The organism is Aestuariivita sp. (genome assembly GCF_021404545.1).
Lineage (GTDB): Bacteria > Pseudomonadota > Alphaproteobacteria > Rhodobacterales > Rhodobacteraceae > Aestuariivita.
On record NZ_JAAWWD010000002.1, the window covers coordinates 112556 to 168507 of the forward strand.

The following is a 55952-nucleotide window of genomic DNA, read 5'->3' on the forward strand; positions in this document are numbered from 1 at the left end:
TGCGCCAGAGCGGCTCCAGCACCAGCGCGCTTTGGGGAAAGATCGCGCCACCCATCAGCGGCCAGTCGGTGTAACTGCGTCCGGCATCGATGCCTGCAACCAGCGCGCCGATCAGGATCTGCAAAAACGCGAAATGCATCAGCCCGGTCGCCATGGAAAACGACTTGGCCTCCTTGGCGCGGCGGGCCTGCATCAGGTCCCGCTCGGGCCTGCCCAGCAGAAAGATGTACCAGGCGATAAAACCCAGGATGACAAAGGCCAGGCCCAGATGCGTGGCCAGCCGGTACGAGGCCACATCGACCACACTTTCGCCGCTGGTCACGCCAGAGGCGACCATCCACCAGCCGATCGCCCCTTGCAGCCCGCCGAGCAGACCAAGAAACAACAGCCGCGCGGCCCAACCGGGGCTTTTGTGAACCATGAACCAAATCAGCGAAGCGATGAAGACGCTCAGCCCTGCAAGTTCGATCACCTGGGCAGGATCGTCGGCAAGCAGACCCCGCATACGGGCAACCTCTGCCGCGATGGTGACAGTGGACGCGGCGATGGCCACCATCAACGGACGCAACCCATCGCGCCCGGACGGGATCCTGCGCGCGATCAAAAATCCGAAAAATCCGATGGCCCAGACCAGACCGACCAGACGTCCCAGTTGCCGGTGGCCCCATTCCCACCAGTAGATGACCTTGAAATCCTCCAATGTCATCCACTGGTTCTGGATCCGCCATTCGTCGATCTGCTGGTAAAGCGCGAATTCACGTGCCCAGTCCTGCGCGCTGAGCGGCGGGATCGCCCCGGTCAGCGGGCGCCATTCGGTGATCGAGAGACCGCTATCGGTCAGGCGGGTCAGCCCGCCCACCGCAATCATCGCCACCACCAGCGTGAAAAGCGCCATCAGCCATGCTCGGATCGCGCCGCGCGCGCCCCCCCGGCCCCGGTCAATCAGTCCTGGCTTGACCCTGGATTTCCGCGTGGGTTCCGAGACTTCCTCGAATATGTTGCGCTTGCTGCTCATGACGGGCGAACCTTCGTGTGATCGTCTTGGCGCAGACCCTAGTGCTGCGGGTCGGCGGCGTCCAGCGCAGGCCTTACTCGCCACGCTCCTTCCAGCGGACCATCTGTCGCAGAACCCCGTGCAGCATCTGCACATCCGCCCGCGTGAGGGGCATCCGGCTCCAGAGGTTGCGCAGGTTGCGTTTCATCCCCTCGGCCTTGTGTTCTGGGAAAAAGAACCCGGCCCGGTCCAGGCGCGCCTCGTAATGGGCGGCAAGGCTCTCGGTATCCTGACCGGTCGCCCAGTCCGATCCGGCCAGTTCGGTCACCTCATGTTCGATCTGTGCGGTCTGGCGGCGCCATTCATAACCCGTCAGAAGCACACATTGCGCAAGGTTGAGCGACGGAAACTCCGGGTTGACCGGCACCGAGATGATCGCATTGGCCCGCGCGATATCGTCGTTTTCCAGCCCGGCCCGTTCCGGGCCAAACAGGACGGCAACCTTTTGGCCTTGCGCGAGTTTGCCGACGGTGACCTCCATCGCGCGTTCCGGGCTGAAAACCGGTTTGGTCAGATCCCGCTGACGCGCGGTTGTGGCAAAGACATAGGTGCACTGGGCAACCGCCTCGGCAGTGGTGTCGTAAATCTCCGCCTCATCCAGAAGACGTCCCGCGCCGCTGGCCATCACGACGGCCTTTTGGTTGGGCCAACCATCGCGCGGATCGACCAGCCGCATCCGGTCAAGGCCGAAATTCCACATCGCACGGGCCGCCGCCCCGATATTTTCGCCCATTTGAGGGCGGACCAGGACAAAGGATGGTTGCAGGCCAGGCGTGGGCATGACGATCTCCGCTCTCATTCGCGCGCCCGGTCTATGCGGGCGCAGGGGCCAAGGCAAGGCCTGCGCGCGGGGGCATTTTCATCGCGTGGACAATGGTCTAAAGCGGCACTGCAGCCACAGACAGGACCCGCCCGATGGAGAGCCCAGAACAGCCACAGATCTATCTGATCAGCCCGACGGACTTTGAGCTGAGCTGGTTTCCCGACGCGCTGGCGCGGGTGCTGGACGGATATCCGATTGCCTGCCTGCGCCTGGATCTGGCGACACGGGACGAAGACCGCATCGCGCGCGCCGCGGATGCCTGCCGCGAGGTGGCGCATGCCCGCGATGTGGCCCTGGTGATTGCCGATCATGTGATCCTGGCGGACCGGCTGGGGCTCGATGGGGTGCATCTCGGCGACGGGGCACGTCCGGTGCGCGAGGCCCGCAAGACGCTGGGGGCCGAGGCGATCGTTGGCAGCTATTGCGGCACCTCGCGCCATGACGGGATGACCGCCGGAGAGGCCGGGGCGGATTACGTCAGCTTTGGTCCTGTGGGCCTCAGCGCGCTGGGCGATGGACATGTGGCGGGACGACAGATCTTTGAGTGGTGGTCGGAGATGATCGAACTGCCGGTGGTGGCCGAAGGGGCGCTGGACACCGATCTGGTGGCGGAGCTGGCACCGTATACGGATTTCTTTGGCGTTGGCGAGGAGATCTGGCGCGCGGACGACCCGCTGGAGGCGCTCAAGACACTCTTGGCCCCTGCGCGCTGAGCACGGGCAAAGGGTCCCAGAATTTGATAAATTCTGGCCATTTTCTGTGTCAGAAAATGCGCGGGTTAGAAAAACACCCGTTCTAGAAACCAATAGGCGCCGACCGTGGCAATCCCAACAGAGGCAGGCATCGCGATCCGCACACGGTACCAGGGCTTTGTCCCGAACCAGGCGCCCACCGCCAGAAACGCAATCGCGATCACGGTCAACTGCCCCAGTTCGACCCCGACATTGAATCCGATCAGCGCGGGCACGAACTGCCCCGCCGGTAATCCGAACTCCTCAAGCACACTGGCGAAACCCAGCCCGTGCAACAGCCCAAAGCCGAAGATCACCACCGGGCGCCAGGGGCTGAGCCCTTTGGCAAAAAGGTTCTCGACCGCCACATAGACGATGGACGCCGCAATCAGCGGCTCCACGATGGATCCCGGGATGCTCACAATCCCCAACGCGCCCAGGGCCAGCGTTACGGTATGGGCCAAGGTAAAGGCGCTCACCTGCCAGATCAGTGGCGCCAGCCGCGTGCTGAGGAAAAAGAGCCCCAGAACAAACAAGATATGATCCAGGCCCTTGGGCAGGATATGATCGAACCCCACCGGGATATAGGCGGCAAGGGTCTGCCACCCGCCCCGGGCCGCCCCACCGGCCAGCGGGATCGGCTCGGTCACGGCCCCACCTTCGAGATAGCCTGTATAAGGCGCCTCGACACCTTGCTGGCGAAGCACGATGTCGCCCGCGCCGTCGGGCCAGCGCAACACCAGCGTGCGGGCCCCATCTGGCACGACACCGGTGAAAAAGAGATGCGAGGCCCGTGGCAGGTCGGGGTTGCCCACAACCGGGATCTCCACCCGGTCAAGACGCAGCGCGACCGGCCCGTTCGCCTCGACCGACAGCTGCGGCAACCAGGCCTCGACAAAGGCGCGCACCTCAGGGCCAAGCGCCTCCGGCTCCAGCACGCGCAAGCCGTCATAGGCATCCGAAAGCGCGCTGTCATTGGTGTTGGCCATCCCGTCCAGGTCGATCCCGGCGACGAACGCCTCTACATTCATCCGCAGATCGAGCGTCAGGATCCCGTCCCGTGTCACGAAATCACCGATGGTCGGTGTGACCTCATGGGCGGCTGCCGCCGCCGACCAGAGCATCAACCAGAGGCTTGACATCGCCGCCACAACACGCAGCCTGCCCCTTATGCGCCTCGTACCCATTGTTCGCCCCCTGCTTGCCGCCGCCCTGTGCTGTGCGGTGCTTCCCGTCTTTGCCCATGAATTCTGGATCGCGCCCGATCGCTATCGGATCGCCCCGGGCGATCCCCTCACGGCGCAGTTCAAGAATGGCGAAAACTTTGACGGGATCAACCTGGGATTTTTCGACCGCCGGTCGGTCCGGTTCGATCTGATCCAGGGCGGCAGCGTCCAGACCCTCCGGCCCCGGATCGGCAGTATCCCGGCGCTGGACCGATCCGCCCCTCACCATGACGGTCTGATGGTGCTGGCGCATGAAACGGCGCCCCAGACCATCACCTATTCAAGCTGGGAGACGTTTCAGCGCTTTGCCGATCACAAGGGGTTTGCGGATATCCGGGCGCGGCATCTGGCGCGGGGCCTGCCGCTCGATGGCTTTACCGAACGCTATACCCGACACGTCAAGGCCCTGATCGGCGTCGGCAGCGGCCTGGGCAGCGACAGCGCGCTGGGGCTTGAGACCGAGTTTGTCGTATTGCGAAATCCCTATACGGATGACCTCTCAGCCGGGCTGCCTGTGCAGCTTTTCTATCAGGGCGCACCGCGATCCGGTGCCCAGATCGAACTGTTCGCCCGGGCGCCGGACGGCACAGTCACCGTTACGACCCATCGCACGGACGACAAAGGTCAGGCCAGGCTCCCGGTGCGCGCGGGCCATGTCTATCTTCTGGACGCCGTGATGCTGCGAGACAGCGCAGATGCGGAAAACGCCGTCTGGGACACCCTGTGGGCCGCGCTGACATTCGCGGTGCCTTGACCTTGCGCCTTACCCCCGTTGCCGTCACAAAGGCGGCATGAACGCACCGCCCCAAATCCTGTGTATCGGATCTGTCCTTTGGGACGTGGTCGGTCGATCGGCCAGCCATATGCGGCAAGGCTCGGACGTGCCGGGCCGCATCACTCGGCTGCCCGGCGGGGTGGCGATGAACATCGCCATGACGCTTGCGCGATTTGGGATGCGCCCGACGCTGCTCACTGCCATTGGCCGGGATGCCGAAGGCGACGAACTGATCGCGGCCTGCGCGCGGATGGGCATGGATGTGGATCACCTCTATCGCTCCGACGATTTGCCGACGGACCGCTATATGGCGGTCGAAGGCGCCAATGGCCTGATCGCCGCCATCGCCGATGCGCATTCTCTGGAGGCGGCGGGCGCCAAGATCCTGCATCCTCTGCGGGGCGGGGCACTGGGGGGGACGGACGCCCCCTTTTCGGGGCCCGTCGCCGTTGACGGCAACCTCACCCAGTCCCTGCTGGAAGAAATCGCGCGTGACCCTGCATTTTCCAAGGCAGATCTGCGGGTCGCACCGGCGTCCCCCGGCAAGGCCGAACGGCTTCTGCCATTCGTCAACCACGGGCGCGGCACGATCTATGTCAATCTCGAAGAAGCCGGGATTTTGTGCCAGACCAGCTTCGCGCGCTCAGATGAGGCTGCCCAGGCGCTGCTCGCCCGCGGTGCTGCCCGCGTGCTGGTAACCAACGGCGGAGCGTTGGCCAGCGAGGTGTCGCAAGGCCAAAGCCCGATCTCTCAGATGCCGCCCGACGTTCTGGTGACCCGCGTCACCGGGGCGGGCGATACCTTCATGGCGGCCCATATCGCGGCCGAATGCACAGGTGCCGATCGCGAGACGGCGATGTCCCGTGCGCTCCATGCCGCTGCCGCTTATGTCTCCGGAGAAACGCCCCTGTGATCACCCCGGTCTATTCCCAGGAGGTCGCTGCCGCGCGCGCCTCCGGTGCCGCGCTGGTGGCACTTGAAAGCACGATCATCACCCACGGCATGCCCTATCCGCAAAATGTCGAGGTGGCCCGTTCGGTCGAGGCGGACATCCGCGCCGAAGGCGCCATACCGGCAACACTCGCGGTCCTGGAGGGCGCCCTGCATGTCGGCCTTTCGGATGGGCAGCTGGAGACCTTGGGTCAGACGCGTTCGGCTGCGAAACTCAGCCGGGCGGACGTGGCCGTGTGCCTCGCGACCGGCGGGACCGGATCAACCACCGTTGCCGCAACGATGATCGGCGCGCATCTGGCGGGGATCGAAGTCTTTGCCACCGGAGGTATCGGCGGGGTCCATCAAGGGGCGGAGCTGAGCTTTGACGTCTCGGCCGATTTGCAGGAACTGGCGCAAACCCCGGTGACGGTGGTGGCGGCCGGGGCCAAGGCCATTCTGGATCTGCCGAAAACCCTCGAAGTGCTGGAAACGCTCGGCGTGCCGGTGATCGCGGTCGGTCAGGATGGTTTTCCCGCCTTTTGGTCGCGCCAGTCCGGCCTCAGCGCACCGCTGCGTCTGGACACCCCTCAAGAGATTGCGACGGCACATACCATGCGGCGCAGGCTGGGCCTGCCCGGTGGACAGCTGATCGCCAACCCGATCCCGGTGGCCGATGAGATCGCAGCCGCCACGCTGGCGCCAATCATCGCCACCGCGCAGCACGATGCCACGCGCGATGGCATCACCGGCAAGGCAGTCACACCCTATCTGCTGCAACGGATATATGAGCTTACCGACGGCCAGTCGCTCAGGGCCAATATCGCACTGGCCCGCAACAATGCCCGTTTGGCGGCCCGGATTGCCCAAGCTTTGGGCAGGAACTGAAACGCCGACCGGGTCAGACTCCCGGCAGGCATTGTGGCGCCGGTAGAAAGTGCCTAATTTCTACTTGGAACGTCCCTTGGAAGACCGATGAACACCCCATTTGATGAAGACACTCCACCCCGGCGGCCCGGCCTTTTGGCAGGTCTCAGGGCTTCGTTCCTGACCGGATTGATTGTGATCGCGCCGATCGGCCTGACGGTCTGGCTGATCTGGACGGTGGTCGGCTGGATCGACGGGTTCGTCCTGCCCCTGGTGCCCTATAACTTCCGCCCCGAGCAATATGTCGGCATCAACCTGCGCGGGGTCGGGGTCATTATCTTTCTGATCTTTACCGTGATCGTGGGCTGGATCGCCAAAGGCCTGATCGGCCGGTCCCTGATCCGCTGGGCGGAAAGCATCGTCGAGCGCACACCCGTCGTCCGCTCCATTTACTCAGGCATAAAGCAGATCGCCGAAACGGTATTCGCGCAGTCCGAACGCTCCTTTGAGAATGCGTGCCTGATCCAGTACCCACGGCAGGGGATCTGGGCAATCGGATTCATCTCGACCGACACCCGGGGCGAGGTCGCGCAAAAGGCGGATGCACAAAATGGCATGGTTTCGGTCTTTGTCCCCACCACGCCGAACCCGACCTCGGGCTTTTTGCTGTTCTTTCCCAAAGAGGATGTGATCGAGCTTGATATGAGCATCGAGGAAGCCGCGAAACTGGTGATCTCGGCCGGTCTCGTCTATCCCAATGATAAAGACCCGAAACTTCCGCCGAAACCCTAAGTGTTGCCAGACTGAGCGCCTGCGGCGCGCCGGTTTCATACATGCGAGGCTCTGCCTCGCGCTCCGGGATATTTCCAGCCAGAAGAAACAACAAGACAGCCCCCGGCTTCTTCTGGCTTTAAATATCCCCGGGGGGCCAGGGGGCAGAGCCCCCGGATCCGCGATCAGCCAACCGCGCGGTCATTGGCGTTATTGCGCCGCTGCGTCAGCTCTTCGGCCACCAGAAACGCCAGTTCCAGCGACTGGCTGGCATTCAGGCGCGGATCGCAGGCGGTGTGATACCGGTCGCTGAGATCTTCATCGGTGACCGCGTGAATACCGCCCGTGCATTCGGTCACATCTTGGCCGGTCATCTCGAAATGGACCCCGCCCGGCACCGAGCCTTCGGCCGCATGAACGGCAAAGAACTCGCGCACCTCGCGCAGGACGGACTCGAACGGCCGGGTCTTGTAGCCCGATGAGGATTTGATCGTGTTGCCGTGCATCGGATCGCAGGTCCAGACCACATTGGCGCCCTCTTCGGCCACCGTGCGGATCAGGCGCGGCAGATGCTCTCCCACACTGCCCGCGCCAAACCGCGCGATCAGGGTCAGACGGCCTGCCTCGTTTTCCGGGTTGAGCCTGGCCAGCAGGATCTTGAGATCCTCCGTTGTCATCGACGGCCCACATTTCAGACCGATGGGGTTCAACACACCACGCGCGAACTCCACATGCGCGCCATCGGGCTGGCGTGTGCGATCGCCGATCCAGATCATGTGACCCGATCCCGCCAGCCAGTTGCCCGAAGTAGAATCGAGGCGGGTCAACGCCTCCTCATATTCCAGAAGCAAGCTCTCGTGGCTGGTATAGAACTCCACGGTTGAAAACTCATGGGTCGTCTCCGCGGTGATCCCGGCGGCGGACATGAAATCGATCGTGTCCTGAATGCGCCGCGCCAGCTCGTGATAGCGCTCGGTCTTGTCGCCATCGGCAAACCCCAGCGTCCAGGAATGCACGCGGTTCATATCCGCAAAGCCGCCTGTCGAAAACGCCCGCAGCAGGTTCAGCGTCGCCGCCGCCTGGGTATAGGCTTGCAGCATTCGCGCGGGGTCCGGGATGCGTGCCTCGGCGGTAAAGGCCAACTCGTTGATGATATCGCCGCGATAGCTGGGCAGTTCGACCCCCTCGATCACCTCGGTCGGCGCGCTGCGCGGCTTGGCGAACTGGCCCGCCATGCGCCCGACCTTGATCACCGGCACCTTGGCGCCATAGGTCAGCACCATCGCCATCTGCAACATCACCTTGAACGTGTCGCGGATACCATCCGCGCTGAACTGCTCAAAGCTTTCGGCACAATCGCCACCCTGCAGCAAAAAAGCCTCTCCGCGCGACGCGGCACCCAGCTGCGCCTTGAGCCGCCGCGCCTCGCCCGCAAAGACAAGCGGGGGGTACTTGGCAAGCTGGCTTTCAACCCCGGCCAAAGCGGCGGCGTCCACATAGTCCGGCATCTGTACCCGGGGCTTGGCGCGCCAGTCGGATTTCTGCCAGTCGCTCATCGTGATGATCTCCGTAGGACGTCTCGTCAGGAAGCTTGCTTATACGAAAGGCGCAGCGGCCTGACCAGACATCATTTGCGGCCTCTTGACGCGGAAAATGAACCGTGAGCAAGGTTGCACGGCTGCACCGACCCGGCACGCCACGACATGAAACTTGAGGACGGCCTCGCCATGCACGCCCAACGCCATACGGTCGACATCCTCGATCCCCCTGCAAAGCCCCGGCGGTTTGTCTTCGTCCTTCTCGAAAACTTTACGATGCTCTGTTTCGCATCCGCGCTCGAGAGCCTGCGCATCGCCAATCGGATGGCCGGGGTGTCGCTTTACAGTTGGCACCTGGCGGGTGAAGGGGGCGAGATGGTCTCGTCCTCCTCCGGGACCGAGTTCAAACTGGACAGCGGCCTGGTTGAGCTTGGGCGGGACGACACGGTGATGATCTGCGGCGGCATCCATGTGCAGCAGGCCACCACCCGACCGGTGCTGAACTGGATCCGCCGCGAGGCGCGCAAGGGGCTCAAGATGGTTGGCCTCTGCACCGCCGGCTATGCGCTGGCCAAGGCCGGGCTGCTGGATGGCAAGAAGGCCACAATTCACTGGGAAAACCAGGACAGTTTTGCCGAAGAGTTCCAGGAAGTTGAGCTGACCAAATCGGTTTTCGTGATCGACGGCAACCGCATGACCACCGCCGGGGGCACCTCGTCGATCGACCTGATGCTCAAGATCATCGCCGACGATTATGGCGAAGACCTGGCCAACGCGGTGGCCGATCAGCTGATCTATTCCTCGATCCGTACAGATCAGGACACCCAGCGCCTGAGCGTGCCCACCCGGATCGGGGTGCGCCATCCCAAACTCAGCCAGGTCATCCAGATGATGGAGGCCAATATCGAAGAGCCGATCAGCCCCTCGATGCTGGCCAAGCAGGTGGGCATGTCGACCCGCCAGCTCGAACGCCTGTTCCGGCGCTATCTCAACCGCAGCCCGAAACGGTATTACATGGAGCTGCGCCTGCAAAAAGCGCGCAACCTGCTGATGCAGACCGACATGAGTGTGATCAACGTGGCGCTGGCCTGCGGCTTTGCGTCGCCCAGCCATTTCTCCAAATGCTACCGCGCGCATTACGACACCACCCCTTACCGTGAACGCGGCAGCCACGCGGCGCGGCTGTCGATCTAAGCCTTGACCCACGGGCGGCGAGATGACGCCCTCGGGGATCTGCCCCCCCATGCTAGGCCTTGACAGCGCTGACCCGGAGCCCTGTCGATGCCACCCCCAGACCTGCTTATCGCCTTTTTGGGTGCAACCTTGATCTTTGCGCTGATCCCCGGCCGGGCATGATCTATATGGCCGTTCAGACCCTGGCCCATGGGGCGCGGGCGGGATGGCTGAGTTCGGCCGCGTTTCACCTCGCTTCGTATCTGCATATCTTGCTGGCGGCCTTTGGGGTCGCTGTCTTGATCAAGGCCGCGCCTGCCCTAGTATTGGGGATCAAACTGGTTGGCGCGGGATATCTGATCTGGATGGGGATCCGGCTGGTGATCAGGCGACCCGCTCCGCGCGCCATTCCAGGATCACCGCCGGTCCCCGACGCGTCCCAGGCGTTTCGCGACAGCCTGATCGTCGAGGGGCTGAATCCCAAATCGGCGCTTTTTTACCTAGCGTTCCTGCCGCAGTTTGCCACGCCGGATGGCGCCTTTCCGATCTGGCTCCAGCTTATCGTTCTGGGCACCATGGCAAATCTGCTGTTCAGCCTGACGGATGTGTTTTGCATTCTGGCGGCCCGCGCTGTGAAGGTCTGGGCCGCGCCCAGGGCACAGCTTACTCGCCTGGGCCGGTGGTTGGGCGGGCTTGTGTTGATCGCGATGGGCCTGCGGCTGGGCGGCGAGAGTATCTGACAATTGGAGGGTGTCATCGCTGTGCACGTGAGATTGACGGCCCCGTCATCTGGGCCCAGAAGGCTTGGATCACCTAAAAGATCGGATGGCATCCAATGCATAATGCCCCGGCTCGGAAGACCGGACAGAGACCGCACGAGGTGCGACGTGGCAGCCTTGACATCGGCACTGGAAGAATCCGCCCTGCTTTGAGAGTGTCGCATGGCGTGCAAGATCGACTAAGAAGGCTTCCCATGTTCCGTGACCTTACCGTGCCCGCCCTCTATATGGGTCTGCTGGCGGCTTTTGTCGGTTATGCCGCCTCCTTCGCGATCGTACTGGCAGGCATCACCGCGATGGGAGCCAGCCCCGCACAGGCGGCGACCGGGCTTTTCTTTGCCACCCTTGGCATGGGCCTTTGCAGCGTCTGGCTTCCGGCGGTCACCCGCATTCCGGCCGCGGTGGCCTGGTCGACGCCGGGAGCGGCTTTTCTGGCTTCGACCGCAGCCCTTCCGGGTGGGTTCGCCGAGGCCGTTGGTGCGCTGATCGTCTGTGCGGCGTTGATCGTGATCACCGGGTTTGTCCCCGCCCTGGGACGGATCGTCGCGGCGATCCCGAAACCTATCGCCAATGGCCTGTTGGCGGGGGTCCTTTTGAAACTGTGCTTCGCGCCCGCGCTGGCTTTGGGGACGATCCCCCTTCTGGTGCTGCCGGTCCTGATCGCATGGTTGGTCGGGCTGGCCTGGACCCGGCTTGCCGCGATGCCCTTCGCGGTGATCGCATTTCTGGGCGTCCTGTTCGTGACCACGGACCTGTCGGCAATGGCTCAGGCGGGAGGCGCCGTCTGGTTTCCCGAACTCGCGGTCGTGACCCCAGCCTTCTCACTGCAATCGGTGATCTCGCTTGCGCTGCCGCTCTATCTGGTGACCATGGCGGGACAGAACATCCCCGGTTTCGCGGTGCTTGAGCTGAACGGCTACACGGTGGCGCGGCAACCGCTGATCCGCAAGACCGGGCTGGTCAGCCTTGCCATTGCACCGTTCGGAGCGATCCCGGTCAACATGTCCGCGATCACAGCCGCGATGATGGCCGGCGAGGATGCCGGGCGCGATCCCGCCAGGCGCTATTGGGCCGCGATCACGTCGGGGCTGGCCTATACCACGCTGGCCTTTGCCGCAGGCGCTGTGGCGTCTCTGGCCAGCCTGGCGCCGGCGGCACTGATAACAGCCGTGGCGGGGCTGGCGCTGATCCCGGCCTTTGTCGGCGCGACCGCTGCGGCCTTCGGCGACCCGCGCCAGTTGGAGGCACCTGCGATGACCTTTCTGATCGCGGCCAGCGGAATGACCCTCTTTGGGATCGGCGGCGCGGTCTGGGGTCTTGTGGTTGGCGCGCTGATCTGGATCGTGAAAGACCTGCGCGGATAGGCAGATGAGATATCCCTTGGTTTGGGTGTCACCGGCTCGGCGGCGGGCACCCTGCACGGGCCCTCTTGACCGCCACGCCAACGCAGCCCAATGAACCGGCCCTGATCCTAAAGGCCGCGCAGCTCGAAGATCAGCGGCGCGTGGTCCGAATAGGACGTGATCCACGCATCTGCGTCAGCGGCCTCGGCCCAGCCCGCGACCCGCACGGTCGCCCCCTGCCCCTGATCCGCGAAATCGAGGTTCGGTGTGGCATAGACATGGTCGAGATCCGCCGGAGGATAGCTGCTGGCGGAGCCATTGTTGAAGGTATGCGGATGCGTCTTGGTCTGGCGGAGCAAATCGCGCGCGGCCAGGATGCGGTCCAGGCGCGCAATCTCCTCGTCTCCCGTCATATCGGCATCCGAATAGGTCATGTTCAGACCCATCGTGTTCAGATCGCCCAGCAGGATGAACTTGCCCTGCCCGTCCGAGGCCCGGTCAATCGCCTTTTTCAGTCCACGCACCTTATCGAACATCGCATCCCGCAGGCCGAACCCTTCGGGGCTGGGCAGGCTCTTGAGGTGCGAAAAGAGGAGCGACAGCGTCTCCTCCCCCGGGGTGGTCACAGACAAAAGCGCCGCAGGGCGCAGATTGGGGTTGGAGCGCTTGAACTCATTGCGCTGGGTGAAAAAGGCGGTCAGCCCGCCGCGCACGCCGATCAGGATCTCCTGCACCTGTGTGCCTTCTGTCACCGAAAAGGTATATCCGGGAAACCGGGCCGTGAACTCGGTAAAGACGCTGGCACCCGAGACTTCCATCAGGGCGAATATGTCCGGGTCTTCGCCCGCGATCAGATCGGCCACGCGAGCGACACGGTCGGCACGCGCCCCGCGCCCCTTGCCGGTAAAATGCTCGACGTTCCAGAACAGAATGCGCAGATCCATGGCGGCCTCCTTGGGGTCAAACCGGCAAACGATGACCCCAGCTTAGCCCGGAACGGCAGCACGCCCCATTCCGGTATACCTTACCCCCACCTGCGTCGCGTCAGGCCAGGCCCAGCTTTGCCTGGCGCGCCGCCCGCAGACGGGCAAAGTCATCGCCCGCGTGATAGGAGGACCGCGTCAAAGGCGTGGCCGAAACCATCAGGAACCCTTTGCCAAAGGCAGCCGTTTCATAGGCCTTGAACTCGTCCGGTGTGACAAACCGGTCAACCCGGTGGTGTTTCGGGGTTGGCTGCAAGTACTGGCCAATGGTCAGAAAATCGATATCGGCGGCGCGCATGTCATCCATCACCGCATGCACGGCCTGTTTGTCCTCGCCCAGACCCACCATGATCCCGGATTTGGTGAACATCGACGGATCAAGCTCCTTGACCCGTTGAAGCAGGCGCAGGGAGTGGAAATAGCGCGCCCCGGGGCGCACTTCGGGGTAAAGACCCGGCACGGTCTCAAGGTTGTGATTGAAGACATCCGGGCGCGCTTCGACCACGATCTCCAGAACCGCCGGGTCGCATTTGATGAAATCCGGCGTCAGAATCTCGATCGTGGTCTTGGGGCTGCGGTGCCGGATCGCGCGAATGGTCTGGGCAAAATGGTCCGCTCCGCCATCCTCGATATCGTCGCGGTCCACGGATGTGATCACCACATGGTTCAGACCCAGCTTTTCGACCGCATGGGCGACACGGCCAGGCTCGAACGCATCCAGCGCCTCGGGCGGTTTGCCGGTGGCGATGTTGCAGAAGGTGCACGCGCGGGTACAGACCTCGCCCATGATCATCATCGTGGCGTGGCCCTGGCTCCAGCATTCGCCGACATTGGGGCAACCGGCCTCCTCGCAGACCGTGACCAGCTTGTTCTCGCGCATGATCTTGTGGGTTTCGGCATAGCCTTTGCCGCCCGGCGCGCGCACCCGGATCCAGTCGGGTTTCTTGGGCTGGGGGTTGTCGGGCCTGCGGGCCTTTTCAGGATGACGCTCTGCGGGGATTTTCAGATCGCGCTGCTTGAGTTCGGACACGGGGGCTGGCCTTGCATTGGTCGGGACATCGATGCCCCTAACATAGCCTGACTGTGCGGCAATCACCAGCGGCGCATGGCCGCTATGCACGCACCGGGCGCGCCTGCCGGGTCCGGCTGACATGGTCGGGGGGCGTCTCCCGCCGACGGTTCGGAGGCAGCGTTGCCGCCCCGGAGCGTTTCAGCAGGCGGAGTGGCCCGTGTCGACGCCGGATCGCCGGGCAGGTGCTGCGCGCAAGATTGCGGCGGCGCCGATATAAGGCGCCGGGGGCACACCCGGTCCCGATGGCGATCTCAGTCGTCGGAACCGCGATCCCGACAGCAGACCTCAGCCGATCATCTGGTCCTGTCGGCTGAGCGTCGCGTAGTGGCGTTTTAGCCGCTGCAAGGCGATGCGCAGCACGATCTTGCCAGACCGGGCCGACCATCCCATCCGCTTTTCCGCCATCTCCAGCCCTTCCAGAAAGCAACAGCAGCGCAGCGCAACGTCCGACAGACCGGGCCCGAGCTCCTGGAGCGCGCGCAGCACACGGTCCTGGGCCGAGCAGGCGCCAAGCTCTGGCAGGCCGCTGCCCACAACCAGGCCGCCAACACCACCGTTAAGGAGTTTTTCCCAGTTCTGACCGGTGCCCGGCCCAAGCTGCGACAGTTCGAAATCCTCCCGCAGCCGCTCACCTGCGGCAACCAGGCTATCGGCCAGAAACGGCTGACCATCGCGATCCTTGCGCCGCGCCAACGCGCTGAGCGGGCTTTCGGCCGCAGCATAGCGGCTGCGCTTGGCCGGTGATATGTCCCCGGCGGGCTCGGCCGCGGTGAAGCCCGCGGCTGTCTCGGCAAAACCGGCCGGGTTTGCGACCTGGCGGCTTTCGGCCTCGGCCATCATGCGGTTGAGCGCGCCGCGCCCGGCCTGAGTGATCGTATACCGCGCGATCCGGCCCTGGGACTGGCAAGCGATCCATTCGTTGAGCGCCATGGCCCGGGCCACCCCCCGATCCACCACCGCCGTGCGGGCCGGTGCCACCCCTGGCGCATCGCGCACCACAACCGCTTTGTCCATATCGGCCGCAAGGGCCAGAACCGCCCCGCTTTCGCACAGCCGACGCAGCACGCGGGGCGCTTCGCGCGCCAGCGTGGCGTCGCTGGGAAGCTCTTCGGTCTCGACGATCCGTATAGTGTCGGTGCTTGTCATGTCAGATACCCTTTCTTGCGTGGCGCGTGCCTTGCGGTCCGCAAGGTTGAGCGCGCGATTGACAACACATCGGCCCAGCGATTTCAGCGCTTCGTCCACCAGCGGATCGTCCCGCCGCATTTCCACGCGCCGGATCTGGCGCAGAATGGTCGAGGGGTGGCAGTCTTCGATCCGCGCAAGCTGCCTGATGGAGCGTCCCGCAACAGTGTGGGCCAGATATCGCACGGATTGATCCGTGGCCCAGCCGGGCATGTTCGTATCTGCCAAAATCTTCAAACGTCTTCCCTCGTCCGACGGACCATATCTGCGTGATCTTCGCCGCTTGTTTCTCCTCGGAGTGCATTGGTTACTCAAAAGTAAAACGAACCGATATCCATATCATTGTTTCCAAAAGGTAAACGGATATGAACGGCGCGCGCGGTGATTTACACCTTTGCGCAACACCCGGCCCAGTTGTGTAAATTTACGCTGACACCACCCGACTCAGCACCTGAAGGGATACGAGTATGCAAGATGTATTGGGAATGATGGACCGGTTGACCCGTCCAAGGCTACTGATCCGCGCCGCCCGGATGGGCGCCGAAGATTACCAGCGTGACACCCATCTGCAACGTCTGCTGGGTTACGGCGCATTGCCACGGAGCGCCGCGGCCCTGGTCCGGCTGATGCAGAGCGAAGCCATCGTGAACGATCAGCGCAAGGCGGATGACGCGGCCTATTCGCTGACCCGGCACCTGGATCTGCTGATTGCGATGCTGGGAGAGGCCCGCATCCTGCGCGCCTCCCAACTCACCCGCGCACAGAAGGACGAGGGTCGCGGCGCCCAGCCCACGCTCACATGAACGCGTCCGGCATCGCGGCTTTCTTTGCGTCGATGTAAGCCTTGAGCGCCTCGTCGATGGCCGGATCCAGCGCCGGTTTCTGATAATCGCTCAGAAGCTTTTCGACGCGCAGCGAGGCCAAGGCCTGGGTGTCGCGGGCGCCCTCCTCCTCCCAGGTCTCGAAGGGTTTGTAATCCAGCAGATCGGATTTCCAGAACGCCCCCTTGAAATGCGCCTGGGTATGGTCGCAGCCCAGATAGTGACCGCCCGGACCGACCTCGGCGATGGCGCCCATGGCCTGGGCGTCGTCATCGACCTGAACCCCCGCCGCAAGCTTGTGCAGCACACCAAGCTGGTCGGCATCCATCACGAATTTCTCGAAGGACGAAACCAGCCCGCCTTCCAGCCATCCACAGGAATGCAGCATGAAGTTCACACCAGACAAAAGGCCCATATTGAGGCTGTTGGCGGTCTCGTACGCGGCCTGCGCATCGGGCAGTTTCGACCCGGTGAACGAACCCGCCGAGCGGAACGGCAGGCCGAGGCGCCGCGCCAATTGACCCGCGCCATAGGTGATCATGCTGGCCTCGGGCGTGCCAAAGGTGGGGGCGCCCGAATTCATGTCGATGGAGGTCACGAAAGCGCCGAAAATCACCGGCGCACCCGGCCGCACCAGTTGCGAATAGGCGATGCCCGCCAAAACCTCGGCCAGGACCTGTGTCAGCGTGCCGGCCACCGAAACCGGCGCCATGGCCCCGCCCACGATAAAGGGAGAGACGATGCAGGCCTGGTTGGCCTTGGCATAGATCTCCAACGCCCCCATCATCACGTCGTCGAACGTCAGGGGCGAGTTGATATTGATCAGCGAGGTCATCACCGTGTTGTTCTGCACGAACTCTTTGCCAAAGAGGATCTCGCACATCTCAACCGAATCCTGCGCGCGCATCGGGTCTGTGACCGACCCCATAAAGGGTTTGTCCGACAACGACATATGCGCATAAAGCATATCCAGATGGCGCTTGTTGACCGGAATATCCGTCGGCTCGCATACGGTGCCGCCGGAATGATGCAGCCATTTCGACATATAGCCCAGCTTCACGAAATTCTCGAAATCCGCCATCGTGGCATACCGGCGCCCGCCTGCGGCATCACGCACGAAGGGCGGGCCATAGACGGGGGCAAGGACCAGGGATTTGCCGCCGATCTCGACGGTGCGCTCGGGATTGCGGGCGTGCTGAACAAAAGAGGAAGGGGCAGTGGCGCAGAGCTGGCGCGCCAGACCGCGCGGGATGCGCACGCGTTCGCCGACGACTTCGGCCCCAGCCTCCCGCCAGCGTGCAAGCGCGGCGGGATTGTTGATGAAATTCACCCCGATTTCCGCCAGGACCGTTTCGGCATTGGTTTCGATAACCTCCAGCGCCTCTTCGGTCAGCACCTCAAAGTTCGGGATGTTACGCTCGATAAATTTGGCGGTCTCAATGCGCACCGCAGTGCGCTCCGCGCGCCGTGCAGCGCCGCCGCCTCCGCGCGCTCTGCGTTTGGCTGTTGCTTCGACCATGTCACTAGATCCTCACGCCTGAAAAGCCCTGATGGACAGGGAATAGCGCGTCATACGCCCCGACCGCTCGCAGTTTACGCCCCCTGCGGGAGAAAAGCGACAAGTCCAGCATTCAGAGGTCACTATGCCTCGCGCAGCCTCCAGCCGGTTTGCGGGGCAAGGAACACCTCGACCGATGCGGCGGCAATCACGATCACACCTCGGGTGCCGGGATTGTGGACATTCAGCCCTCCCTTGACCGCGCGAACCGCGGCATGGCCATGGGGCAAGGTCCCGGCCAATGCCGCGCAATCCACGGCCCCCGGATCCTGAACCGCAATCGTGACCTCGACACGCATATCGCCATAGGGAATATCCAACGCGCCAAGGATCGGCAGGCTGGAATGGCGGATCGCGTCTTGGATGGCCCGGGCGGCAGCCTTGGTGTAATCCTGCCCGGACATGTCGTTGCCCATGCCCATCTCGACAATCAGGCGCTGGTCAGTCATCGGCCCGCTCCATATCAAAGCCGACCGAAAGGGCGGCGTTCGCAACGATGGTCGGATGTCCTGTCCCTTCCGGGCGCGGGATGTCTAGGCCGCCCTCGGTCACATGAATCTCTGGTTGGCCATAGGGAAATTCTGCCGCCACCGTCGCGATGTCCACCGCATCGGGTCGCTGAACTCCGATATCGACGCGGATCTGCATCGCGTCCTTGGGAAAACCGAAAAGCTCGGCCGGGTTGATCGAGTTGTGCCACAGCGCATCGCGCACCGCGCGGCAGGCCGCTTGTGTATAGTCGCCCCGGCGCAGGGACGTGCCCATGCCGAATTCGGTGAGAAGTCTGGTCATGTCATGCTCTGTTCGCTCTTCACGCCCATCTCTAACGGTCCCCCGCAGGCAGCGCCAGACCGCGGGCCGGCGATCCGACCTGCGGTGACGGGGCGTGTGCCGCAGACCATCTGATCCTGCGGTCCAGAGCGGCCAAATCGCGGGCCCAATGGGCCGGCCTGGCGGTCCAGGATCCTCTGCGCGCCCGATTCCGGACCGGGATGCGCGGTCAGACACTTGCACTGCCCCAAACCTCGGCCTAGTCAGTCCGCATGACACAGCCCCATGACCGCCTCTTGATCATCGACTTCGGCAGCCAGGTGACGCAGCTTATCGCGCGCCGCCTGCGCGAACTGAAGGTCTATTGCGAGATCCACCCCTATCAGAACGTCACCGACGCGTTCCTGAGCGATTTTGCGCCCAAGGCCATCATCTTTTCCGGTGGCCCGGACAGCGTGATGCGCGAGGGCAGCCCCCGCCCGCCGCGCGCAGCCTATGAAATCGGCGTGCCGATCCTGGGGATCTGCTATGGTCAGCAGGTGATGATGCAGGATCTGGGCGGCCAGGTCGAGGCCGGCGAACATGCCACGGCCGAGTTCGGCCGCGCCTATGTCAGCCCGACCGAGACGCGCGATGCGCTGCTTGCAGGCTGGTTCATGGATGGATCCGGGCGCGAGCAGGTCTGGATGAGCCATGGCGACCATGTCTCTGAAATCGCTCCGGGATTTGAAGTTCTGGGCACCTCTCCCGGCGCACCCTTTGCGATCACCGCGGACCCTGCGCGCCAGTTCTATGCCGTGCAGTTCCATCCCGAAGTGCACCACACCCCCAATGGCCGGACGATCTATGAGAATTTCGTACGGCTCGCGGGGTTCACCGGCGACTGGACGATGGGCGCATACCGGGACGAGGCAATCGCCAAGATCCGTGCCCAGGTCGGCGACAAGAAGGTGATCTGCGGGCTTTCCGGCGGAGTCGATTCGTCGGTCGCAGCGGTGCTGATCCACGAAGCCATTGGCGATCAGCTTACCTGTGTTTTTGTCGATCACGGTCTTTTGCGGCTGAATGAGGCGCAGGAAGTCGTCTCGATGTTCCGCGACACTTACAACATTCCGCTGATCCACGCCGATGAATCAGAGCTGTTTCTGGGCGAGCTCGACGGGCAATCGGACCCCGAAACCAAACGCAAGATCATCGGGCGGCTCTTTATCGACGTGTTCCAGAAACACGCCAATGACATCGAGGGGGCCGAGTTTCTGGCCCAGGGCACGCTTTATCCGGATGTAATCGAATCAGTTTCCTTCTCGGGCGGGCCGTCGGTCACGATCAAGTCGCACCACAACGTGGGCGGTTTGCCAGAAAAGATGGGGCTGAAACTGGTCGAACCGCTGCGCGAGCTTTTCAAGGACGAGGTGCGCGCCTTGGGCCGCGAGCTGGGCCTGCCCGAAAGCTTTATCGGACGCCACCCCTTCCCTGGCCCGGGCCTTGCGATCCGCTGCCCCGGAGAGATCACGCGACCCAAGCTGGAGATTTTGCGCAAGGCCGACGCGGTCTATATCGACCAGATCCGCAAACACGGCCTTTATGACGAGATCTGGCAGGCATTTGTGGCGATCTTGCCGGTGCGCACCGTTGGCGTGATGGGCGACGGACGCACCTATGATTACGCCTGCGCCCTGCGCGCGGTGAATTCGGTCGACGGGATGACGGCGGATTATTATCCCTTCACCCATGATTTTCTGGCCGAGACCGCAACGCGCATCATCAACGAGGTCAAGGGCATCAACCGGGTGACTTATGACATCACCTCGAAACCTCCCGGAACGATCGAATGGGAGTAATTTTGCCTGCGCTAGGGTATCCGATTTCTCTCTACAGTGAGAACTAGCGTATTGATAACAAACAGACATTGCACCAAATGCTTCGCCTTCTATCGGTGTGCTATCGAATATTCTGACGGTATACCTGACGGTATGCCGGATTTCAAAATCTGTCGAAATCTGATATACCGTCAGCACTTCGAATGCGATGACGGTATAAATATCTTCATAACATGCTGATTTTCGGCGTAAACTCTCGAAATCGTATGTTAAATTCTATCTGACGGTATATTTCCGTGTTTTCGCTCGATAAACCCAGTTTTGGGAGAGTGTAATGCTGACAGATGCCGCCCTTAGATCTCTGAAACCAAGGAACAAATTGTACAAAGTGGCCGACCGTGACGGTATGTACGTTACGGTTCAACCTTCGGGCACAATCGTGTTCCGTTTCGACTATCGTTTGAACGATCGTCGCGAGACGCTCACCATTGGTCGATATGGCTCTGCGGGCTTTTCTCTTGCCCGCGCTCGGGAGGCGTTGATCGATGCGAAGCGTCTCGTTGCCGAAGGTCATTCGCCCGCTCAGGAGAAGCAGCGCAAGAAGCGTCGCTTGAAAGAAGCGAAGAGCTTCGGTGAGTTTGGCGAACGGTGGCTGAGAGAAGCCAAGATGGCGGACAGTACGCGCGCGATGCGGCGTTCGGTGTTCGAGCGGGATATTCTTCCAATGTTTCGAAATCGGTTGCTGTCGGAGATCAGTGCAGACGACCTACGAATGAGGTGCGCAACGGTCAAGGATCGCGGCGCACCAGCGACCGCCATCCATGTTCGGGATATTGTGAAACTTATCTACGCATTCGCGATCCTTAACGGCGAGAAAGTTGCAAATCCTGCCGATGAAGTTGGGCCATCGTCCATAGCCACTTTTGTTCCGAGAGATCGGTCGTTGTCGCCTTCGGAGATACGGATCATGCTAAACCAGCTTGAACATGTCGCGACCCTTCCGACCATTCGTCTGGGCGTCAAAATGTTCCTGTTGACCATGGTGAGAAAGAGCGAACTTCAAGATGCAACTTGGGATGAAATCGATTTTGAGAATGCGGTTTGGTCGATTCCGAAGGAAAGAATGAAGCGATCCAAGCCCCATAACATTTACCTGGCACAACAGACGATCGACATACTGATCGCGCTGAAGACCTGCGCAGGCAATTCCCGATATCTGCTTCCTTCACGTTATGACGCGGATGCCCCAATGTCGCGGGCGACATTCAACCGAGTGACAAAGGCTGTCATCGTAAGAGCACAAAAAGAGGGCCTACCTCTTGAACACTTCACCGTTCACGACCTGCGCCGCACCGGTTCGACGCTTTTGAACGAGTTGGGGTTCAATGGTGATTGGATTGAAAAATGCCTTGCACATGAGGATGGTCGGTCGTCGCGCGGCATATACAATAAGGCCGAATACGAGCATCAACGCCGCCATATGATGCAGGAATGGGCCAATCTCGTTGATGCTTGGGTGTCTGGCCAGAGGTATCAACCTACGCTCTATCCGCCGGCGATGGACCTCCTCGCCCCCGAGCCGACGATTTGACCGGGCGAGCTTTACGCAAGCGTACGTCCGGTACGGGGGCACGTTTGTTGGCCTTGAGATCCGACAACCTTCGGCGCTCATCGAGCCATTCCTCGACCTCTGCTTGATCCCAAACCACACATCTGGCTGACAGATGAAATCGTCTTGGGAATTCTCCCCGTTTTTCAAGTTCGTAGATCGTGGTGTCAGCTAACGGTACCATCTCCCGCAGCTGATGACGCCTAATCGTTCTTTTCATGGTCTCATCTTAGCGCACGACATGACACTTCCATTTCGATTTTTTGCAGATAAAATTCGATAGAAAGCGAAAGTCCCTGTTGATGAAAGGCCTGCTCTGACAGCTATCGGCAATCGGATACTGTAGCGTACAAATTGTTCAACTGGATCAATGGGCCAACACTATTCTACGCTGTGAATGACCTTGGTGCCGCGCTAAGCGTCATAACCGACAGGTCACTCGCGCATGACCTTTTCAGACATATGATTGCAGTAGCCGCATAGTCCACTATCCAACACAGAGTATTCGTCCAGCGTAATGCCCGCCCCGCACCGGACACAACTTTCGTCAAGCACAAAGCCACATGCGATGCATCCGTTCGCTTCACCGTTTTGCACGTAGGCATTCGATATGGCGCAATTTGGGCAATCGTTCACAACCGGCTCGCCTCCTTCTTTCGCGGCGATGTAGTTGTCGGCTCCAAAGGCGGCATCAACGACCATGCGAATTGAGTCTTCCGCGTCGAATACCTCACCGCATTGGGCGCACTTCGCATGGAAGCTTCCAACATCAGTGTTACCCGACTCTTCCTGACCGATCAGCGATGATCCGCAATTCGGGCAGGACATCCGATCAAGATTGCCAGGCTCAATATTCCAGTCAATTAGGGCGAGTTCGGCCAGGCATACGGCCTGCACCTTCTTGAACGCATCGTGCCGCTCCAAAATGACGTCCCAAGTGTCGCCGAGCTCAACCTTCGGGTCTTCGCCTAGGATCGCAAAGAAATCGACGACCATGGGAAATGAAGAGGCAATCGCTTCAGCAAGAGCCGCCACCGGCTCTTTTAGGTGTAAGTGCTCAAGCTGGTTTCGCATTCCCACCAGCTTTTGAAGATCGCCATCCGGCCACGGGAGACCGAAGTCGGAAAACCGTTTCTTAAGGTCGTGAAAGCTGATGGTGGTGGGGCCGTCCGGCGCAGCCGCCACGCCACCCGCACCATCCGAAATTGGTTTCACCTTTGCGCCGATTACCTGCATGGGGTCAGCGTTCGGCGCCGCCCTTACAAGACATTCTTTGGCCAACAGCAGAAGGCCGGCATAATAGTTCCGGGCGGATGAAATCATCCGGTCGTCCTCGCCGGTCTGGAAATCTTCGATTCCCATTCGAAGCGACGTAACGGCGTTCTGGAATAGTGCGGACATGGGTCAGTTCCCCAATGCTTCAATTAGATCTTGGGCCACATTCAGTACGGCGAAGTGCTCCACGGTCCGGCCCACTCGTATCCGTGTTTCAACTGGCTTGGTCAAATTCTCAGCCTCCACTCGGCATAAAACTGCTCCAGTAATATCGCCCTCTTCAGGGAAAGCTATTTCCACGTCGAAGAACTCGGCCTCGCCTTGGTGACGGAATAAATCGCATGTCAGCGCCCCAGTCCTCACAGGGCGCCCCTCAGGCCAATCATCATAGTAAAAGTCTTCAGGATCGTGTTTGGGTATTATCGGCAGTCGCGGAACGATCGGGTCCATGAAGACCCGGTGGTCCGGCCCCGTCAACATATTGAGATGCGAAGGATTAATAAGGTCCTGCATTCTTTGGTGTTCCGCTTGCAGGCCAAGTGCCTGCTGGATCGCGGAACTCCCGCGGGTCAGATCATCAAAAACGCCGCTCCGGTGTAAATCGTCGAAGACTGATCCAGCGCGCGCAGCAGCGTCCAGCACCGATCCGGGTCTTGCAAACCCAAGGTTGGCCAAATCAACACTGCCGCCCATTGAACGCGACAACTCGGCAATATTGGTGGACCGCGCAGATTGTGGCTTCGGCGGACGCTTCACAACCCTTTCGGCCTTCGGGGCAACAGGGGGTATCGAAAGCCGCGTCACAGCCGGATTGTGCGTCGGCTGATCGTGTTCTACGTCAATCTCGCGTGATCGCCGGATTATGAACAATTGGCCCTGCGCCTCGAATGAAATGCGCAGTTTGGATGCGGGGCGTGCCCCGACATTACGAAGTGAAACGCGAATCGTCACGGATGGTTCTCGTTCCTCGCGGCCCTTATGCAATCGCTCGAGATCGGACCGGCATTTTGACAGCCATTTCGGATATTCGGTGGTCGTGTATTCTGACACATCTTCGTCGCTGGGTGCGATGTAAGATATCTCTGCCCCATCGCTTTCGATGCGGGTTTCCGGAACTGAAAAATCAGTCACCTTAGGGTGGGTTGCTTCAAGCCGCTTTACTAACTCATCCACTTGGTCAGGAGAAAGTGCGTCAGGAACTTTCCGCACGACATGGGACGAAATCTCTCCGTCTGTCGCATCCTCAATCTGGATGACCGGTTCCTGCGACCGATAGGCCGCAATGTCCTTCTCAAGGTCGGCGATCTGGCGATCCTTGTCCGACATAACTGGTTCACGCTTCCAACTGTCCTCAAGCAGGTGGAAATCTACACCCAATGCAGAGGCCGTCATTGCCACCCCGCCGTCATCTGTCATCACTTTGACCGACGCAAAACTTTGGTCCTTGGACAGTTCCGAGACGATACCAACGATCCGGTCATCCACAGCCTCATAGTCCAAAGTGTCCGCGTGTTCGGGATCGGGACGGGCGTTTGTCATTAGGCGCAAGACGACGCGCGGAGCGGCCTCTTGGATTACGATTTCGGTTTGGAGTTTTTGCAGCATCGCGCGGACCCGACCAAACGTTTCCAAAGCCCGTTTCCGGGTTCTTCCCGTGCCCTTCTTATGGCGGTCAATCTCCGCCTGAACCGGTTTAGTCAGGCCGATAACGATAGGATCATTTCCGAGTTCTGCCCATGGCAAATCCTCCAAGCGCTTGGCCTCAAAAAAGAGGTTAGTGTCGGCAATGTATAAATATTCCATCGCGCCCCTCGCATGACCCACGACGAAACCGCCGGCTACTTCCAATTGTTTCTTTGGATACAGGACCCAAAACATAGGCATTTCGAGACGCTAGCGCAAAGGCGAATTTCGTTTGCAGGGTAACTCGCTCTGTCTGCGTGTCATCCCTTGCGTTGGCCTACCTTGTAAGGCCGAACAGGCGGTTGGGCCGTCAGAACTTGTACTACATGCCGTCCCCCTGACGAGCAAGCGCACCACCCTCCACGCCGCCGAAGGAGACGTTCACTGCGAACGACAAGTTACAGGCTAAGCTCACGACAGCCAGACCGTGAAGCGGCACCCACATTCCTGGCACGGATCAAAGGGCTCATTGACGTAGCAAAATGTATATTTGACATTGTCAGTATTTTATATTATAAAAGCTGACATGGAGACGCTTCATGAGTGATGGACCACATAAAAGCCTACCTATGCGCAGCCACTGGAAGCGCTTGGCGGAGCGCGCCGATAAGGCCGCCTACTCAGTGCATGAGGTGTCTGAGGCTTTGCCCGCTGCCCTGCAAAAGGAATTTCGTGAGGCCCCTCTGGAGCAGTTAATGAAAGCGCTAGGCGTCGACGATCAAGGAGCGCTTTTCTCTCTGCAAAACCCTCAAGAGCTGGATGCACTCCGGGCGGAATGCCCCGGATCCGCCGCTGGGAATGCGTTGATTGACTGTGCTAAAGAAGCCGTTGCAAGCGGCCTCAGCGGTGAAGCAGCCTGCGAACAGGCACTCGTAGGCGCGCTTGATGAGTGTTCGAAATCAGCCTTTCGAGGAATTGAAGAACACTATTACCGTGAAGCGCCGGGTCATCGCGCGAAATTCGTTCGGTCGCGAATGGATGATGCTCGAAGCCAGTGTGATCTCAATGCTTTGGCCAAAACTATGCTCAATGCACCAACCAAAGGCAACCTTGGCAGGAGTCTTTCAAAGCATGACGGCTTAGATGAAGGGCCTGAACTACGATGAACCACGTTTTGCATTCACTAGGCTCCCGTGAACTAAAGGTTTCCGTTGTGGAAGCGGCACCAAATGGGGCCACGCGACCGGATGTTCTGGTTCTCGGCCAAGACATAGAATTCTCGACGCGGGATTTGGAATCCTACGCAACACACAATTGGGACCCGGTGGTGTTTGACGCGATGGTTGTCGCCGCTGTCGTTGAGTATTGTGATCGCAGCCTAACGCGCTTGTCTGCCTCATGGGCGCGCGATTTCAAGGTTAGAGTGCCCGTTCATGATCTAGATCGCTGGACTCAACCCGAGGTTTACGATGCATTGCATGATGCGCTTGGCTTTTTGACTGGCGACCGTTGGCACTTCGCATTCTCTGAGAGAAAGACAATCGAGCCTGCGCCACGCCAAAGATATCTTGAGATTCCGCCCAAGACAGAAGCAACATTGGCATTTAGCGATGGTATGGATTCAAGGGCGGTTGCCGGACTGGTACGTGCTGATCTCGATCACGCATTGGTAAGAGTCAGGCTTGGCTCGAAGCGGTCGGACAAGCCGCCGAAAGGGCAGCCGTTCACTGCAGTACCATATAAGCTCAAGAAGAAAGTGCGCAATCAAGAGACAAGCGCACGAAACCGAGGTTTCCGTTTCGCACTAGTGAGCGGCCTGGCATCCTACATTTGCGGAGCATCGCGCATCATCATCCCCGAGAGCGGCCAAGGGGCGTTGGGGCCTGTGCTCGCGCCTGTGGCTCATGCTTATCCTGATTATCGGAATCACCCGGCATTCTTGCGCCGTATGCACCGGTTTCTCAGTGCGTTGCTTGGCACTAATATCGAATACTCGTTTCCGCGCCTCTGGTACACGAAGGGACAAACACTGCATGCTTACCTTGCTCTTGGGATCGACGGCGATGAGTGGAAAACAACGCGGTCGTGTTGGAAAAGCGCGCAGTGGAGTTCTGTTGACGGACAATTCCGCCAGTGCGGTGTCTGCGCGGCCTGTATGCTGCGCCGCTTGAGCGTACATGCAGCGGGGCAAACAGAGCCCGTTGAAACCTATATCGCACATGACCTAACAGCCGAGAATCTTGCACTCAGCGTACCTCCCACATTCGACAAAATGAACACGGCTTTTCGCGAGTACGCCATTGCAGGGGTGCTGCACATGGATCATCTGGCCGATCTTGCTGGAGAGGACGGACGAGTTGGTCTTCGGCGACAAGCATACGAGGTTGCCGACACGTTAGGTTTGTCGGTCGAGCAAACAGAGAAAAACATCAGAGAAATGATCTCGCAGCATGCATCTGAGTGGAGCGCGTTTACAGCTTCTCTTGGAAGTGGGTCTTTCCTTCAAAATTGGGTTCGAGGTAACCGATGAGCAGCGCAACAAAATCAACACTAGACGAGGCAACAGTCGGCGAACGATTGCGAATTGCCCGTGAAAGCGCGCGGATAACGCAAGCGGACTCCGCGAAGTCAATCGGCGTGGCAAGAACGACAATTGTCGCAATCGAAAAAGGCGAACGTCGCGTCCGCACAAATGAGCTGCAAAAGCTCGCTTCCCTATATGGAACTTCCGCAAACGCTTTGTTGCGCAGTGAAGCTGTGCATCTCGACTTGATCCCGAGGTTTCGGAAGCTGACGCAAAGTGCGGAAGATGACGTTCTCGAGGCAGTGATGCTTCTGAATGATCTCGTGCGATCTGAAATAGAACTTGAAGACGCATTGGGTATCCAGCGCCAGCAGAATTATCCGCCGGAAAGACCGTTGTTGCCCGGAAACGCAAAGGCACAGGCTGAACAGGATGCGCAAGAATTACGTGATTGGATTGGTCTTGGCTCGGGTCCGTGCTTCGACATCATCTCGATATTGCAGCTTCAGTTAGGCATTCGTGTTTTTCTAAGGCCACTGCCGCCCAAGATTTCAGGCTTGTTTGCGTATGATGAAAAAGCAGGAGCATGCATGCTCTTGAATTCAAGCCATCCGCCAGAACGCATCATCCAATCGGCGCTTCACGAGCTGGCTCACTTCATCTCGGCACGCCGCCAACCGGAAGCCTTGCTAACAGAGAAAGATCACAACTCGCGTGATGAAATCTATGCAAACGCTTTTGCGCGGTGTTTCTTGACGCCGTCACGCGCGGTTCGGCAACGCTTTGCAGAGCTTACAGCCGGACAATCCAGGCTCACGCGCCGCCACATCATACTTCTCGCGCATGCTTTTGGTGTGTCGCGGGAGGCGATGACGCGCCGCCTCGAAGAGCTTGGTCTTGCAAAACGTGGAACATGGGACTGGTTCATCGCAAATGGCGGTATTTCGGATGAACAAGTTAGGCAGGTTGTCGGTGATGGATCAGAAAGGGCGTCGACTTTCATGCCACCGCGCGGCCCGATACCACCACGTATCGGCCTGCTTGCGAAAGAAGCATGGAAGCAGAATTTGTACAGCGAAGGTCAACTCGCCAGCCTGCTCAAGTTGAGCCGCATCGACATCCGTGCATTGGTAAATGAAAACGACAGCGAGGAAAGCGAGGCTGATGAGTTCTTCAAGCTTTCCTGATTTAGGCGGTTCGGACGTAGTTGCTGACACAAGCGTTTTGATTAATCTGGATGCTTCCGGTCATGCAGGCGCTATCATTCAGGCAACGTCTGGAGTTCTTCTAACGACTAAGAATGCGATTGAGGAGCTTCTTGAGGGCGAGAGGCGCGGCTATTCAACGGCTACCGAACTACGAACGCTTCAAAGTGAAGGCCTGGTTAAGGTGGTGGAGTTGGGCGATGCCGAAGAAGAAATTTACCGCTCACTGATCGAAGGCCCGGCAGCTCGTACCCTTGGTGACGGGGAGGCCGCTACAATCGCTTATGCTGTGCGGAACGAAGCGGTTGCATTGATTGATGAAAAGAAGGCCAAGCGGATATGCTCTGAACGCTTTAACGGAACACATGTGACCACAACGACGGATATGATGCTGCATCCAAATGTCGTCCAAGCGCTTGGTCCGTCCCATGTCGAAGCAGTCCACGCCGCTCTGAAATATGCGCGGATGCATGTTCCGTCTGAGCGAGTTGGTGATGTCGTACAGTTACTCGGGAACGATCGCTCGACAGAGTGTCCGAGCCTTCCGCCTAGCTCCATCGCAAAGGCAAATCTCTGATTACTCTCGGCATCAATGGACTAATCAACACCATCCATGCGCGGTTTGTTCGCAAGCCTCAGGCGGACCCGCCCTTATCGCGCTAGCGGAAATATGCCAATCTAGGCGTTGATAGTGGTCGATAACTGAACACTTACTGTGCCTTAGCGAAGGTCAACTTCGCTGCGCAACCAGCTGAACACCCATGGATGCATGGTAAGGGTAGATTCCCGCGCCACCTTTAATTGATCTTGAAGGCAAAACTCTAACGGCTACGGCCTTAAATTCAGCCTCTTCTCCAAATCAGCAACCCGCTCTATCACGGCATCAAAGGGTGGCGCTTCTCCGAAAATCATGTCCGACATCGCGCGATAGTCGCGGCGCAGGTCATCGAGCATTTTTCCAACGGGACTGATGGAAAATGTCGGCGCAACTGCTGTCGCAAGATCGAAAGCCGGGCGGTTGAAAAACATGCGCGCGTGGGCAACGCAGTCGGCACCAAGCGCACGATCCGCCAAAGCCCTCTCGCCAAGGTCCGAACCCAGAAGTTGATAGATATCGTAATAGTGTCGCGACACGCGCTGCCCGCTACCTTTGAGTTCTCCGCGTGCGTCGAACCAACGACGCAGGCCATGCAGGATCACGATCTTGTCCCAAAATGTCCGCTCAACGTCGACGATGGTGACGTTTCCAACAGTCAGATCGATATCCGGAACGTCTTCCGCCAGATAGGGAATAATGCTGCGCACAGAATTGGGATCAAGCGCGGATTTTGCACCGGACTCGATTTTCACGGCCTTTGAGATGTAGGCATCAACCGGTGTCGCTGTTGGATAGCGCAGGTAGAGCGCCTGTCTGTCTTCCGGATCTGGCTCGACAAAGAGCTGGGTCTTGTTGAGTCCATTGCGCTCGGCGACGTCCGAAACGATTTCGGTCAGATCTTCAAAGACCGGTCCCTGAATATATGCTTCACAGGCCGCTTTGATCGCATCGAGCGCCTTTGCGCGTTTCTTACCGCTCAGGGCCTCAAGCTCTTCTATGGTTGCGGCTTCTCCCAAGTCGTCCCGGAAAACAGTGACATCAATATCCTCCGAGAACCGGCGTATCAACCCAAAGCCCTTTGACAGGGACGTGCCTCCCTTGAACAGGAGCCTTGGTCCGGCAGGCAAACCGTTGAACAGCGCATCCAGCGTCCAGCATACCCAGAAGTCTTTTTCGACATTCTGCGGTGTTGTCCCCAATCGTTGCGCCGTCGTTGTGAACAGGCCCAATCGTGTTTCGTCATTTGCAGAAATAATGCGGTCGAAAGCGCGGTTCATGCTGCACCTGCCTGCTCTGCCAAGATCGGACGCAGCAGGCTCTGCATCCATGCGGGCAAGGTCGTCAGCCCGTCCCTCAGGTCGTCACGAAGGAGATTTCCACTTTTTGGATCATTGAGAAGCGCTGTCAGGCGGCGGATCAACATCTGGTCATCTTCTGCTTGGCCCATCGTGTCCCGCAGCCAGTGCAGCGCCTGCACGATGCGCATCGCCGGACGTCCTGCCCAGTAAAGCTTGCTGGCAGCGGTCGGCTTGAAAACAATGTCCAACTGGCCAAGCGAGATCGTTTTCAATCGCGCGTCGGCATGCACCAGGATCTTGGCCGGAACAGCATTGGTGAGACCCAGATCGTTTGCGGCCGTCATCCCATCGACAAGGACGCGTATCTGATCTCGGCGTGCGATGGCATCAATCACTTCGCGGGGATCTGCCGGGCTGTCTTTCTGGGTCAGGCGATTGGTCGACGGTTGATCGTAGAGGCCACGATCCACCCGGCGCAGAGCCCCTGCCCGCGTCAGTCGCTGCAGCACTTTGTCCACGGCATCACGTTCGCCGAGATCCAAAAAATCCCGCGGCGTCCACACGCCCCGCGGCGTGCCATTCGCAATCCGTGTCAGGATATTGCTCTTTAGATCTGTGGAAGCATGGTCCATGTCCGAAATCTGTAGCATGATTTCGGACATGATGGAAGTGGCCTGTCCGAAATTTGTATACAAACATCGGACGGCCGCCCCAAGTAACAGAGCTCCGTGGAAAAGCGTTTGATCCGGAAAACCATCGGAGTGAGAGAGTGGAGGCTGTTCCCGTGACGGGTTTGGAGGTCGAGAGAGAGGCTCCTGACCGCCCGTCGCGGGAGATACCCAATGAATACCCAAATTATCGATGCCGGGCGTAACGCCAGTGGCGGTTACAAGGTTGATGTGTCACGCGGTGAAAACGTGGATCGCGTGTCATCGGAGTGGTACTCGCGACCCGATGATGAGCGGTATGTGTCGCTCGACGATCTCTTCGCCTCGGTGAAGGCGCGCGCTGAGCAGAGCCGGACGCGCACGGTGGAGAGTGCCGCGATCCGGGTCGAGGCGCATCGCGATGACCCCGAGAAACTGGGGCTGGTCCTACCCGGGACCGACGAGCCCATCGCACCGACACATTGGAGCTTTGGACAATTGTCGAGCATTGTCGGCGCGCCAGCCGCCTATCTGCGCCAGCTGTCCGCACCGCTGGCAGGCATCAACCTGCAATATGGGCTGACCAACCACCGGGCAGAGCAGATCAAGACCATGGAGGTCGCGAACGGGCGCACGGAACTTCGCGCCGTGACCGGTCCGGACTATGGCCGCATCTACGACCACGAACTGGTCTCCGCCGTGCAGCGCATCGCGGGCAACGGCACCGGTGATACGCGCTGGAAGGTGCCGGGTGTCCTCGATTGGTCGACCGGCATCTACAGTCCGCGTGTGGACGTGACCAAGGAAACAACAACGCTCTATGCCTCGGATCGTGATGTGTTCCTGTTCCTCGTCGATGACCTGAACCCGATCGAGGCGGGGATCCTGCCCGACGGCTCACCCGACCTCTACTTTCGGGGGTTCTACTGCTGGAACTCAGAAGTCGGGGCCAAGACGCTGGGCATCGCCAGTTTCTACCTGCGTGCGGTCTGCCAGAACCGGAACCTCTGGGGCGTCGAGGATTTCCAGGAGATCAAAATCCGTCACTCGAAATATGCCGCGTCACGGTTTGCGCATGAGGCCGCTCCGGCGCTCAAGAATTTCGCCAACTCATCGCCCACGCCCTTCATCGATCCGGACGGATTCTCGAAGACAAACTTGGGCAAAGCCCCAATCGACACGCCTCGCCGTGCGATGGGCAATTTGCTCGGCCACGCTGTCCGGTTTGGCAACGCACGCGATGTCATGGCAGCAGGTGAAGGCATCGAAACCATTCTGTCGCTCAGAATTATCCTGCCCAATCTGCCGATGGCCGCAGCGCTGTCCGCTGCCCATCTTGCCGCCATCCGCTTCCCGCCGTCCCTCAGACGCCTCTATATCGCCCGTGACAACGATCCAGCCGGTGACGGCGCATCGGCCCGCCTGATGCAACGCGCCAAGGATGCGGGCATCGAGGCGATCACCCTGTCGCCTCACTTGGGTGATTTCAACGATGATCTCCGCCTGCTTGGAGCCGATGCCCTCCGAGACGCGCTCCGGGTCCAGATCGCGCCGGAAGACGTTGCATGCTTCATGAATGCTACAGCATTGACCGCGAACAACGCCGCATCCAGCTAGTGCCCCCTGTCTAGGACCAGCAAGAGAGGTGCCCCCGGGTCGGAGAGACGCGCGACCCCGGCCTTCTTGGGAGGGCGACCGGACGGCAAACGGATCGGACAGACAAGGCCTGCGCCCGGTTCTTTTCCACCGCGCCCGAGCGGGCGCTTTGCATCGCGAGACAAAAGAACCGGCCTCCGGCCTCCTCCGCTGCGCTGCGGCCCGTGCGGGTGCAGCTCCGCTCCGTCTGCCCTCTTTCGGCGCCATGAAGGCCGCGGCGGTCGCGGTCAAACCGACGAAGGAGCACACCATGTATGCCGATCCCCACCACAGCGATGCCGAGCCGCACCACGACGCGTCCGCCACCCACGCCATCTGCAGCGATCTGGAACTCTTTGGCTACCGCCATTCCGAAAACGACCCCGACCCCCGCGACGGACCTGAAGATCGCCTGATCGCAGGTGCCGTAAGCGACATCTTCGACGCCCTTGTCGCCGCGATGGCCGACACCAGCCTCGATACCGATCTCGACGAGATGCTCTGGTCGGCAGTCAACATGTTCCACCGCGCGACCAACCGGATCGAACGCAAACTCGATGACAACGAACAGGCGCAAAAACGCCGCCAGCGCGAACAGGACGGCTCAGAGGTCAAATCCGTCCAGCTCGAACATCTGATTGCGACCGGCCAAACGCTCCTCAACCGCCGCGACTGCATGGAGATCTTCCGCGACCATGCCGCCGATCACTATCTGCGCCTGACGGGCTCGCCTTGGGCGACCCGCTCCGGGTCACGGGTCAATCACCGCAATCTCACCGCAGCGATGATCGACAGTCGGGACTTCCTTGCCGCAAAGACCCGAGCAGATACTGAAGTCTATCTGCCAGCCGGAACCAAAATTGCCTTCACCGGCGGGCTCGAATTTAACGATCACCGATTGATCTGGGACACTCTTGACAAGGTTCACGCCAAGCACACCGACATGGTGCTGCTGCATGGCGGATCGCCGCGCGGAGCCGAACTGATCGCCGCCAAATGGGCCGAAACCCGCAAGGTCGTGCAAGTCGCCTTCAAACCCGACTGGACGCGCCACGCCAAAGCCGCCCCCTTCAAGCGCAACGATCAGATCCTCGACGTCCTGCCCATCGGCGTCATCATCTTCCCCGGCACCGGCATTCAGGACAATTTCGCCGACAAGGCCCGCAAGCTTGGCATCAAGGTCTTTGATTTCCGCAAAGGGTGCAGCGCGTAAGCGCTGCATTAACTAGCAATACTAAACATCCAGATGCCAATACGCTCCAGACACTACCCGTGACACCGATCAGGTCTCACTGTCCGAGTTCGCGTTACGCTGGTTCCATTGAAACTTCAGTTCGAAGGCGGGTGATCAGTTGCAAATTCTCGCCGATCACTCCCTGTCACAACGCTCAAGACTTCCAGAAACCCGCCTTTTGCACTACCGTTTGGCTGCGCTGAGGTGGTGGTGGATAGCGTAATCGTTCAACCGATTAGCACGGAGACATTCACCATGCTTGTCCTCAATATCGTTCTTTTGCTCGTCACCGTCGGGTTTCTCTGTTGGCTCGTGTTCACCCTTGCCGTCTATGCGTTGCCACTGCTCGCGGGCGTCACAGCCGGACTGTGGGCTTATGAGACTGGAACGGGGGCCGTCGGGGGGGTCCTTTTGGGCGCAGTTGCCGCAGGTGCCGTGGCGATTGTCGGCCAGCTTGCGTTCGCTTTCGCACGGCCCTTCTGGGTCCGCGCCCTCGTTGCAGCCTTCTTTGCAGGTCCCGCTGCGATTGCCGGGTATGCGGCGACCCTTGGCATCACCAGACTCGCGACACCGTCCGAAACTTGGCAGATGGCCGTCGCAATCATCGGTGCTGTGGCAGTCGGCTTCACCGCATTGTTTCGGATGGCAGGCGTTGCCCTACCCGATCCACGCACGGAAATAGCCAGCGAAGCTTAGCCCCATGGGTTTGGCCGGAAAGAAGATCAGGGCTGTCGCTTAACCCTCGGTGTTTTCGATAAGTGACCGGGCGGAGACTGCTGGGATCGGCAGCTTGAGCCATGACGTAGCGGGGCCACCTCGATTGTCTTAAAGGCAGTTCCGCTCAACGCGGCACGTCACAGTCTGTGGCGGCAGCGGTCTCGCAAAGGCTGTTTGGAACAATGAAGCTCCAGGTCATTTGACCTGAATCGCGAGACGATTGTCGGAAATTCGGTCGTGCCTGACCCCATGGGTGGCCTATGGGTGCCAAGGTCTCCACTGATCATCTCTGCCTTGGTCGACCGCTCCATATGGCCTCGTCAATGGACTGATCTGGCCGAAGGACGGCTACGCCTCGACCGCCTAAGACTCAACGGGGTTGGTCGACTTTCTTCCCCAGTCGGCTGCGCCGCCATTCCTCGCGCTACAAGAAAGTCTCCCGTCCCCGTCCTCCACTGACGTTCCGGCCCGTGCCGGGTGAGCCGTCGGTCGCCTCCGGCCTGTCGATCTCCATCGAGGCCGCAATGGTGCGGACTCGAAAACATCTGATCAAGGAGAACCACAATGGCAACCATCGGCACCTTCAAGAAGTCCGGCACCGAATACACCGGTGAAATCGTCACCCTCAACGTTCAGGCCAAGAACGTCCGCATCGTTCCCGAAACCAGCCAGACCAGCGAGAACGCCCCAAGCCACCGCGTCTTGGTGGGCCGCGCCGAAATCGGAGCCGCCTGGTCGAAGACCTCAAACGAGGGCCGCGCGTATCTGGGCCTCAAGCTGGACGATCCAAGCTTCACCGTTCCGATCTACGCCAATCTCTTCGACGAGGAAGACGGCGACGCCTACAGCCTGATCTGGTCCCGCCCGGTCCGCCGCAACGGCGACTGAGCCACCGCAGCACGACCCCGCCTGGGCGCACCGGGCGGGGAAAAGCGCACCCAAGCCCAACCGAATCGGATTGCGCGATTTCCGCCAAACACCTGCCCAAAAACAGATAATCACTCGCCATCAACGCTAAGAGCGACTAATATAGTCGTAGTTCGGGCGTGCGCAGATGTGTCCGTGGAGGTGATCATGCATGATCACCGCCCGACAAACACGGGCCGCGCGCGCGTTACTTGGTTGGACGCAGGAAACGCTCGCTGAACGGGCCCTGGTCTCATTGACCGCGTTGAAACGCCTCGAGTCGCCCCACGGCAAGCGGGTCTTCGAGTCGACCGATGATCAGGTGCGCCGGGCGCTTGAAGCCGTCGGCATCGTATTTCTGACGACTGCTCAAGGCGAAGGTGTGTTAATTAACGAGTCCGATGAGGTTGGCAAAGGAACCCGTTAGAGCAGATTGCTCAACCAGTTGACTGCGTCATTGCATGAAATCGGGGGCTCCAGCGCGCGAAGGATGGAAATGGTTAACAGACGCTTCAATCGGCAGTAACGTGCCGAACAAGGGGGGCACTTTGACGAACGCAGACTTCCTTGACGCACCGCCCGAAAGTGCGGTCCTCACAGACTACGACCGGACGCATGTCAAACTCTACATGCGCCTATTGGATGCCTATGCCGACAGTGCGGATTGGCGAGAGGTCGTGTCCGTCCTGTTTTCGCTTGATCCGGCCACCGATCCGGAACGTGCGCGTCACATTCATGACAGCCATCTGGCCCGCGCTCAATGGATGACCGAGCATGGGTATCGGCAGCTTTTGGGCGGTTCAAACCTTTGACCCGGCAGGATATTGCCATCGTATGCGGATACGGGCTCGGCTGACTTGCTTCGACTCAGCCTCTGATTGAAACTGATCCGATTGACCCAATGTGCACGTCCGGAGGATTGAAATGCCCCCAGACCCATCGCGTTGGCGCTCGGCATCAGAGTACGACTATGTCGAATCCCTGACGGCACCGGACCTCGCATGGGAATGGTTGCGTCGAAATACGGACTACCAGCACGAGTATGCCCGCGCCATTGAGAGGAAAGAGGACCCCCGTGACCTGACGCGCTTGGTGCGTCGGTCTTGGGGGTTGCGATTTCCCGATCGATCCTCAGCGGACTGCTCTGCAGGCGGTTGTCTATTGGCAGCCTGAGACAGATCCGGGCACGGTGATCCTCTCGTCCAGATCGCCAATCGCAGGTCTTCAACCCGTCGATTTCCCCTCGGTCGACCCGCACACAACCGTGCATGACCCGGATGGAACGAGTTTGACCTTGTCTGATGACCTTGGGGCGCTGCGCGTTCTGTTTATTGATGACGCAGGGCCCGACACGCCCCTTATGGCGGCTATACCGCTCGATGATGCCGGTCTGGATCGCATTGAAGCGACCCTCCGCCTCTGGCGCATGCTGCAGGGTCGTCCATCAGAACCGAAAGGCAGATTGACCGCACAACGTCGTCAACGGTTACGCCGGATGCTGCAAGCAATAGACGGGCACATCGGCGGCGCGAGCTACCGCGACATTGGAAAAGTCCTCTACGGAAAATCCCGCATTGCCGCCGAAGCCTGGAAGACCTCGGCGCTGCGGGACAGCACGATCAGCCTCGTTCGAGATGGTCGCGCGATGACCGATGGCGGATATCGCGCCCTTTTGCGTCAGCGCCGCCGAAAGTAACTTCGTACCGTTCTATGGCCATTCATCTCGGTGGTGTTCGCCGTTGCCACTGCGACTGCGCAAAAGGGGTGCAATTTTAGCACCCGTTACTTCCCCATCCCCCTTCCCGGTTCTTCTTCGCCATCGTGGCCGCAATCCGCCGCCCCTCTCTGGTGGCTGCATTGGAACCCACGGAGGCACGATCATGCCCGCAAATACAACCGACTTACCGCCACGCTATCTGCGCACGCCTGAAGCGGCGCGTTTTCTGAGTCTGTCCGGCCGCACGCTGGAAAAACACCGTACCTACGGGACAGGCCCCGCGTACCATAAGCTCGGCGGACGGGTCGTCTATTCCATCGATGACCTGCAAGCCTGGGCCAATCGCGGTGCTGTCACATCGACGTCAGACCCGCGCGGGTCAGTCCTACCGGCCAAACATCATGACCCTGTCGCGCTGACCCGCTCCGGCGGCCGGTCGCGCTGATCCGTCTTAGGATTTCGTGTCATGATCAAACGCGCGCCAATCCCATCTGAACGCGGGCAGCTGGAGCTGTTTCGGGCTCACGGCACCGTTCTTGCGCCGCGCGATGCGCAGGATCTGATGGCCTATCCGTTCTTCAGCCTCGCCAAATCGCGGCGCACCCAACCCATCGACTATGCGGTAGCCGGGGTTATGATCCGCGTAGAGGCTGTCGCCGAGCACGGCATGGCAACCATCTGGGACGCCGATATCCTGATCTGGGCCGCAAGCCAAATCGTCGAAGCGCGCGACGCAGGCTTGCGCACTTCCCGCCTGATGGCCGCAACCCCTTACGAAATCCTCACCTTCATCGGACGCGGCGTGAGCGCGCGTGACTATCAGCGTCTGAAAGCCGCATTGGACCGCCTGCAATCCACCACCATTGCAACAACGATCCGCCAATCCAGCGAAGGCCGGCGGCACCGTTTTTCCTGGATCAACGAATGGGTCGAGCGTTTCGATCTTCAAGGCAGGCCTGCAGGCCTCGAATTGATCGTGCCGGACTGGTTCTACAATGCGGTCTTGGACAACGCGCCCATACTCACCATCGACCGCGCCTATTTCTCGCTCACGGGAGGATATGATCGATGGCTCTACCGCATCGTACGCAAGCACGGGGGTCGCCAACGACACGGCTGGCGGTTCGAATTTCGCCATCTCTATCTGAAATCCGGCAGCCTCTCACCGTTCAAGCGCTTTGCCTTCGAGTTACGTGGCATCGTCCATCGCCAGCCCCTACCCGGATACCGTTTGTGGATTGAGAATGGACCCCGCCGACAAACGCTCCTCGCATTTGCGCCAGTCGTCTGTGGACAACCTGTGGACGGCCTCGTGCTATCAGGAACCGGCCCTATCGTGCCATCAGGAACCGATGGCTCGTGCTATCGGGAACCAAAAACCAACCTAACCCGAGGTCAAAATTCGGAAAATTCGGCCCTTAACTTAGAATCTAACAGAGATTCTAACTTTGGTAGTAGGACCCGTCGCATTGGGGACAAAGGCGTTCAGATGCGCGACACCAACATTGCGGGGCCGCGCGATGAGAATTGAACAAGCCCGCTCCCAGTCAGTCACAGGAAAGACCCATGATCTGCGTACCCGCGCGCTAACGCATGTCGAGTTAATCTGGATCGAGGGCAAGATTGAATACTGGATCCGCTTCGGTCGCGTTGCAAAAGAACAGATCCTAGATCGTCATCGCCGCGTCGTCAGCTTTGCACCGGGCAGCGTCTTCGCCTTGGTCCGCTGGCGGTCAAACGACTACGGGACGATCTTTTCGCGCATCGACATCCTGCGCGCCGTCGATCCCGGCGAACCGCATCAAACCTTACCCTGCGTGCGCCCAGGCGGTGAAAGTCTCCTGCGCCTGACAGGCTGGTCAAAGGTCCAGCAAGTGCTGCAAGCGACCGACACCATCGAAGCGCTCGGCATCAATCCCGCAGACGTCGCGCAGGACTATTGGCGTCATGTCCACAACCGGATTGCGGCGGGTGAACCTCCGCGCGTGTACACTATCCAACGACATATGGCTTGGATCAAGCGCCGGAGAGCCAGTCAATGACGCGCCGCATCTGGGCAAGTGTCGTGTTCATCGCAGTGGGAGCGATTGCCGTTTCAACTGCCGTCGCAATGCCAACCCTGTTCCTCTGGAATGCCAGCCCCTCTGTCCCAATCGGCCTCTATCGTCTGCAGTCGATCGACCATCTTGGCCCGCGCGATCTCGTCGCCGTGACTGCGCCCGACCCGATCGCCGCGTTCATCGCCGAACGAGGCTACCTGCCACCAGAAATCCCCCTTCTCAAACATGTGGCCGGGCTGCCGGGACAGATCGTCTGCCGGATCGGCCGCAACATCACTGTCGATGGAGTCAGTGTGGGAGAAGCGCGAGTTACTGACAGTTTTGGTCGTCCAATGCCCGTCTGGTGGGGCTGCCTCCGCATTACATCTGACGAAGTCTTTCTGATGAACCCGCATGTCGAGACCAGCCTCGACGGTCGTTATTTCGGACCGATCCCGCGCAGCGCCCTCCTCGCCGAAGCAATCCCAATTTGGACCGCCGAAGATCACGCCGCGCACCAACCATCGTCGTCCGATGTGATCGACGACACCCTATTCACAATCACCAGCACGCCCTGAAAGGAAAACCTCATGGCACATATCGGACAGCTCACCCGCACCAGAGACGGCTATTGCGGTCGATTAAAAACCCTCACCCTTGATGTCGAACTGACGCTCATTCCGACCGACCACAACGATGCAGAGAATGCGCCCGACTACCGCGTGCTTATCGGCACAGACGACCAAAGCGTGGAAGTCGGTGCGGGCTGGAAACGCACTGGCGAGAAGGCTGGGGCTTACGTCTCGGTGCTGATTGACGATCCGGCTTTGCCGAATCCGATCAACGCAAATCTGTTTCATTCGGTGCAGGACAATGAGCTTTATCTGCTCACCTGGAACCGGCCCCCGAAGCGCCGCGACCGGTCCTGATCCGATGGACAACCCGCACATCAACCGAACCTCCAAGTGGCAATTACCCACCCAAATTGTGTCCCTTTTCCTACTTTCCGGACTGCTTGTCGGTGTTGCCATCCCGATACCGACGCATGCCCAGAGTGTCGCCAGTGAGCGTTCATCCGCGCATCCTCATGCCGACCATATCGCCGAAGCGTCGCAGCGGTTCGGCATTCCGGAGCACTGGATAAGCGCGGTGATGCAGGTTGAAAGTGCGGGCCGCGTGAGAGCAGTGTCGACCGCCGGGGCGATGGGTCTCATGCAAATCATGCCCGGCACTTGGGCCGATTTGCGCCTTCGCCATCGTCTCGGCAACGACCCGTTTGAGCCGCGAAACAACATCCTTGGAGGCACAGCCTATCTGCGCGAGATGTACGATCTCTTCGGCGCGCCGGGCTTTCTCGCCGCCTACAACGCGGGTCCAAACCGCTATGCGGAGCATCTCGCGACGGGACGTCCACTGCCGCGCGAAACCCGCGCCTACGTCGCGATGCTTGCGCCGATGATCGGATCAGAGTGTCCGCCGGGCAGCCGTCATACTACCGTACGACCGGCGGATTGGCGTGACGCCGCGCTCTTTGTAGCGCCTGTCGATGGCGCACCGACAACAGCTCAACCGCAGAATTACCGTCAATCTGACGCCGATCCGAGAGCTTTGGGTCCGCATGCCCTTGCCCCGTCTGCGGATCGTTCGGACGGGATATTCGTCACACCATCTCGCTCGGCCCCCTCGCAATGATGGGCAGGTGGCGAAATCGCACCCTAGAGGTCTACCGCGCAGTCTGGCGTATCAAGAGGTGTGCAACAGGAGACAGAGGAAAGGGATGGCGAGATAAAAGGGCACGATGTGTGCCTCGGTTGTGGAGAGTGATTTCAAAGACTTACGTAGAGAATTCGCGAGGTGCGCATCATCAGCGCAGCCTGCCAATTAAATTCTTCTGTATTAATTTCAACATCTTAGCGCGATGTGTGGAGCTGCCCTCATGAGCGAAGACGACTTCCGCATCCGACCCGGCCGCATTCGATCATCAAGCAGCCAGAGAGCCCGACCCTTCATCTCCCAGGCCTTGGCAGCTACTCAACGTGCTGGTGGTCGCGTCTCTCGGTCCGGCAAGATCACGTCGGGCAACCGCTCGTCCTTCGGGCGCGGCAGACGCGCCACCGTGCAGGCAAACCACCGGCTTACGAGCCGTTCGCGGATCGCCGTCATCAAGACCCGGGTCGTCCGCCACAACGCGCGCAGCGCTCCGCTCGCCACGCACCTTGCCTATCTGCGACGTGAAGGCGTCACCCGGGATGGAGAGAAAGCCCACATGTTCGGGCCAGACGAGGACGAGGTAGATGCCAAGACATTTGCGGAACGCTGCGAAGAGGATCGACACCATTTCCGCTTCATTGTCTCGCCAGAGGACGCCGTCGATATGACCGACCTCAAATCTTTCACACGCGACCTGATGCATCAGGCCGAAAAGGATCTGGGCACAAAACTAGATTGGGTCGGCGTCGATCACTGGAACACCGAACACCCGCACATCCATGTCATCGCTCGGGGCCGAACCGATAGTGACGAAGATCTCGTCATAGCGCGAGACTATATCAAGGAGGGGATACGGGCGCGGGCTCAAGATCTGATCACGCAAGACCTTGGCCACCGGACAGACCGCGACATTCGCAACACGCTCGAACGCCAGATCGACAGCGAAAGTTGGACCAACCTCGATCGGCAGCTTGCACGAGACGCCAATCGCCTCGGCATTATTGATCTCGCGCCGGTGTCTGGCCATAAGCCTGACGACCATCATGCGCTCAAGATCGGCCGGTTGCGCAAATTGGAAACACTTGGTCTGGCCGATCAAGTTGGCCCAGGCCAATGGGTGATGGACGAAGACACAGAACCAACCTTGCGCGAACTCGGCGAGCGCGGCGACATCATCAAGCGCATCCATCGCGGACTTACAGCACGCGGCATCGCGCGCAGCACAGCTAACTATGTCCTTGCAAGCGACGGCCTAAACGATCCCATTGTCGGGCGACTCCTCGATCGTGGTTTGGACGACGAGTTGAAAGGCACAGCCTATGCCGTGATCGACGGTGTTGACGGTCGCACCCATCACATTCGGCTTCCGCATATCGATGCCGCCGGAGACAGCGCGCCGGGATCGATCGTGGAACTGCGCAAGTTCGAGGGTGCCAAAGGTCGCCGCCAGGTCGCGCTTGCGGTTCGGTCCGACTTTTCGATTGAACAGCAGGTGACGGCAAAAGGTGCGACCTGGCTTGATCGCCATGCAATTGCCCGCGATCCGGTACCGTTGGGCAATGGTGGCTTCGGTGCAGAAGTCAGCGACGCGCTCAACCAACGCGCTGAGCACCTGATTGCCGAAGGCTTGGCACAGCGCCATGGCAACCGGGTGATCTTCAACCGCGCGCTCCTGACGACACTGCGCACACGCGAACTTGCGGCTGCGGGCGAAAAACTGGCGGGCGAGACGGGCCAGCCCTGCACGCCATCGTCAGCAGGCGAATTTGTATCCGGAACCTATCAACGTCGCCTCTCCCTCGCCTCCGGTCGCTTCGCCATGATCAACGACGGATTAGGGTTCCAACTCGTGCCCTGGACACCTTCCGTCGAAAGACATCTGGGCAAACACATCTCGGGAATCGCGCGCGGCAATGGCGGTGTCGATTGGGACTTTGGGCGCAACCGCGGTTTGAGTTTGTAACGGCAGTTATCGCAGGAGGGAGTAACACATGACCGGGACAAAAATCCTCTGGGGGCAAATCATCATCGTTTCGCTGATCGTGCTCACCACCACATGGGCGGCCACGCAGTGGACAGCGCTGCGGCTCGGATTCCAACCGCAACTCGGCACGCCGTGGTTCGAGCTCTTTGGCTGGCCAATCTATCATCCGCCAGCCTTCTTCTGGTGGTGGTATGCCTTTGACGCTTACGCCCCGCCGATCTTCATTGAAGGTGCGCTTATCGCAGCATCAGGCGGGTTCATGGCCGTTGGGGTTGCGATTTTCATGTCGGTGTTGCGGGCGCGCGAGGCCTCGGAGGTCGACACCTATGGATCCGCACGGTGGGCAAATCAGAAAGATGTCAAAAACGCCGGACTGTTTGATCCAAGTGGCGTTGTGCTGGGAAAGCTCGATCAGCATTATCTGCGACATGACGGACCGGAACATGTTCTCTGTTTCGCGCCGACGCGATCCGGCAAGGGTGTTGGGCTCGTCATCCCGTCGCTCCTCACGTGGCCAGGATCGGTGATCGTGCACGACATCAAGGGTGAGAATTGGCAACTGACGGCCGGGTTTCGTGCAAGGCATGGCCAAGTGCTGCTGTTTGATCCAACCGATACTAAATCAAACGCCTATAATCCTCTGCTGGAAGTCCGTCGCGGCGCATGGGAGGTGCGCGACGTGCAGAATATTGCTGACATTCTCGTAGATCCAGAAGGCTCTCTCGAGAAACGCAATCACTGGGAGAAAACAAGCCACGCGCTGCTTGTTGGTGCGATCCTTCACGTCCTGTATGCGGAGGCGGACAAAACGCTCGCAGGCGTCGCCAATTTCCTATCCGATCCCAAACGCAGCATTGAAGCCACGCTCCAAGCCATGATGGCGACGGCGCACCTAGGGTCGGCTGGCGCGCATCCGGTCATTGCAAGCGCCGCACGGGAACTCCTGAACAAGTCTGGCAACGAGCGCTCCGGTGTGCTGTCGACCGCAATGTCATTCCTTGGTCTCTATCGTGACCCCGTAGTCGCACAAGTAACCCGGCGCTGCGACTGGCGTATCGCCCAGCTTGTCGAAAGCGACGATCCCGTCACGCTCTATCTTGTCGTCCCACCCTCCGACATCAACCGCACCAAGCCGCTCATCCGCCTAATCCTCAATCAGATCGGTCGCCGGTTGACCGAAGACCTTCATGGCCAGACCCGACACCATCGGCTGCTGTTGATGCTGGATGAGTTCCCTGCCCTCGGTCGTCTTGATTTCTTTGAAAGCGCGCTCGCCTTCATGGCTGGGTACGGCATCAAGAGCTTCCTGATCGCCCAATCGCTGAACCAGATCGAAAAGGCCTATGGGCCAAACAACTCGATCCTCGACAACTGTCATGTGCGCGTAAGCTTCGCCACCAATGACGAGCGGACGGCCAAACGCGTCTCGGATGCGTTGGGCACCGCCACGGAGATGCGCGCAATGAAAAACTACGCCGGGCATCGCCTGTCGCCCTGGCTCGGCCATCTCATGGTCAGCCGGCAAGAGACTGCGCGCCCGCTGCTGACCCCCGGTGAGGTGATGCAACTCCCACCATCGGACGAGATCGTCATGGTCGCAGGCACTCCGCCGATCCGAGCAAAGAAGGCGCGGTACTTCGAGGATGATCAGTTCCAAGCACGAATCTTGCCTGCACCGACCGCACATACCTCGGCCGCGCAAGCGGATACTGACGATTGGACAACACGACCCCTGCCACCGCGCCCTAAATCTGCTGATTCAGATTCAACTTCTGAAGAGAATGAAGCGGGCGAAACCCGATACGAACAGCGACAACAGCCTGAATTCGATCAGCAGCCGCCAATGGATCCGAGCGGACCAATCGAGAACGAGTTCGAAACTGATTTCAAGAAATCAGCAATCAACCGAGCCGTTCAACTGACGCAATTTGAAAAACAAGCGCGCCAGCTTGCCCGACAGGCTTCAATGGACCCGAACGATGGCATCGATATGTAAAGGCATCAGGATGAAACAGCCCAAGAAACACCGCCTATCCGTCTACCTTGACCCGGATATCATGACGTCACTCGTCGATTACGCGGCCCGGCGCGATCATTCTCGCTCGCTTGTCGCGGAGGCCGCGATTGCGTCATTTCTGTCGGCAGATGCTGCGGAACGCCAAGAAGCGGCAACGACCAAACGCCTTGACCAAATCGACCGCCGCATGATCCGCTTGGAGCGCGACGTCAGCATTTCGGTCGAAACCCTGGCGCTGTTCGTTCGGTTTTGGCTGACGACCAACCCGCCACTGCCTGAACCTGCGCGGGCTGCGGCCAAAGCGCAGGCAGGCGAACGGTATGACGCATTCATCGCCGCACTTGGACGACGTCTGGCAAAGGGGCCAGCCCTCCGTCAGGAGGTTTCGGAGGACATTGAGGCCTGATAAACGTGAGACCGCCATTGCAGCCATTCGCCGCGTTTCTTAAGAACTGGTGCTATGCGGGACTGAACCGCCATTCGATTTTTGCATTTCGCTGACGCAGCAATCTCTCGCATCTGCGGCACGGTCATCGTAGCAGCGCGGCGCAAATCGTCGTTACGGTCATTCATAAACGTCGATTTCGCCCAATCCAAGACCGCGCTTTCGCAGCAACATGGCCGAAACAGCGGAACGCGGACGTTGCGGTAGAATCCTTGCCGAAACAAAGGCCCGCCTTGTTGGACTAGCAGCGTCGATAGTAGGTTCCCGCTATCGTTGCCCGCCTACCGCCACATCAATCGATGTATCTCGGCGTTGCTACAACAAACATTTTCCGGTACTGCGTCTTTTCTATGCTGGTCATAGCTATGGGCGCCTCTAACCAGATGTTTGCCGCTAACACCGCAATTACTGTTCCAGGTTGACGGCTGCCCGGAACGGAAAATTGTGTGACCGCAGTGGTCAACCCCAGCAAGGGTCTATACGCTAGGGCGGCTGGCATTTTTAAGCGTCATTGGCTTCGCCTCCCCTCAAGACTGTTCTAGAAAGATTTCATCAAACCCGGCCCCGGTGTGTCGGCAGAGCAACCGTGACGCGAGGCACTGTCAGTCCTTTGGATCATCGTTGATCTTTGACAGAACGGACGACCCGCTTTCATCTGGCGTAGATTTCTTGCTGCCCTTATCAGTCTGATCCTCGTTTAACTCTGATAGTATAGATTTGTCTGACTCGTTTGATTTTTTCTCGTTTTTCATCTAGTTTCTTCCTTGTTTCACTTTCCGGTTCACCTGCCGGTCGGCTTTATCGAGCAGTCCAAGAATGATGAGCGCAAACTGCTCAAACCCACTACAGACTTAAGCAGAGAAATGCGTCGAAAGACAGGCCGCAGTCCGCTCGACGCGGCGCAAATGGGCAAACCTTGTCCGAGATTAGTAAATCCGCCCCGCGCCACGAAGACGTTGTTGGTATGTCTTCGTGATCGAAGGGTGCGATCGTCCATCAAACCCAAACTGCGGTGCCGCTACGGCACTTAATTTAACGGGCAATGATGGAGGGTCTCATGACCTTGATCGACAATAATGCAAACGCTGCCGGTAATGCGTTGAGCCGCGTTTTCTGGGGAGCCATTTTCGCAGGATCAGCCGTGTCGGTTGCGCTGATGATCCTCTTCGCTACTTTTGGACTTGGCATCGGCTCCGCTGTGATGGACCCGCAGTTTGACCGTAACCCGACAGCAGGTATGCCAGCATCTGCAGGCATTTATCTCATCGTGACGCAGTTGATCGCCTTGGCCGCTGGTGGATACATCGCCGCCCGTCTGGCTGGTGTACCGCGCACCATCTCGTCGGTGCTGCATGGTGCCTCCGTCTGGGCCATCGCCACGATTTTCCTCGCCTGGGCCTCGGTCATCGGGGCGGGTTCCGTGTTTGGTGCTGCGGGCACATTGATGAGCAGCTCTGCCAGTGCGATTTCTTCGTCTGGTGATGCAGTCATGCCTGATGACATCTCCCTGCCCCGCCCTTCAGAATTGATCGATGATCTCTCGATGGGTGATCTGCCGGAAGAGGCTCAGACGACGTTGCGTGAGAATGGCATCACCGAACAGAACCTGCGCACCGAAGCAAAAGCTGCATTTCGAAATGTGTTCAGCCGCGACGAGCAGGCCGAAGCCGTCGCTCTAGCCAAATCAACTTTGCAGGATGTGGTCACATCGCCTGGAGATATCGGTGCGGATCTGGATGCCTTTGCTGACGACCTGCTTGGTGGGCCGGATGCGATTATTTCCGACGAAGACCGGCAAGAAGCGCTTGCGGTAATGGAGCGTCGTCTGGGCATCACCCCCCAGGAAGCCCAGCAAATCGTTGACACCGTGGATGCACGTGTCGAAGCAGCCGTTGCCGAAGTGCGCGATGTGGCGCAGAAGGTGCAGACCAAAGCAGTTGAGACCGTGCAGGCGGCAAGTGATGCTGTGGCGGCAATCGCGCTGCTATTGTCTCTCGCTTCTGTGCTTGGACTTGCTGCTGCCTGTGGAGGTGCCTTTGCTGGTAAACCTGACAGTCTCGTAGGCGACCGTTTGGACGACCACGTCTAAATCTGGTGCAGGGCGGTTTCTCTATGACGCAGAAACCGCCCTTCAGCTAAGCAGACCACTACAATGCCCAATTTGAAGGACAATCCCTCATGGACGAGATCGATGCGAATGCTGGTCTGATCTTTAACAAGCTCGATTCCTGGCTTGACGGTTTGTTTAGGCTGCTCCCCAATATTTTGGTAGCCATTGTTGTGGCTGTCATTTTTTGGTTTGTCGGGCTCGCAGTCGGCAAACTGATAAATCGTCTCGCAGATCACCGTGGACGCGAAAGTCTCGGCGATGTTGGCGGTGCGCTCGCAAGATGGGCCATCGTGGTGGTGGGCTTCATGCTTGCCGTAACCATTATTGCGCCTTCGATCACCCCTGGTGATCTGATTGGCGGTTTGGGCGTAAGTTCAGTCGCCATCGGTTTTGCTTTCAAGGATATTCTACAAAACATGCTGGCGGGTATCCTGATCCTGCTGCGTCAGCCTTTTGAGGTCGGCGATCAAATTGTTTCCGGCGGGCATGAAGGAACCGTTGAAAAGATCGAGACCCGCGCGACAATGATCAAGACGTATGATGGCCGTCGTGTCGTGATACCGAATTCTGACATCTATACTGACAGTGTTGTGGTCAACACGGCCTTTGAAACACGACGTTCGGAATATGACATCGGTATCGGCTGCAATGACGATTGGTTCAAAGCACGTGAAGTCATCGAAAATGCCTGTGCCAGCGTGGAGGGTGTCGAACAGGACCCTGCCCCCGAAACCATTCCAATCGAATTGGGGGATTCCGCAAACGTGGTGCGCTTGCGCTGGTGGACAAAATCGGACCGGGCGTCGCAGATCCACACTTTCGGGCGCGTGTTGCAGGCCTGCTACATCGCCCTCGATGAGGAAGGTATCGACATGCCCTATCCCACACAGGTGCATCTGTTCCATGACCAAACCGAGGAGACAGACGGCGACCGCAAGACCCAGCGTGAGGGCTGGCCTGCTGGCAAAGGCAACGTGCCAAAGCCATTGCGCCCTAATCGTTCAATGAAAGAAGAAGCGTAAATCGGTATGTTGACCAATGATCAGGCAAATGCCCACCTACTGCTTGCGACCGGAGCCGTCGCAATTGCGGGATCGCTTGTTTTAGTTTCCACTCCCTGGAGCAAACCCACCGACTTCCAGTCGGTCCCGCTTTAGCGTGAGTCAACGAGCTTATGTCCTTACCCTCTGGAAAATGAGCCGCAGCCGGGTCGAAGGCTCATTTTCCAGAGGGTAAGGACATGCAATACAACACCGGCAGCCACTGCGTTTTCTACCACCGCTACCACCTCATGTGGTCGACGAAGTACCGTTACAAGGTGCTCACCGGTGATATCCGTTTGCGAGTCCGAGACATCTGCCGCCAGGTCTGCCGGGAAAAGGGCGTTGACATCATCCGGGGCGTGCTGTCGTCCGATCATGTCCACATGTTCGTGTCGGTGCCGCCCAAGCTGGCGGTCAGCGATCTGGTGCGGCTGATGAAGGGCCGGTCGTCCCACAAGGTGCAACGGGAGTTCCCGCAGCTCAAGAAGCGTTATTGGGGCAGGCGGTTTTGGGGACGCGGGTATTTCTCGACAACCAACGGCGCAATCACGGAAGACATCGTACTTCAGTACCTGGAACAGCACATCGCCGATCCTACCGGCGCCAGCCGGTAGTGGTTCAGTCCTCGGGAATATCATCGGCAGTATTGTCGTTCCGGATCACGACTGGGTTGCGGATACGGTCAGCGATCTTGCCGCGAGTAAATACGAGATTATCCAGGATGTAGCGCTCTATTGCTACACCGGATCGCTTGTTGCCTGTGCATTGGGCGCGGCACATTACCATCTCGATGGAACAAGGTGGAATATCGGGATCGCGTGTCTTTCGCTACTTGCGATCTGCGTGGTCATCATCGGCGCCAGAAATGAATATGGTGATCAGGATAATGAGGGTATCGTGATTCACATTTATGTGGTCTACGTGCTCGGCTTGGTCTTTGCGGCGCTATTTGTGCTTTTGGCGAGAGGCATGTCAAAGATCGCGCGGCGGTATGCGGCAGTTTCGTATTGCTGCGCTGCACTTTGGATTATCTGTGCACCGATCTTCTTTTTTATGCCAACTGGCTATGACGGCGCGTTTGAGCGTGGACTGGGTGTGATCGCGGTTGTGTGGACAGTGACATTTGCATGGATGTTGGTCTCGGTCGCACAGAACCGGGCACATACGACACATCCGTAAAGGAACACATAATGTTTTTCGATCACGCGATACTCGACGCTATCACGAAAGGCGCTTTGCTGAGCGGGCTGGGCATCGCGTGGATCATCGTTCTGGTCCGGATCGTCGGGCTGCGGTCATTCTCCAAGATGACAAACTTTGACTTTGTCATGACCGTCGCGATGGGGTCGTTACTGGCAGGCGCGGCGCAGACTGGGAGTTGGGCAGATCTGGTGCAAACAATGACTGCCATGGCAGCGTTATTCGCAGTTCAGTTCTGTGTCGCATATACCCGTCAGCGATCCGACACATTCGACAAGGCCGTTCAGAATACACCAGTGTTGCTCATGAAGGACGGCGTTATTTTGCATGACGCGCTTCGTCAGACACGGGTCACGCAAAGCGATCTTATGGCAAAGCTGCGCGAAGCCAACGCAATTGATCTTTCGTCAGTCCGTGCGGTCATCTTGGAAACCACAGGTGATGTTGCGGTTCTTCACGGTCCATCGGTTGACGAGATGCTGTTGCAGGATATTGCCCGCCCCGACTGACGAAATCCTTCGACGACTTGCGCTTACCTCTTGCTTCACCAAGTAGTAATCGACCGCTCTTTCGGACCGGCCTGCCTATAGACAAAAACCCCAAAAAAAGTCCCCGAAACTTGGCAGGGATTAGTGCCATCACCCCATAGCGCCAGCGTATGCCTGCTAAGTTGTGCGTAGCTTCAAGGATCGGCGGCGTTGCCGATTCAGGCATTCGGTGGGGGGACAGGGCCGTTGCAAGATGCAGTGGTGAATTCTCATCGTTAAATCAAACAGACTGGTAATTTGGATCCACCAAACCCTTAACTTTGGGTTGGTTTCCGGCCCGTCGTTACGAAGGAAGACACTATGAAACCAACTATGAAAACACTACTTGGGACCGTGGCGTTCAGCGCTTTTGTCGCTGGCGGCGCATTCGCGCAGACAACAACAACTGACACCAACGAATCCGTCGTGAACACCCAAGGCGGCCAGGTCGTCGTGCAACAGGAAGACGCAACAGTCAACGTGACCGTGCCCGACCCCAATGTCGAGGTGACCCAAGGCCAGCCGGTCGTCACCGTCACTCAGCCACAGCCGGAAATCACCGTTGTCGTGCCAGAACCCACCGTGCGCGTTCGCCAGCAGGCGCCCATCATCACGGTGGAGCAAGCACAGCCACAGATCACCGTGTTCATCCCTGAACCTGTTGTGACCGTTATGGTGCCGAAACCGGTCGTTGATGTCGAAACCGGAGAGCCAATTATCGATCTGGATCAGCCTGCACCCGTCGTGCGGTTTGTCCGTCCTGAACCAAAGATCACGATTCAGGAAGCACAGCCGCGCATTGAATTTCAGCAGGGCGAAGCTCAAGTCAATATCGCAAGCTCCGAAGCTGCTGAGGTCAACGTCACCCAGGAAGAGGCACTGGTGAATGTGGAACAGGGCGAAAGCGCTAATGTGTCCGTCACCAGTGAAGAGGCCGAGGTCAACGTTGTCGATGGCGGTGAAGCAAACGTCGAAGTCGAGCAAATGCAGGCCCGGGTCGTGATGGAAGACTTCAAGGCAGACGCCGCAGGCAATATGGCCGATGAAGACCGTGCGCGGTATCAGGAATCCGTCAGCGTCCTGCCAATCTTTGATCGCAAGGCCCAAGATCTTATCGGTCGCAGTGTTGCCACTGAAACTGGTGAAGATGTGGGCGAGGTTGACTTCATCGGTATGCGAGGTCAGACGCTGGTCGCCATCATCGGCGTTGGTGGTTTCCTCGGTATGGGTGAAAACGAAGTCGCTGTTCCGGTCGAGAAACTGATCTTGCGCGGAGACGAACTGATCTTGCCGGAGTTCACGCAAACTCAACTGGAGAACATGCCTGAGTATAACGAGAACGAAGTGCGTGTTCTTGACCCGGGCCTGCGCTTGGCCGAGCAACTCGGTCTCGACTGAGTTCCATTTTGATACGGGCAACGACCCGTATCTCTCTGGCAATGTTAACGAGTTCCGCCGCCGCCGGTGTCCCTCCGGCGGCGGCATTTTTTGCTTCCGCAGATAAGTACAGCGTGAGCGCCGAGATACCGCTTGCGTAACACCTCCCCTTAAAGCTCGAAGAAGGACCTAAAGAATGACTGGAATAGGATGGATTGGATCACTGATCATCGGCGCGCTTGCGGGCTGGATCGCCGAGAAGATCATGAAGACAGATCAGGGCCTGCTGATGAATATCGTGCTGGGCATCGTCGGCGCTTTGGTGCTTAACGCGCTGTTGTTCGCCGTTCTCGGCACGACCCTTGGTGGTTGGATCGGTCAGTTGATAGTCGCAGCGGCCGGCGCGTGCCTGCTCATATACGTGGTGCGTCTGATGCGAGGCCGCGCATAATTCAGCGACAGACAGGCGAAAAGCGCTTTCGCCTGTCTACTTTTGCCTATCGTCAACCTCGTCAGGGTCTTGATCATCCACATCGCCCAGGAAACGTGCCAATGTTTCCAATGACTTTGTCTCATCACACGCGATCTTGAGAACAATCAGGACCGGCAGAGCGACGACCATACCCATCACCGACCAAATCCAAGCAAAGAACGCGACAGTCAGGAACACGACCGTAGTGTTTAAACGCATCCTGCGGGAGATGACCACGGGTGTTATGAGTTGTCCCTCAACGGAGGTCAGGAAGATGTATGTGCCAAAGACACCTAAGGCCGCCCAAGTGCCATCAAGGCTGACGAAGGCGATGGCTGCGGCAATGGTCGCGCCCGCAAGCCCGCCCAGAAACGGTACGAAATTCAAACCAAATGCCATGAACCCAAGCAGCACCGCGCCGGGCAAACCCCACAGTGTCATCGCAACAGCGACGGCCACGCCGAGTCCGGCATTGATAATAGTGATACCGCCGAGATAATAACCCAGTCGGTCTTCTATCGAATGCAGCACCTCAACGGCACGACGCTTGTCGCTGAATCGGTCGAAACTCTGCACAGTTTTGGTCAGGAACATGTCGCCAGAAGCTACCAGAAAGAAGAGCAGGATCAGCGCGAAGAGGATGCGGCTTAAAAATCCAGGTGCCATACTGAAAATTGTAGCCGCAACACCGGTATTGGAGACGACTTCGACCGCAACGGTTTCAGCATCCTGATCCGCGATGATCCCTTCTGCGGCAACAGCCGCATCATTAATGGCTTCGAGTGTCCCGCCTGACGTCGACAGCTTCTGCTTAATCTGCTCCAGCAGCGACGGAAGGTCTTCGATGAATTGTGCGGCCGGCGCGCTGAGCTGAACCAACAAGAGCACAATCAGCGCCGTTAGTATTGATGTGAACAATGCCGCTGACACCACCGGAGCCACGCCAATTGTCGACAGCCAGCGGCGGGGTCTGTTCAATACGAAATACCCCAGAAACGCAGCGGTCACCGGGATCAGAAAGTCACTGGCCCAGACGAGCCCCTGAAGCAGCAACAGGCAAAAAATGCCAACGGCCGCGATCTCCAGCCGTTGTGACGGCGCATCTCGCAAGATATTTTCAGCGAGGGCCGTGGAACCCTTGTCATTTGCCATAATTTGCGATTTCGCTATTGCCGAAAAAGACTGTCGCAACCATCGGAAAGTGGTCAGAACCGAAATTCTCCAGCCGGTCGAATGACACCAGTTTGACGTCTCTGGTGACAAATATCTGATCGATGGGCAGGCGCATCAGAGGATATGCGGCGTGAAAGCTGGCATACATTCCGCGGCCCACCCGTGGCTCGACGAAACCTCCGTAGCGTTTGAACCGTCCGGTGGTCCATGACCAGGCCACGTCGTTGAAATCGCCCATGCAAACCGTGGGCCGGTCGGAGGAAGAAGTCATCAGCGCCGCCTTCTTGATCTGTTTGTCCCGCACCGCCGTGTCATTGCCCGGCACTGGCGGACGCGGATGCAGACCAATGAAGTTGAATTCTGTTCCATCCGGCGAGCGCAATACTGCCTTCAACGCCGGTGTGTCATCTTGGTCAGGCCACAACAGGTCGACGCTGACAGGATCAAGTCGCGTCGCAAAGATCAGGCCATAGTGATCGTCCGCAACGTGGGATTTGACCGTCGAGTAGCGATCAAGAATGTCGCCAAGCGCATCGGACCACCCTTGGTCAGTTTCCATCAGCAGCAAAACATCAGGGTCTTCGCGCTTTATGATGTTCGCAAGATCGCCGTATCGCGTGTTCTCCATCAGCACGTTGACGGATAGCATCGAAACGGGGCTTACGGACGCAGGCGCAGCGACCAGATCGACCTCGGTGCTTGCAAGCGGAGTGTAGGGAAAAACCTTCACCGCTTGACAGATTATCGCTGCACACATCAAGACTACAATTGGCAGCTTGAAGGACACCGCGAACGATAAACATCCGATCAGGACAGCCAGTGCCGCAAAAAGGATATGGACACGTGGAAAGTCCCATATGCGCACCCACCACGTCACACTGTTGGTCAGGGGCAATAGGGTCGTCACCAACACGACCAGAGCCAGAATCCAGAAAATTGCGTTGAGCATCAGCAGCTTTTCCCGCGATTCATTTGCCTGCAGCCTCGCCAAGCGTATCCGCCTTCACCGCATTGCGCGACCCCATCGGTTCATCTGGACCGACTGTTGTGTCTACTTGGGTTTGCGCTTCCATTTCCGCATTCAATTCTGCACCAAGCAAAATGATAAAGGCGGAGATCCAGAACCACATCAGCAAAACGATGACCCCAGCCAGCGTTCCAAAGCTTTCATTGTAGGAACCAAAGTTGCCGACATAAAACGCGAAACCCGCCGAGGCGACTACCCAGATAAGGCAGGAAACGACTGCGCCGGACGAGGCCCACTTCCATTCCGGCGAGCTACGCGAGGGCGCGTATCGATACAAAACGGACAGACCAAAAACAGTTAGGCAAAAGAGTCCGGCCCAAAGTCCTGCTGTCATGAGAATCTCGAAAAGCGGACCAAGCTCAAAAACCGCCAGAACTGACGGTACGCCAAGCGTCGCCATAAGGGCGATCAGAAGACCTATCATCAGAAAGAACGTCAGGGCAATCGTAACAAATTTGAGCTTTATGAACCCGCGCTTTTCCTCCTCGTCATAGGCGACATTGATCCCCTCAATGAGGCTCGCCACTCCCTTCGATGCCGAGTAGAGCGCGATTAAGATACCGACGGCTGCAGCGAGGCCAAGACCGCTTTCCCGTGATCCGGCCACCGCGGCAGCCTGCGTCGTCACAATTGCAATGACTTCCTCCGGCATAAGCCCCGATAGGCTTTCCAGCTGATCGACGACCTGACTTGGTTCGACCAGCAATCCGCTGATGGCAATGAGAGCGGTGATGGCGGGAAAGAGGGCCAGCAGACCATAAAACGCCACGCCGGCAGCCATCAGGCCAACCCGATCAGCCGCAATCTCATCTTTCAAACGAAACGCGATATCCTTCCATCCGGAGGCGGGGATCTCGGCAGGTGTCTCGGCATTTCGACCACGGGACATGGGGGTGACTTTCTTAGGCTGAATTTCGGGGGATAAATGGAGGGGGCCAGACAGCCCCCTTCACATCGGCTCAGGTCTTCGGCTTACCGAGTTTCTCGTCCTTGGCGGCCGAGCTAGCCGTATCTGCAACACGCCCCGCGACAGACTTGGCTTTATCGCCAATCGCCTCGACAGCGGTTTTGTCGCCGGGGGCACCGCTATCAAGGTCGGCTTTTGCCTCCGACGCGATGTCGGTCGCTTCATCCTTGACAGATTTGGCAACAGACATGGCTTTGGCTTTCTCTTCCTCGAAAATGCGCTCGGCCTGATCAATCAAATCATCGCTTTGCGATCCCATCAGATCATCTTCAGCTTTCGTGCGCGGCAAGGCACCGCCGAGGGCAGCACCAACCGCAAGTGCCAATGCACCTACGACCAACGGCTGCCGGTCGTAGAAGTCAGCCGCCGCATCCGCACCCTCCTGCGCGGCGCGCGCGGTCTGGCGACGCAGATCGAGCGCTTTCTGGCGTGCGGCGATGACGCGCTTACGGCCCTCTTCTGAGAGGGTTTCCGTCCCTTCCGCAATCCGGCTAGCCGCTGTGGCTATGCCATCACGGGCGGTCTGTGCAGCACCCGTTACAGAGGACTTTGCGGAGGCCGCTGCATCCGAGACTTTCGAACCGGCAGCATTTGCCGCATCTGAAACTGACGATCCGACGGAACGCGCAGCATCCGAGACCGAAGCCGCTGCG

General features: G+C 59.2%; 58 protein-coding genes (2 of these 58 running past the window's edge). 39 read left to right on the forward strand and 19 right to left on the reverse strand.

Annotated elements, in window-relative coordinates; genetic code table 11:
- Both HEP69_RS01745 and HEP69_RS01750 read right to left on the reverse strand, forming a co-directional pair.
- On the reverse strand, positions 1 to 1015 hold the 5' portion of the coding sequence (locus HEP69_RS01745; protein ID WP_290556790.1) for a COX15/CtaA family protein. 308 nt of this gene lie to the left of the window's left edge; only the first 1015 of its 1323 coding nucleotides appear in the window; the start codon lies at positions 1013 to 1015; the stop codon falls past the left edge of the window.
- Positions 1016 to 1088: 73 nt separating this feature from the next.
- The gene (locus HEP69_RS01750; RefSeq protein WP_290556791.1) at positions 1089 to 1835 is read right to left on the reverse strand and encodes an RNA methyltransferase; all 747 of its coding nucleotides are present in this window, start codon (positions 1833 to 1835) and stop codon (positions 1089 to 1091) included.
- Between the two features lie 134 nt (positions 1836 to 1969).
- On the opposite strand from HEP69_RS01750, the gene HEP69_RS01755 reads away from it, so the two are divergent.
- Positions 1970 to 2590 carry a thiamine phosphate synthase gene (locus HEP69_RS01755; RefSeq protein ID WP_290556792.1) on the forward strand — a complete coding sequence of 207 codons (621 nt, stop codon included), beginning with the start codon at positions 1970 to 1972 and terminating at the stop codon, positions 2588 to 2590.
- Between the two features lie 65 nt (positions 2591 to 2655).
- Here HEP69_RS01755 and HEP69_RS01760 read toward each other — a convergent pair whose 3' ends face one another.
- Positions 2656 to 3750: a HupE/UreJ family protein gene (locus HEP69_RS01760; RefSeq protein ID WP_290556916.1), complete on the reverse strand. Its 1095-nt coding sequence runs from the start codon at positions 3748 to 3750 to the stop codon at positions 2656 to 2658.
- 28 nt (positions 3751 to 3778) lie between these two features.
- Here HEP69_RS01760 and HEP69_RS01765 point away from each other — a divergent pair, with 28 nt between their 5' ends.
- The 4 genes from HEP69_RS01765 (at position 3779) to HEP69_RS01780 (ending at position 7198) form a co-directional block, all read left to right on the forward strand.
- Positions 3779 to 4588, forward strand: a complete 810-nt coding sequence (locus tag HEP69_RS01765) for a DUF4198 domain-containing protein (protein WP_290556793.1) — start codon at positions 3779 to 3781, stop codon at positions 4586 to 4588.
- A gap of 37 nt (positions 4589 to 4625) precedes the next feature.
- The gene (locus tag HEP69_RS01770; RefSeq protein WP_290556794.1) at positions 4626 to 5522 is read left to right on the forward strand and encodes a PfkB family carbohydrate kinase; all 897 of its coding nucleotides are present in this window, start codon (positions 4626 to 4628) and stop codon (positions 5520 to 5522) included.
- Positions 5519 to 6427, forward strand: coding sequence for a pseudouridine-5'-phosphate glycosidase (locus HEP69_RS01775; protein WP_290556795.1), 909 nt, complete (start codon positions 5519 to 5521; stop codon positions 6425 to 6427). The genes HEP69_RS01770 and HEP69_RS01775 overlap by 4 nt, the downstream gene beginning before the upstream one ends.
- Before the next feature lie 87 nt (positions 6428 to 6514).
- The gene (locus tag HEP69_RS01780; protein ID WP_290556796.1) at positions 6515 to 7198 is read left to right on the forward strand and encodes a DUF502 domain-containing protein; all 684 of its coding nucleotides are present in this window, start codon (positions 6515 to 6517) and stop codon (positions 7196 to 7198) included.
- Positions 7199 to 7362: 164 nt separating this feature from the next.
- Here the strand turns inward: HEP69_RS01780 and HEP69_RS01785 are convergent, their stop codons facing one another.
- Positions 7363 to 8733, reverse strand: coding sequence for a class II 3-deoxy-7-phosphoheptulonate synthase (locus tag HEP69_RS01785; protein ID WP_290556797.1), 1371 nt, complete (start codon positions 8731 to 8733; stop codon positions 7363 to 7365).
- A gap of 171 nt (positions 8734 to 8904) precedes the next feature.
- Here HEP69_RS01785 and HEP69_RS01790 point away from each other — a divergent pair, with 171 nt between their 5' ends.
- From HEP69_RS01790 to HEP69_RS01800, 3 genes are all read left to right on the forward strand, one after another.
- Positions 8905 to 9909, forward strand: a complete 1005-nt coding sequence (locus HEP69_RS01790) for a GlxA family transcriptional regulator (protein WP_290556917.1) — start codon at positions 8905 to 8907, stop codon at positions 9907 to 9909.
- A gap of 59 nt (positions 9910 to 9968) precedes the next feature.
- The gene (locus HEP69_RS01795) at positions 9969 to 10628 is read left to right on the forward strand and encodes a LysE family translocator (RefSeq protein ID WP_290556798.1); all 660 of its coding nucleotides are present in this window, start codon (positions 9969 to 9971) and stop codon (positions 10626 to 10628) included.
- Positions 10629 to 10861: 233 nt separating this feature from the next.
- Entirely contained in the window at positions 10862 to 12031 is a 1170-nt protein-coding gene (locus tag HEP69_RS01800) for a benzoate/H(+) symporter BenE family transporter (protein ID WP_290556799.1), read from the forward strand.
- 107 nt (positions 12032 to 12138) lie between these two features.
- Here HEP69_RS01800 and HEP69_RS01805 read toward each other — a convergent pair whose 3' ends face one another.
- The 3 genes from HEP69_RS01805 to HEP69_RS01815 all read right to left on the reverse strand — a co-directional run bounded on the left by HEP69_RS01805 (position 12139) and on the right by HEP69_RS01815 (position 15487).
- Positions 12139 to 12954 carry an endonuclease/exonuclease/phosphatase family protein gene (locus HEP69_RS01805; RefSeq protein ID WP_290556800.1) on the reverse strand — a complete coding sequence of 272 codons (816 nt, stop codon included), beginning with the start codon at positions 12952 to 12954 and terminating at the stop codon, positions 12139 to 12141.
- 100 nt (positions 12955 to 13054) lie between these two features.
- Positions 13055 to 14023 (reverse strand): lipoyl synthase, encoded by a 969-nt coding sequence (lipA, locus tag HEP69_RS01810; protein ID WP_290556801.1) that lies wholly within the window; start codon positions 14021 to 14023, stop codon positions 13055 to 13057.
- Between the two features lie 327 nt (positions 14024 to 14350).
- Positions 14351 to 15487 (reverse strand): DUF6456 domain-containing protein, encoded by a 1137-nt coding sequence (locus HEP69_RS01815; RefSeq protein ID WP_290556802.1) that lies wholly within the window; start codon positions 15485 to 15487, stop codon positions 14351 to 14353.
- A 230-nt stretch (positions 15488 to 15717) separates the two neighbouring features.
- Between HEP69_RS01815 and HEP69_RS01820 the strand changes: the two genes are divergently transcribed.
- Complete coding sequence (locus HEP69_RS01820) at positions 15718 to 16053, forward strand: DUF6477 family protein (RefSeq protein ID WP_290556803.1); 336 nt, start codon at positions 15718 to 15720, stop codon at positions 16051 to 16053.
- Here the strand turns inward: HEP69_RS01820 and HEP69_RS01825 are convergent.
- The 3 genes from HEP69_RS01825 to HEP69_RS01835 all read right to left on the reverse strand — a co-directional run bounded on the left by HEP69_RS01825 (position 16046) and on the right by HEP69_RS01835 (position 18421).
- Positions 16046 to 17590 (reverse strand): trimethylamine methyltransferase family protein, encoded by a 1545-nt coding sequence (locus HEP69_RS01825; RefSeq protein ID WP_290556804.1) that lies wholly within the window; start codon positions 17588 to 17590, stop codon positions 16046 to 16048. The genes HEP69_RS01820 and HEP69_RS01825 overlap by 8 nt on opposite strands.
- A gap of 122 nt (positions 17591 to 17712) precedes the next feature.
- Entirely contained in the window at positions 17713 to 18078 is a 366-nt protein-coding gene (locus HEP69_RS01830) for a Lin0512 family protein (RefSeq protein WP_290556805.1), read from the reverse strand.
- Positions 18071 to 18421 (reverse strand): Lin0512 family protein, encoded by a 351-nt coding sequence (locus HEP69_RS01835; protein WP_290556806.1) that lies wholly within the window; start codon positions 18419 to 18421, stop codon positions 18071 to 18073. Before HEP69_RS01835 ends, HEP69_RS01830 begins: the two co-directional genes overlap by 8 nt.
- 251 nt (positions 18422 to 18672) lie before the next feature.
- Here HEP69_RS01835 and guaA point away from each other — a divergent pair, with 251 nt between their 5' ends.
- Both guaA and HEP69_RS01845 read left to right on the forward strand, forming a co-directional pair.
- Positions 18673 to 20241 carry a glutamine-hydrolyzing GMP synthase gene (guaA, locus tag HEP69_RS01840; RefSeq protein ID WP_290556807.1) on the forward strand — a complete coding sequence of 523 codons (1569 nt, stop codon included), beginning with the start codon at positions 18673 to 18675 and terminating at the stop codon, positions 20239 to 20241.
- Positions 20242 to 20554: 313 nt separating this feature from the next.
- Positions 20555 to 21811: a tyrosine-type recombinase/integrase gene (locus HEP69_RS01845; protein ID WP_290556808.1), complete on the forward strand. Its 1257-nt coding sequence runs from the start codon at positions 20555 to 20557 to the stop codon at positions 21809 to 21811.
- Here the strand turns inward: HEP69_RS01845 and HEP69_RS01850 are convergent.
- From HEP69_RS01850 to HEP69_RS01860, 3 genes are all read right to left on the reverse strand, one after another.
- Positions 21759 to 22049 (reverse strand): AlpA family phage regulatory protein, encoded by a 291-nt coding sequence (locus tag HEP69_RS01850; RefSeq protein WP_290556809.1) that lies wholly within the window; start codon positions 22047 to 22049, stop codon positions 21759 to 21761. The two genes, HEP69_RS01845 and HEP69_RS01850, sit on opposite strands and share 53 nt — an antisense overlap.
- A 215-nt stretch (positions 22050 to 22264) precedes the next feature.
- Positions 22265 to 23230, reverse strand: coding sequence for a hypothetical protein (locus HEP69_RS01855; protein WP_290556810.1), 966 nt, complete (start codon positions 23228 to 23230; stop codon positions 22265 to 22267).
- A 3-nt stretch (positions 23231 to 23233) separates the two neighbouring features.
- Positions 23234 to 24907, reverse strand: coding sequence for a PIN domain-containing protein (locus HEP69_RS01860; protein ID WP_290556811.1), 1674 nt, complete (start codon positions 24905 to 24907; stop codon positions 23234 to 23236).
- Positions 24908 to 25326: 419 nt separating this feature from the next.
- Here HEP69_RS01860 and HEP69_RS01865 point away from each other — a divergent pair, with 419 nt between their 5' ends.
- From HEP69_RS01865 to HEP69_RS01880, 4 genes are read left to right on the forward strand one after another with little or no spacing between them, the layout of a single operon-like run.
- Positions 25327 to 25893, forward strand: coding sequence for a hypothetical protein (locus tag HEP69_RS01865; RefSeq protein WP_290556812.1), 567 nt, complete (start codon positions 25327 to 25329; stop codon positions 25891 to 25893).
- On the forward strand, positions 25890 to 27257 hold the full coding sequence (locus HEP69_RS01870; protein WP_290556813.1) for a 7-cyano-7-deazaguanine synthase: 1368 nt from the start codon (positions 25890 to 25892) through the stop codon (positions 27255 to 27257). Before HEP69_RS01865 ends, HEP69_RS01870 begins: the two co-directional genes overlap by 4 nt.
- Positions 27254 to 28438, forward strand: coding sequence for an XRE family transcriptional regulator (locus HEP69_RS01875; protein WP_290556814.1), 1185 nt, complete (start codon positions 27254 to 27256; stop codon positions 28436 to 28438). Before HEP69_RS01870 ends, HEP69_RS01875 begins: the two co-directional genes overlap by 4 nt.
- Positions 28416 to 29033, forward strand: a complete 618-nt coding sequence (locus HEP69_RS01880; protein WP_290556815.1) for a hypothetical protein — start codon at positions 28416 to 28418, stop codon at positions 29031 to 29033. The genes HEP69_RS01875 and HEP69_RS01880 overlap by 23 nt, the downstream gene beginning before the upstream one ends.
- 251 nt (positions 29034 to 29284) lie before the next feature.
- Here HEP69_RS01880 and HEP69_RS01885 read toward each other — a convergent pair whose 3' ends face one another.
- Together HEP69_RS01885 and HEP69_RS01890 are read right to left on the reverse strand one after the other, a co-directional pair.
- Positions 29285 to 30331, reverse strand: a complete 1047-nt coding sequence (locus HEP69_RS01885; RefSeq protein WP_290556816.1) for a nucleotidyl transferase AbiEii/AbiGii toxin family protein — start codon at positions 30329 to 30331, stop codon at positions 29285 to 29287.
- Positions 30328 to 31014 carry a DUF6088 family protein gene (locus HEP69_RS01890; RefSeq protein WP_290556817.1) on the reverse strand — a complete coding sequence of 229 codons (687 nt, stop codon included), beginning with the start codon at positions 31012 to 31014 and terminating at the stop codon, positions 30328 to 30330. The genes HEP69_RS01885 and HEP69_RS01890 overlap by 4 nt, the downstream gene beginning before the upstream one ends.
- A gap of 180 nt (positions 31015 to 31194) precedes the next feature.
- Between HEP69_RS01890 and HEP69_RS01895 the strand changes: the two genes are divergently transcribed.
- From HEP69_RS01895 to HEP69_RS02005, 24 genes are all read left to right on the forward strand, one after another.
- Complete coding sequence (locus HEP69_RS01895; protein ID WP_290556818.1) at positions 31195 to 32616, forward strand: toprim domain-containing protein; 1422 nt, start codon at positions 31195 to 31197, stop codon at positions 32614 to 32616.
- 289 nt (positions 32617 to 32905) lie between these two features.
- On the forward strand, positions 32906 to 33847 hold the full coding sequence (locus tag HEP69_RS01900) for a DUF2493 domain-containing protein (protein ID WP_290556819.1): 942 nt from the start codon (positions 32906 to 32908) through the stop codon (positions 33845 to 33847).
- A 276-nt stretch (positions 33848 to 34123) separates the two neighbouring features.
- Complete coding sequence (locus HEP69_RS01905; RefSeq protein ID WP_290556820.1) at positions 34124 to 34564, forward strand: hypothetical protein; 441 nt, start codon at positions 34124 to 34126, stop codon at positions 34562 to 34564.
- Positions 34565 to 35149: 585 nt separating this feature from the next.
- Positions 35150 to 35473, forward strand: a complete 324-nt coding sequence (locus HEP69_RS01910; protein ID WP_290556821.1) for a DUF736 domain-containing protein — start codon at positions 35150 to 35152, stop codon at positions 35471 to 35473.
- Positions 35474 to 35663: 190 nt separating this feature from the next.
- Positions 35664 to 35918 (forward strand): helix-turn-helix transcriptional regulator, encoded by a 255-nt coding sequence (locus tag HEP69_RS01915; RefSeq protein ID WP_085310008.1) that lies wholly within the window; start codon positions 35664 to 35666, stop codon positions 35916 to 35918.
- A 121-nt stretch (positions 35919 to 36039) separates the two neighbouring features.
- On the forward strand, positions 36040 to 36303 hold the full coding sequence (locus HEP69_RS01920; RefSeq protein ID WP_290556822.1) for a DUF2285 domain-containing protein: 264 nt from the start codon (positions 36040 to 36042) through the stop codon (positions 36301 to 36303).
- Between the two features lie 112 nt (positions 36304 to 36415).
- Positions 36416 to 36664, forward strand: coding sequence for a DUF6499 domain-containing protein (locus HEP69_RS23680; RefSeq protein ID WP_366111291.1), 249 nt, complete (start codon positions 36416 to 36418; stop codon positions 36662 to 36664).
- A 121-nt stretch (positions 36665 to 36785) separates the two neighbouring features.
- Entirely contained in the window at positions 36786 to 37187 is a 402-nt protein-coding gene (locus tag HEP69_RS01925; RefSeq protein WP_290556823.1) for a DUF2285 domain-containing protein, read from the forward strand.
- Positions 37188 to 37371: 184 nt separating this feature from the next.
- On the forward strand, positions 37372 to 37653 hold the full coding sequence (locus tag HEP69_RS01930; protein WP_290556824.1) for a helix-turn-helix domain-containing protein: 282 nt from the start codon (positions 37372 to 37374) through the stop codon (positions 37651 to 37653).
- A 21-nt stretch (positions 37654 to 37674) separates the two neighbouring features.
- Positions 37675 to 38739, forward strand: coding sequence for a replication initiator protein A (locus tag HEP69_RS01935; protein WP_290556825.1), 1065 nt, complete (start codon positions 37675 to 37677; stop codon positions 38737 to 38739).
- Positions 38729 to 39250 carry a DUF2840 domain-containing protein gene (locus tag HEP69_RS01940; RefSeq protein WP_290556826.1) on the forward strand — a complete coding sequence of 174 codons (522 nt, stop codon included), beginning with the start codon at positions 38729 to 38731 and terminating at the stop codon, positions 39248 to 39250. Before HEP69_RS01935 ends, HEP69_RS01940 begins: the two co-directional genes overlap by 11 nt.
- Positions 39247 to 39825, forward strand: a complete 579-nt coding sequence (locus HEP69_RS01945; protein ID WP_290556827.1) for a S26 family signal peptidase — start codon at positions 39247 to 39249, stop codon at positions 39823 to 39825. The genes HEP69_RS01940 and HEP69_RS01945 overlap by 4 nt, the downstream gene beginning before the upstream one ends.
- Before the next feature lie 12 nt (positions 39826 to 39837).
- On the forward strand, positions 39838 to 40176 hold the full coding sequence (locus HEP69_RS01950) for a DUF736 domain-containing protein (protein ID WP_290556828.1): 339 nt from the start codon (positions 39838 to 39840) through the stop codon (positions 40174 to 40176).
- A gap of 4 nt (positions 40177 to 40180) precedes the next feature.
- Positions 40181 to 40939, forward strand: coding sequence for a lytic transglycosylase domain-containing protein (locus tag HEP69_RS01955; protein WP_290556829.1), 759 nt, complete (start codon positions 40181 to 40183; stop codon positions 40937 to 40939).
- A gap of 244 nt (positions 40940 to 41183) precedes the next feature.
- A complete protein-coding gene (locus HEP69_RS01960; RefSeq protein ID WP_290556830.1) occupies positions 41184 to 42920 on the forward strand; it encodes a VirD2 family relaxase/mobilization nuclease in 1737 nt (578 codons plus the stop codon).
- A 28-nt stretch (positions 42921 to 42948) separates the two neighbouring features.
- Positions 42949 to 44937, forward strand: coding sequence for a conjugal transfer protein TraG (locus tag HEP69_RS01965; protein ID WP_290556831.1), 1989 nt, complete (start codon positions 42949 to 42951; stop codon positions 44935 to 44937).
- 10 nt (positions 44938 to 44947) lie between these two features.
- On the forward strand, positions 44948 to 45364 hold the full coding sequence (locus HEP69_RS01970; protein ID WP_290556832.1) for a CopG family transcriptional regulator: 417 nt from the start codon (positions 44948 to 44950) through the stop codon (positions 45362 to 45364).
- Positions 45365 to 46460: 1096 nt separating this feature from the next.
- Complete coding sequence (locus tag HEP69_RS01975) at positions 46461 to 47492, forward strand: hypothetical protein (RefSeq protein ID WP_290556833.1); 1032 nt, start codon at positions 46461 to 46463, stop codon at positions 47490 to 47492.
- Positions 47493 to 47581: 89 nt separating this feature from the next.
- The gene (locus HEP69_RS01980) at positions 47582 to 48535 is read left to right on the forward strand and encodes a mechanosensitive ion channel family protein (RefSeq protein WP_290556834.1); all 954 of its coding nucleotides are present in this window, start codon (positions 47582 to 47584) and stop codon (positions 48533 to 48535) included.
- A gap of 218 nt (positions 48536 to 48753) precedes the next feature.
- Positions 48754 to 49170, forward strand: coding sequence for an IS200/IS605 family transposase (gene tnpA, locus HEP69_RS01985; protein ID WP_290556835.1), 417 nt, complete (start codon positions 48754 to 48756; stop codon positions 49168 to 49170).
- A 22-nt stretch (positions 49171 to 49192) separates the two neighbouring features.
- Positions 49193 to 49735, forward strand: a complete 543-nt coding sequence (locus HEP69_RS01990; protein WP_290556918.1) for a DUF998 domain-containing protein — start codon at positions 49193 to 49195, stop codon at positions 49733 to 49735.
- Positions 49736 to 49746: 11 nt separating this feature from the next.
- The gene (locus HEP69_RS01995) at positions 49747 to 50265 is read left to right on the forward strand and encodes a YetF domain-containing protein (RefSeq protein ID WP_290556836.1); all 519 of its coding nucleotides are present in this window, start codon (positions 49747 to 49749) and stop codon (positions 50263 to 50265) included.
- Between the two features lie 351 nt (positions 50266 to 50616).
- Entirely contained in the window at positions 50617 to 51681 is a 1065-nt protein-coding gene (locus tag HEP69_RS02000; RefSeq protein WP_290556837.1) for a PRC-barrel domain-containing protein, read from the forward strand.
- A gap of 175 nt (positions 51682 to 51856) precedes the next feature.
- Positions 51857 to 52111: a GlsB/YeaQ/YmgE family stress response membrane protein gene (locus tag HEP69_RS02005; RefSeq protein WP_290556838.1), complete on the forward strand. Its 255-nt coding sequence runs from the start codon at positions 51857 to 51859 to the stop codon at positions 52109 to 52111.
- 36 nt (positions 52112 to 52147) lie between these two features.
- Here HEP69_RS02005 and HEP69_RS02010 read toward each other — a convergent pair whose 3' ends face one another.
- The 4 genes from HEP69_RS02010 to HEP69_RS02025 all read right to left on the reverse strand — a co-directional run.
- Complete coding sequence (locus tag HEP69_RS02010) at positions 52148 to 53284, reverse strand: AI-2E family transporter (protein ID WP_290556839.1); 1137 nt, start codon at positions 53282 to 53284, stop codon at positions 52148 to 52150.
- Positions 53274 to 54296, reverse strand: a complete 1023-nt coding sequence (locus HEP69_RS02015; RefSeq protein ID WP_290556840.1) for an endonuclease/exonuclease/phosphatase family protein — start codon at positions 54294 to 54296, stop codon at positions 53274 to 53276. Before HEP69_RS02015 ends, HEP69_RS02010 begins: the two co-directional genes overlap by 11 nt.
- Positions 54274 to 55221: a YihY/virulence factor BrkB family protein gene (locus HEP69_RS02020; protein ID WP_290556841.1), complete on the reverse strand. Its 948-nt coding sequence runs from the start codon at positions 55219 to 55221 to the stop codon at positions 54274 to 54276. The genes HEP69_RS02015 and HEP69_RS02020 overlap by 23 nt, the downstream gene beginning before the upstream one ends.
- Before the next feature lie 70 nt (positions 55222 to 55291).
- On the reverse strand, positions 55292 to 55952 hold the 3' portion of the coding sequence (locus HEP69_RS02025; protein ID WP_290556842.1) for a DUF3618 domain-containing protein. The gene runs 491 nt beyond the window's last position; only the last 661 of its 1152 coding nucleotides appear in the window; its start codon lies off the right edge, out of view — the gene reads right to left on this strand; the stop codon is at positions 55292 to 55294.

Bases quoted from the DNA above. Each gene is read 5' to 3' on its own strand.
- HEP69_RS01905 (WP_290556820.1), top strand. From the start codon at position 34,124: ATGCTTGTCCTCAATATCGTTCTTTTGCTCGTCACCGTCGGGTTTCTC.
- HEP69_RS01895 (WP_290556818.1), top strand. From the start codon at position 31,195: ATGAATACCCAAATTATCGATGCCGGGCGTAACGCCAGTGGCGGTTAC.
- HEP69_RS01890 (WP_290556817.1), bottom strand. From the start codon at position 31,014: ATGTCCGAAATCATGCTACAGATTTCGGACATGGACCATGCTTCCACA.
- HEP69_RS01780 (WP_290556796.1), top strand. From the start codon at position 6,515: ATGAACACCCCATTTGATGAAGACACTCCACCCCGGCGGCCCGGCCTT.
- HEP69_RS01970 (WP_290556832.1), top strand. From the start codon at position 44,948: ATGAAACAGCCCAAGAAACACCGCCTATCCGTCTACCTTGACCCGGAT.
- HEP69_RS01825 (WP_290556804.1), bottom strand. From the start codon at position 17,590: ATGGTCGAAGCAACAGCCAAACGCAGAGCGCGCGGAGGCGGCGGCGCT.
- HEP69_RS01875 (WP_290556814.1), top strand. From the start codon at position 27,254: ATGAGCAGCGCAACAAAATCAACACTAGACGAGGCAACAGTCGGCGAA.
- HEP69_RS01955 (WP_290556829.1), top strand. From the start codon at position 40,181: ATGGACAACCCGCACATCAACCGAACCTCCAAGTGGCAATTACCCACC.
- HEP69_RS01755 (WP_290556792.1), top strand. From the start codon at position 1,970: ATGGAGAGCCCAGAACAGCCACAGATCTATCTGATCAGCCCGACGGAC.
- HEP69_RS01900 (WP_290556819.1), top strand. From the start codon at position 32,906: ATGTATGCCGATCCCCACCACAGCGATGCCGAGCCGCACCACGACGCG.
- HEP69_RS01950 (WP_290556828.1), top strand. From the start codon at position 39,838: ATGGCACATATCGGACAGCTCACCCGCACCAGAGACGGCTATTGCGGT.
- HEP69_RS01770 (WP_290556794.1), top strand. From the start codon at position 4,626: ATGAACGCACCGCCCCAAATCCTGTGTATCGGATCTGTCCTTTGGGAC.
- HEP69_RS01785 (WP_290556797.1), bottom strand. From the start codon at position 8,733: ATGAGCGACTGGCAGAAATCCGACTGGCGCGCCAAGCCCCGGGTACAG.
- HEP69_RS01915 (WP_085310008.1), top strand. From the start codon at position 35,664: ATGATCACCGCCCGACAAACACGGGCCGCGCGCGCGTTACTTGGTTGG.
- HEP69_RS01805 (WP_290556800.1), bottom strand. From the start codon at position 12,954: ATGGATCTGCGCATTCTGTTCTGGAACGTCGAGCATTTTACCGGCAAG.
- HEP69_RS01820 (WP_290556803.1), top strand. From the start codon at position 15,718: ATGCAAGATGTATTGGGAATGATGGACCGGTTGACCCGTCCAAGGCTA.
- HEP69_RS01960 (WP_290556830.1), top strand. From the start codon at position 41,184: ATGAGCGAAGACGACTTCCGCATCCGACCCGGCCGCATTCGATCATCA.
- HEP69_RS01830 (WP_290556805.1), bottom strand. From the start codon at position 18,078: ATGACTGACCAGCGCCTGATTGTCGAGATGGGCATGGGCAACGACATG.
- HEP69_RS02000 (WP_290556837.1), top strand. From the start codon at position 50,617: ATGAAAACACTACTTGGGACCGTGGCGTTCAGCGCTTTTGTCGCTGGC.
- HEP69_RS01885 (WP_290556816.1), bottom strand. From the start codon at position 30,331: ATGAACCGCGCTTTCGACCGCATTATTTCTGCAAATGACGAAACACGA.
- HEP69_RS01940 (WP_290556826.1), top strand. From the start codon at position 38,729: ATGAGAATTGAACAAGCCCGCTCCCAGTCAGTCACAGGAAAGACCCAT.
- HEP69_RS01760 (WP_290556916.1), bottom strand. From the start codon at position 3,750: ATGTCAAGCCTCTGGTTGATGCTCTGGTCGGCGGCGGCAGCCGCCCAT.
- HEP69_RS23680 (WP_366111291.1), top strand. From the start codon at position 36,416: ATGCCCCCAGACCCATCGCGTTGGCGCTCGGCATCAGAGTACGACTAT.
- HEP69_RS01910 (WP_290556821.1), top strand. From the start codon at position 35,150: ATGGCAACCATCGGCACCTTCAAGAAGTCCGGCACCGAATACACCGGT.
- HEP69_RS01945 (WP_290556827.1), top strand. From the start codon at position 39,247: ATGACGCGCCGCATCTGGGCAAGTGTCGTGTTCATCGCAGTGGGAGCG.
- tnpA (WP_290556835.1), top strand. From the start codon at position 48,754: ATGCAATACAACACCGGCAGCCACTGCGTTTTCTACCACCGCTACCAC.
- HEP69_RS01765 (WP_290556793.1), top strand. From the start codon at position 3,779: ATGCGCCTCGTACCCATTGTTCGCCCCCTGCTTGCCGCCGCCCTGTGC.
- HEP69_RS01880 (WP_290556815.1), top strand. From the start codon at position 28,416: ATGAGTTCTTCAAGCTTTCCTGATTTAGGCGGTTCGGACGTAGTTGCT.
- HEP69_RS01750 (WP_290556791.1), bottom strand. From the start codon at position 1,835: ATGCCCACGCCTGGCCTGCAACCATCCTTTGTCCTGGTCCGCCCTCAA.
- HEP69_RS01995 (WP_290556836.1), top strand. From the start codon at position 49,747: ATGTTTTTCGATCACGCGATACTCGACGCTATCACGAAAGGCGCTTTG.
- HEP69_RS01980 (WP_290556834.1), top strand. From the start codon at position 47,582: ATGGACGAGATCGATGCGAATGCTGGTCTGATCTTTAACAAGCTCGAT.
- HEP69_RS02005 (WP_290556838.1), top strand. From the start codon at position 51,857: ATGACTGGAATAGGATGGATTGGATCACTGATCATCGGCGCGCTTGCG.
- HEP69_RS01855 (WP_290556810.1), bottom strand. From the start codon at position 23,230: ATGTCCGCACTATTCCAGAACGCCGTTACGTCGCTTCGAATGGGAATC.
- HEP69_RS01790 (WP_290556917.1), top strand. From the start codon at position 8,905: ATGCACGCCCAACGCCATACGGTCGACATCCTCGATCCCCCTGCAAAG.
- HEP69_RS01965 (WP_290556831.1), top strand. From the start codon at position 42,949: ATGACCGGGACAAAAATCCTCTGGGGGCAAATCATCATCGTTTCGCTG.
- HEP69_RS01870 (WP_290556813.1), top strand. From the start codon at position 25,890: ATGAACCACGTTTTGCATTCACTAGGCTCCCGTGAACTAAAGGTTTCC.
- HEP69_RS02010 (WP_290556839.1), bottom strand. From the start codon at position 53,284: ATGGCAAATGACAAGGGTTCCACGGCCCTCGCTGAAAATATCTTGCGA.
- HEP69_RS01935 (WP_290556825.1), top strand. From the start codon at position 37,675: ATGATCAAACGCGCGCCAATCCCATCTGAACGCGGGCAGCTGGAGCTG.
- HEP69_RS01860 (WP_290556811.1), bottom strand. From the start codon at position 24,907: ATGGAATATTTATACATTGCCGACACTAACCTCTTTTTTGAGGCCAAG.
- HEP69_RS01800 (WP_290556799.1), top strand. From the start codon at position 10,862: ATGTTCCGTGACCTTACCGTGCCCGCCCTCTATATGGGTCTGCTGGCG.
- HEP69_RS01845 (WP_290556808.1), top strand. From the start codon at position 20,555: ATGCTGACAGATGCCGCCCTTAGATCTCTGAAACCAAGGAACAAATTG.
- HEP69_RS01835 (WP_290556806.1), bottom strand. From the start codon at position 18,421: ATGACCAGACTTCTCACCGAATTCGGCATGGGCACGTCCCTGCGCCGG.
- HEP69_RS01850 (WP_290556809.1), bottom strand. From the start codon at position 22,049: ATGAAAAGAACGATTAGGCGTCATCAGCTGCGGGAGATGGTACCGTTA.
- HEP69_RS01865 (WP_290556812.1), top strand. From the start codon at position 25,327: ATGAGTGATGGACCACATAAAAGCCTACCTATGCGCAGCCACTGGAAG.
- HEP69_RS02020 (WP_290556841.1), bottom strand. From the start codon at position 55,221: ATGTCCCGTGGTCGAAATGCCGAGACACCTGCCGAGATCCCCGCCTCC.
- guaA (WP_290556807.1), top strand. From the start codon at position 18,673: ATGACACAGCCCCATGACCGCCTCTTGATCATCGACTTCGGCAGCCAG.
- HEP69_RS01930 (WP_290556824.1), top strand. From the start codon at position 37,372: ATGCCCGCAAATACAACCGACTTACCGCCACGCTATCTGCGCACGCCT.
- HEP69_RS01975 (WP_290556833.1), top strand. From the start codon at position 46,461: ATGACCTTGATCGACAATAATGCAAACGCTGCCGGTAATGCGTTGAGC.